This is a genomic window from Pseudomonas sp. AOB-7, from assembly GCF_003696305.1.
Lineage (GTDB): Bacteria > Pseudomonadota > Gammaproteobacteria > Pseudomonadales > Pseudomonadaceae > Aquipseudomonas.
The window spans coordinates 1-54493 of sequence record NZ_RFFK01000009.1; the positions used below are offsets into that span (position 1 = coordinate 1).

The 54493-nt window shown below is 67.8% G+C and carries 55 protein-coding genes and 1 other RNA gene; 23 read left to right on the top strand and 33 right to left on the bottom strand.

The genetic code is table 11. The features are described from left to right. Positions 1-118 precede the first annotated feature (118 nt). Together EA796_RS16515 and EA796_RS16520 are read right to left on the bottom strand one after the other, a co-directional pair. A complete protein-coding gene (locus EA796_RS16515) occupies positions 119-1477 on the bottom strand; it encodes a glutamine synthetase family protein (protein WP_021444035.1) in 1359 nt (452 codons plus the stop codon). A gap of 41 nt (positions 1478-1518) precedes the next feature. Continuing rightward, entirely contained in the window at positions 1519-2271 is a 753-nt protein-coding gene (locus tag EA796_RS16520) for a gamma-glutamyl-gamma-aminobutyrate hydrolase family protein (RefSeq protein ID WP_122109392.1), read from the bottom strand. Between the two features lie 276 nt (positions 2272-2547). Between EA796_RS16520 and EA796_RS16525 the strand changes: the two genes are divergently transcribed. The 5 genes from EA796_RS16525 to aguA all read left to right on the top strand — a co-directional run bounded on the left by EA796_RS16525 (position 2548) and on the right by aguA (position 8237). After that, the gene (locus EA796_RS16525; protein WP_031303124.1) at positions 2548-3927 is read left to right on the top strand and encodes a glutamine synthetase family protein; all 1380 of its coding nucleotides are present in this window, start codon (positions 2548-2550) and stop codon (positions 3925-3927) included. 111 nt (positions 3928-4038) lie between these two features. Beyond that, entirely contained in the window at positions 4039-5097 is a 1059-nt protein-coding gene (locus EA796_RS16530) for an extracellular solute-binding protein (RefSeq protein ID WP_122109393.1), read from the top strand. Positions 5098-5207: 110 nt separating this feature from the next. Further along, complete coding sequence (locus EA796_RS16535; protein WP_122109394.1) at positions 5208-5849, top strand: TetR/AcrR family transcriptional regulator; 642 nt, start codon at positions 5208-5210, stop codon at positions 5847-5849. A gap of 352 nt (positions 5850-6201) precedes the next feature. Further along, entirely contained in the window at positions 6202-7083 is an 882-nt protein-coding gene (aguB, locus tag EA796_RS16540; protein WP_122109395.1) for an N-carbamoylputrescine amidase, read from the top strand. Positions 7084-7130: 47 nt separating this feature from the next. After that, positions 7131-8237 (top strand): agmatine deiminase, encoded by a 1107-nt coding sequence (aguA, locus tag EA796_RS16545; RefSeq protein ID WP_122109396.1) that lies wholly within the window; start codon positions 7131-7133, stop codon positions 8235-8237. 19 nt (positions 8238-8256) lie between these two features. On the opposite strand, the gene EA796_RS16550 is transcribed toward aguA, so the two are convergent. The 14 genes from EA796_RS16550 to EA796_RS16615 form a co-directional block, all read right to left on the bottom strand. Then, positions 8257-10005 carry a SulP family inorganic anion transporter gene (locus tag EA796_RS16550; RefSeq protein ID WP_122109397.1) on the bottom strand — a complete coding sequence of 583 codons (1749 nt, stop codon included), beginning with the start codon at positions 10003-10005 and terminating at the stop codon, positions 8257-8259. Next, complete coding sequence (locus tag EA796_RS16555) at positions 10002-10865, bottom strand: MBL fold metallo-hydrolase (protein ID WP_122109398.1); 864 nt, start codon at positions 10863-10865, stop codon at positions 10002-10004. Before EA796_RS16555 ends, EA796_RS16550 begins: the two co-directional genes overlap by 4 nt. A 45-nt stretch (positions 10866-10910) precedes the next feature. Then, complete coding sequence (locus EA796_RS16560) at positions 10911-11102, bottom strand: DUF2892 domain-containing protein (RefSeq protein WP_021445179.1); 192 nt, start codon at positions 11100-11102, stop codon at positions 10911-10913. A gap of 14 nt (positions 11103-11116) precedes the next feature. Next, entirely contained in the window at positions 11117-11536 is a 420-nt protein-coding gene (locus EA796_RS16565) for a DUF6691 family protein (protein ID WP_122109399.1), read from the bottom strand. A 2-nt stretch (positions 11537-11538) separates the two neighbouring features. Continuing rightward, positions 11539-11973, bottom strand: coding sequence for a YeeE/YedE family protein (locus EA796_RS16570; protein WP_122109400.1), 435 nt, complete (start codon positions 11971-11973; stop codon positions 11539-11541). After that, entirely contained in the window at positions 11970-12287 is a 318-nt protein-coding gene (locus tag EA796_RS16575) for a helix-turn-helix transcriptional regulator (protein ID WP_021445356.1), read from the bottom strand. The genes EA796_RS16570 and EA796_RS16575 overlap by 4 nt, the downstream gene beginning before the upstream one ends. A 151-nt stretch (positions 12288-12438) precedes the next feature. After that, positions 12439-12828 (bottom strand): glycine cleavage system protein GcvH, encoded by a 390-nt coding sequence (gene gcvH / locus EA796_RS16580; RefSeq protein WP_122109401.1) that lies wholly within the window; start codon positions 12826-12828, stop codon positions 12439-12441. Between the two features lie 94 nt (positions 12829-12922). Further along, a complete protein-coding gene (gene gcvT / locus EA796_RS16585; RefSeq protein ID WP_122109402.1) occupies positions 12923-14020 on the bottom strand; it encodes a glycine cleavage system aminomethyltransferase GcvT in 1098 nt (365 codons plus the stop codon). A 311-nt stretch (positions 14021-14331) separates the two neighbouring features. Next, positions 14332-15948: an iron ABC transporter permease gene (locus EA796_RS16590; RefSeq protein ID WP_122109403.1), complete on the bottom strand. Its 1617-nt coding sequence runs from the start codon at positions 15946-15948 to the stop codon at positions 14332-14334. A gap of 165 nt (positions 15949-16113) precedes the next feature. Next, positions 16114-17115, bottom strand: a complete 1002-nt coding sequence (locus EA796_RS16595) for an extracellular solute-binding protein (RefSeq protein WP_122109404.1) — start codon at positions 17113-17115, stop codon at positions 16114-16116. Between the two features lie 94 nt (positions 17116-17209). Continuing rightward, a complete protein-coding gene (locus EA796_RS16600) occupies positions 17210-18430 on the bottom strand; it encodes a 2-octaprenyl-3-methyl-6-methoxy-1,4-benzoquinol hydroxylase (protein WP_178082570.1) in 1221 nt (406 codons plus the stop codon). Positions 18431-18473: 43 nt separating this feature from the next. Further along, complete coding sequence (ubiH, locus tag EA796_RS16605; protein ID WP_122109406.1) at positions 18474-19658, bottom strand: 2-octaprenyl-6-methoxyphenyl hydroxylase; 1185 nt, start codon at positions 19656-19658, stop codon at positions 18474-18476. A 93-nt stretch (positions 19659-19751) separates the two neighbouring features. Beyond that, entirely contained in the window at positions 19752-21086 is a 1335-nt protein-coding gene (gene pepP / locus EA796_RS16610) for a Xaa-Pro aminopeptidase (protein WP_122109407.1), read from the bottom strand. 18 nt (positions 21087-21104) lie between these two features. Further along, positions 21105-21659: a YecA family protein gene (locus tag EA796_RS16615; protein ID WP_021443352.1), complete on the bottom strand. Its 555-nt coding sequence runs from the start codon at positions 21657-21659 to the stop codon at positions 21105-21107. Between the two features lie 191 nt (positions 21660-21850). Here EA796_RS16615 and EA796_RS16620 point away from each other — a divergent pair, with 191 nt between their 5' ends. The 6 genes from EA796_RS16620 to EA796_RS16645 all read left to right on the top strand — a co-directional run bounded on the left by EA796_RS16620 (position 21851) and on the right by EA796_RS16645 (position 25988). Then, positions 21851-22060 (top strand): TIGR02449 family protein, encoded by a 210-nt coding sequence (locus EA796_RS16620; RefSeq protein WP_122109408.1) that lies wholly within the window; start codon positions 21851-21853, stop codon positions 22058-22060. After that, positions 22057-22362: a cell division protein ZapA gene (locus EA796_RS16625; RefSeq protein ID WP_004373294.1), complete on the top strand. Its 306-nt coding sequence runs from the start codon at positions 22057-22059 to the stop codon at positions 22360-22362. Before EA796_RS16620 ends, EA796_RS16625 begins: the two co-directional genes overlap by 4 nt. Before the next feature lie 65 nt (positions 22363-22427). After that, positions 22428-22606: non-coding RNA, 6S RNA (ssrS, locus tag EA796_RS16630), on the top strand. Between the two features lie 55 nt (positions 22607-22661). Beyond that, positions 22662-23258 carry a 5-formyltetrahydrofolate cyclo-ligase gene (locus EA796_RS16635; protein ID WP_122109409.1) on the top strand — a complete coding sequence of 199 codons (597 nt, stop codon included), beginning with the start codon at positions 22662-22664 and terminating at the stop codon, positions 23256-23258. A 384-nt stretch (positions 23259-23642) separates the two neighbouring features. Then, entirely contained in the window at positions 23643-24092 is a 450-nt protein-coding gene (locus EA796_RS16640) for an EVE domain-containing protein (protein WP_122109410.1), read from the top strand. A gap of 51 nt (positions 24093-24143) precedes the next feature. After that, positions 24144-25988: a diguanylate cyclase gene (locus EA796_RS16645; RefSeq protein WP_122109411.1), complete on the top strand. Its 1845-nt coding sequence runs from the start codon at positions 24144-24146 to the stop codon at positions 25986-25988. A gap of 3 nt (positions 25989-25991) precedes the next feature. On the opposite strand, the gene EA796_RS16650 is transcribed toward EA796_RS16645, so the two are convergent. Then, positions 25992-26396: a flagellar basal body-associated protein FliL gene (locus tag EA796_RS16650; RefSeq protein ID WP_031302947.1), complete on the bottom strand. Its 405-nt coding sequence runs from the start codon at positions 26394-26396 to the stop codon at positions 25992-25994. 292 nt (positions 26397-26688) lie between these two features. Here EA796_RS16650 and EA796_RS16660 point away from each other — a divergent pair, with 292 nt between their 5' ends. After that, on the top strand, positions 26689-27669 hold the full coding sequence (locus EA796_RS16660; RefSeq protein ID WP_122109413.1) for an NADPH:quinone oxidoreductase family protein: 981 nt from the start codon (positions 26689-26691) through the stop codon (positions 27667-27669). A 77-nt stretch (positions 27670-27746) separates the two neighbouring features. Here the strand turns inward: EA796_RS16660 and EA796_RS16665 are convergent, their stop codons facing one another. From EA796_RS16665 to EA796_RS16685, 5 genes are all read right to left on the bottom strand, one after another. Next, positions 27747-28715, bottom strand: coding sequence for a CDP-6-deoxy-delta-3,4-glucoseen reductase (locus EA796_RS16665; RefSeq protein WP_122109414.1), 969 nt, complete (start codon positions 28713-28715; stop codon positions 27747-27749). Continuing rightward, on the bottom strand, positions 28715-30181 hold the full coding sequence (ubiD, locus tag EA796_RS16670) for a 4-hydroxy-3-polyprenylbenzoate decarboxylase (RefSeq protein WP_122109415.1): 1467 nt from the start codon (positions 30179-30181) through the stop codon (positions 28715-28717). The genes EA796_RS16665 and ubiD overlap by 1 nt, the downstream gene beginning before the upstream one ends. A 132-nt stretch (positions 30182-30313) precedes the next feature. Then, positions 30314-31573: a transcription termination factor Rho gene (gene rho, locus EA796_RS16675; protein WP_021443361.1), complete on the bottom strand. Its 1260-nt coding sequence runs from the start codon at positions 31571-31573 to the stop codon at positions 30314-30316. 231 nt (positions 31574-31804) lie between these two features. Then, complete coding sequence (gene trxA / locus EA796_RS16680) at positions 31805-32131, bottom strand: thioredoxin TrxA (RefSeq protein WP_021443362.1); 327 nt, start codon at positions 32129-32131, stop codon at positions 31805-31807. A 94-nt stretch (positions 32132-32225) separates the two neighbouring features. Beyond that, positions 32226-32930 carry a FadR/GntR family transcriptional regulator gene (locus tag EA796_RS16685; RefSeq protein ID WP_021443363.1) on the bottom strand — a complete coding sequence of 235 codons (705 nt, stop codon included), beginning with the start codon at positions 32928-32930 and terminating at the stop codon, positions 32226-32228. A 287-nt stretch (positions 32931-33217) separates the two neighbouring features. Here EA796_RS16685 and EA796_RS16690 point away from each other — a divergent pair, with 287 nt between their 5' ends. The 6 genes from EA796_RS16690 to ppx all read left to right on the top strand — a co-directional run bounded on the left by EA796_RS16690 (position 33218) and on the right by ppx (position 38161). Further along, entirely contained in the window at positions 33218-34003 is a 786-nt protein-coding gene (locus EA796_RS16690) for a transporter substrate-binding domain-containing protein (RefSeq protein WP_122109416.1), read from the top strand. A 20-nt stretch (positions 34004-34023) separates the two neighbouring features. Further along, positions 34024-34689 (top strand): amino acid ABC transporter permease, encoded by a 666-nt coding sequence (locus tag EA796_RS16695; protein ID WP_122109417.1) that lies wholly within the window; start codon positions 34024-34026, stop codon positions 34687-34689. Further along, positions 34686-35336, top strand: a complete 651-nt coding sequence (locus tag EA796_RS16700) for an amino acid ABC transporter permease (RefSeq protein WP_177342887.1) — start codon at positions 34686-34688, stop codon at positions 35334-35336. Before EA796_RS16695 ends, EA796_RS16700 begins: the two co-directional genes overlap by 4 nt. Beyond that, on the top strand, positions 35323-36054 hold the full coding sequence (locus EA796_RS16705) for an amino acid ABC transporter ATP-binding protein (RefSeq protein ID WP_122109418.1): 732 nt from the start codon (positions 35323-35325) through the stop codon (positions 36052-36054). The genes EA796_RS16700 and EA796_RS16705 overlap by 14 nt, the downstream gene beginning before the upstream one ends. Further along, positions 36051-36572, top strand: a complete 522-nt coding sequence (locus EA796_RS16710; RefSeq protein WP_122109419.1) for an ureidoglycolate lyase — start codon at positions 36051-36053, stop codon at positions 36570-36572. Before EA796_RS16705 ends, EA796_RS16710 begins: the two co-directional genes overlap by 4 nt. An 86-nt stretch (positions 36573-36658) precedes the next feature. Then, positions 36659-38161, top strand: a complete 1503-nt coding sequence (gene ppx / locus EA796_RS16715) for an exopolyphosphatase (RefSeq protein WP_178082571.1) — start codon at positions 36659-36661, stop codon at positions 38159-38161. Between the two features lie 118 nt (positions 38162-38279). Here ppx and ppk1 read toward each other — a convergent pair whose 3' ends face one another. Both ppk1 and hemB read right to left on the bottom strand, forming a co-directional pair. Further along, positions 38280-40469, bottom strand: a complete 2190-nt coding sequence (gene ppk1 / locus EA796_RS16720; RefSeq protein ID WP_122109420.1) for a polyphosphate kinase 1 — start codon at positions 40467-40469, stop codon at positions 38280-38282. Positions 40470-40488: 19 nt separating this feature from the next. Further along, positions 40489-41502 carry a porphobilinogen synthase gene (hemB, locus tag EA796_RS16725; protein WP_122109421.1) on the bottom strand — a complete coding sequence of 338 codons (1014 nt, stop codon included), beginning with the start codon at positions 41500-41502 and terminating at the stop codon, positions 40489-40491. A 196-nt stretch (positions 41503-41698) separates the two neighbouring features. On the opposite strand from hemB, the gene EA796_RS16730 reads away from it, so the two are divergent. Continuing rightward, positions 41699-42253: a DedA family protein gene (locus EA796_RS16730; RefSeq protein WP_122109422.1), complete on the top strand. Its 555-nt coding sequence runs from the start codon at positions 41699-41701 to the stop codon at positions 42251-42253. Here the strand turns inward: EA796_RS16730 and EA796_RS16735 are convergent. Continuing rightward, positions 42221-43471 (bottom strand): sterol desaturase family protein, encoded by a 1251-nt coding sequence (locus EA796_RS16735; RefSeq protein ID WP_122109423.1) that lies wholly within the window; start codon positions 43469-43471, stop codon positions 42221-42223. The two genes, EA796_RS16730 and EA796_RS16735, sit on opposite strands and share 33 nt — an antisense overlap. 211 nt (positions 43472-43682) lie before the next feature. Here EA796_RS16735 and elbB point away from each other — a divergent pair, with 211 nt between their 5' ends. Continuing rightward, positions 43683-44342, top strand: coding sequence for an isoprenoid biosynthesis glyoxalase ElbB (gene elbB / locus EA796_RS16740; RefSeq protein ID WP_021443374.1), 660 nt, complete (start codon positions 43683-43685; stop codon positions 44340-44342). Between the two features lie 243 nt (positions 44343-44585). After that, the gene (locus EA796_RS16745; protein WP_122109424.1) at positions 44586-45053 is read left to right on the top strand and encodes a thioesterase family protein; all 468 of its coding nucleotides are present in this window, start codon (positions 44586-44588) and stop codon (positions 45051-45053) included. Positions 45054-45164: 111 nt separating this feature from the next. Here EA796_RS16745 and EA796_RS16750 read toward each other — a convergent pair whose 3' ends face one another. Then, the gene (locus EA796_RS16750; protein WP_122109425.1) at positions 45165-45614 is read right to left on the bottom strand and encodes a YaiI/YqxD family protein; all 450 of its coding nucleotides are present in this window, start codon (positions 45612-45614) and stop codon (positions 45165-45167) included. Positions 45615-45680: 66 nt separating this feature from the next. Here EA796_RS16750 and EA796_RS16755 point away from each other — a divergent pair, with 66 nt between their 5' ends. Then, positions 45681-46454: an SDR family NAD(P)-dependent oxidoreductase gene (locus EA796_RS16755; RefSeq protein ID WP_122109426.1), complete on the top strand. Its 774-nt coding sequence runs from the start codon at positions 45681-45683 to the stop codon at positions 46452-46454. Between the two features lies 1 nt (position 46455). On the opposite strand, the gene EA796_RS16760 is transcribed toward EA796_RS16755, so the two are convergent. The 6 genes from EA796_RS16760 to EA796_RS16785 form a co-directional block, all read right to left on the bottom strand. Further along, the gene (locus tag EA796_RS16760) at positions 46456-46791 is read right to left on the bottom strand and encodes an enhanced serine sensitivity protein SseB C-terminal domain-containing protein (protein WP_122109427.1); all 336 of its coding nucleotides are present in this window, start codon (positions 46789-46791) and stop codon (positions 46456-46458) included. 118 nt (positions 46792-46909) lie between these two features. Next, positions 46910-48802: a cytochrome c/FTR1 family iron permease gene (locus tag EA796_RS16765; RefSeq protein ID WP_122109428.1), complete on the bottom strand. Its 1893-nt coding sequence runs from the start codon at positions 48800-48802 to the stop codon at positions 46910-46912. A 168-nt stretch (positions 48803-48970) separates the two neighbouring features. Further along, a complete protein-coding gene (locus EA796_RS16770) occupies positions 48971-49603 on the bottom strand; it encodes a LysE family transporter (protein WP_122109429.1) in 633 nt (210 codons plus the stop codon). A gap of 58 nt (positions 49604-49661) precedes the next feature. Beyond that, positions 49662-50429, bottom strand: a complete 768-nt coding sequence (locus EA796_RS16775; RefSeq protein WP_122109430.1) for a TerC family protein — start codon at positions 50427-50429, stop codon at positions 49662-49664. 70 nt (positions 50430-50499) lie between these two features. Then, a complete protein-coding gene (locus EA796_RS16780; RefSeq protein ID WP_021444987.1) occupies positions 50500-51039 on the bottom strand; it encodes a mechanosensitive ion channel family protein in 540 nt (179 codons plus the stop codon). Next, entirely contained in the window at positions 51039-52949 is a 1911-nt protein-coding gene (locus EA796_RS16785) for an ATP-binding cassette domain-containing protein (RefSeq protein ID WP_122109431.1), read from the bottom strand. The genes EA796_RS16780 and EA796_RS16785 overlap by 1 nt, the downstream gene beginning before the upstream one ends. 38 nt (positions 52950-52987) lie before the next feature. Between EA796_RS16785 and EA796_RS16790 the strand changes: the two genes are divergently transcribed. Beyond that, positions 52988-53428, top strand: a complete 441-nt coding sequence (locus tag EA796_RS16790) for a TIGR02444 family protein (protein ID WP_122109432.1) — start codon at positions 52988-52990, stop codon at positions 53426-53428. On the opposite strand, the gene EA796_RS16795 is transcribed toward EA796_RS16790, so the two are convergent. Next, positions 53425-54390 (bottom strand): AlgP family protein, encoded by a 966-nt coding sequence (locus EA796_RS16795; RefSeq protein ID WP_122109433.1) that lies wholly within the window; start codon positions 54388-54390, stop codon positions 53425-53427. The two genes, EA796_RS16790 and EA796_RS16795, sit on opposite strands and share 4 nt — an antisense overlap. Positions 54391-54493 lie beyond the last annotated feature (103 nt).

The following is a 54493-nucleotide window of genomic DNA, read 5'->3' on the forward strand; positions in this document are numbered from 1 at the left end:
TGGCCTGCCACTGGGCGGTTTTCGGGTTGGTCATGACAACACCTTTTATTACGCGGGTCGCCGGCGGCGGCCCGATGAAATCGATGGCAACGGGCGCGGCCAGCCGCGCCCGCCCCGGTCACACCGACAGCAGCAGGAACTCGCGCTCCCAGGAGCTGATCACGCGCTTGAAGTTCTCGTGCTCGGCGCGTTTCACCGCGACATAGCCGCGCATGAACTTCTCGCCCAGGTACTTCTCGGCGGCCTTGCACGCCTCCATGCGCTCCAGCGCCGCCTCGATGGTCAACGGCAGACGCAGGTTGCGCCGCTCGTAGCCGCGGCCCTTGACCGGCGCGCTGGGCTTGATGCCCTCGACCATGCCGATGTAGCCGCACAGCAGGGAGGCGGCCAGCACCAGGTAGGGGTTGGCGTCGGCGCCGGCCAGGCGGTTCTCCACCCGGCGGTTCTGCGGCCCGGCTTCCGGCACGCGCAGGCCCACGGTGCGGTTCTCCTCGCCCCACTCAACGTTCACCGGCGCCGAGGTGTCGGGCAGGAAGCGGCGGAACGAGTTGACGTTCGGCGCGAACAGCGGCAGCACCTCGGGGATGTACTTCTGCAGGCCGCCGATGTGATGCATGAACAGCTCGCTCATGGTGCCGTCGTCGTTGGAGAAGATGTTCTTGCCGGTCTTGATGTCCACCACGCTCTGGTGGATGTGCATGGCGCTGCCCGGCTGGTCGGTGATCGGCTTGGCCATGAAGGTCGCCGCCACGTCGTGCTTGAGCGCGGCCTCGCGCATGGTGCGCTTGAACACGGTGATCTGGTCGGCCAGGTGCAGGGCCTCGCCGTGACGGAAGTTGATTTCCATCTGCGCCGGGCCGTCTTCGTGGATCAGCGTGTCGAGGTCCAGATCCTGCAGCTCGCACCAGTCGTAGACGTCCTCGAACAGCGGATCGAATTCGTTGGCGGCGTCGATGGAGAACGACTGCCGGCCCACTTCCGGGCGCCCGGAGCGGCCCATCGGCGCCACCAGCGGGAAGTCCGGGTCGCTGTTGCGCTTGGTCAGGTAGAACTCCATCTCCGGCGCGACGATCGGCCGCCAGCCCTTGTCGGCGTAGAGCTTGAGCACGTTCTTGAGGATGTTGCGCGGCGACAGCTCGATCGGGTTGCCCTGCTTGTCGAAGGTGTCGTGGATCACCATCGCGGTCGGCTCGATGGCCCAGGGCACGAGGAACACGGCGTTCTCGTCGGGGCGGCAGAACATATCGATGTCCGCCTCGTCGAGCAGCTCGTAATAGATGTCGTCCTCGACGTAGTCGCCGGTCACGGTCTGCAGCAGCACGCTCTCGGGGAGGCGCATGCCCTTCTCGTCGAGGAACTTGTTGGTCGGCGAGATCTTGCCGCGGGCAATGCCGGTCAGGTCGCTGACCAGGCATTCGACTTCGGTGATTTTGCGTTCTTTCAGCCAGCTCGTGAGCTGGTCTAGCTTGGTACTCATAGAGACCTCAGGGTTGGAGAATCCGACTAGGTATAGTCGGTTCAGCGTTGCCCCGCCCTCTCCCTGCAAGCCTCACCAAAGGCCTGGAAGATGGCGAGATAATTCGGATTGGATGCTACCTGCCACTCGGGGTGCCATTGCACCCCCAGCGCGAAGCTTTTTGCACCTTCGACGGAAAAAGCTTCGACCAACCCGTCGGGCGCCAGAGCTTCTACGCGAAGGCCCGGCGCCAGACGTGCAACGCCCTGGCCATGAATGGAATTGATCTGGAACTCGCGCGGCAAGCCGATGCCGTCGAGCAGCCCGCCGGGCTGCACCTGCAGTGCATGGCGCGGGCCGTACTGCACCTCGACCGGCTGCTCCTTCGGCTCGCGGTGATCCAGCAGCCCTGGGATCTCGTGCACGCGCTGGTGCAAGGTGCCGCCGAAGGCCACGTTGATTTCCTGGAAGCCGCGGCAGATGCCCAGCAGCGGCACGCCGGCGTCGAGCGCCGCGCGGATCAGCGGCAGCGTGGTGGCATCGCGTGCGCTATCGTGCAAGGTACCGGGTGCGCTGGCGGCGCCAGCGTAATGATGAGGTTCGACGTTGGACGGCGAGCCGGTGAACAGCAGGCCGTCGAGCTGTTCGAGCAGCTGCGGCAGCGCCAGCAGCTCGCCGAGTGCCGGCACGATCAGCGGCATGCCACCGGCGCCGACCACTACCGCGCGCAAATACTTGTCGCCAGCAGTGTGATAGAGGTTGTGACCGATCTGCTTGGTGCAGGCACTGACGCCGACTATCGGCAGGCGAGACATGAGACACCCGTTTTATTGCTGTTATGGGTTTGAGCCGAGCTTAGCCTTGTTCATTTTTTTACACAATAGCCCTGTAAAAAATTGAACACACCCGACTGAGCACCCCGGCCGGCCAGGCGTTTCAGCCAGGAGCAATGCCCTGAAACGCCCCAAAACTGGCCGTGCAGCCCTCTTTTAGGGCATCATAGGGCTCTCTTGACAGCCATGGGTGTTTCCGATTGACTCACACCCATGCAGTTGCATGATTGATATTTTTAACAATAAAGGTGTTGCATCATGTCGGTACCCCCGCGTGCCGTTCAGCTTAACGAAGCGAACGCGTTCCTTAAGGAACATCCTGAGGTCCTGTTCGTCGACCTTCTTATTGCAGATATGAACGGCGTGGTGCGCGGCAAGCGCATCGACCGTAACGCCCTGCACAAGGTGTACGAGAAAGGCATCAACCTGCCGGCGTCGCTGTTCGCCCTCGACATCAATGGCGCCACCGTGGAAAGCACCGGCCTGGGCCTGGACATCGGCGATGCCGACCGCATCTGCTTCCCCATCCCCAATACCCTGTGCAACGAACCCTGGCAGAAGCGCCCCACCGCGCAGCTGCTGATGACCATGCACGAACTGGATGGCACCCCCTTCTTCGCCGACCCGCGCGAAGTGCTGCGCCAGGTGGTGCAGAAGTTCGACGACATGGGCCTGAAGATCTGCGCCGCCTTCGAGCTGGAGTTCTACCTGATCGACCAGGAGAACGTGAACGGCCGGCCGCAGCCGCCGCGCTCGCCGATCTCCGGCAAGCGCCCGCATTCGACCCAGGTGTACCTGATCGACGACCTCGACGAATACGTCGACTGCCTGCAGGACATGCTCGAAGCCGCCAAGGAGCAGGGCATCCCGGCCGACGCCATCGTCAAGGAAAGCGCCCCGGCGCAGTTCGAGGTCAACCTGCACCACGTCGAGGACGCCATCAAGGCCTGCGACTACGCGCTGCTGCTCAAGCGCCTGATCAAGAACATCGCCTACGACCACGAGATGGACAGCACCTTTATGGCCAAGCCCTACCCGGGCCAGGCCGGCAACGGCCTGCACGTACACATCTCGCTGCTGGACAAGAAGACCGGCAAGAACATCTTCGCCGCCGACGACCCGCTGCAGAACCAGCCGCTGCGCCACGCCATCGGCGGCATTCTCGACACCATGGCCGCGAGCATGGCCTTCCTCTGCCCCAACGTGAACTCCTACCGCCGCTTCGGCGCGCAGTTCTACGTGCCCAACGCGCCGAGCTGGGCGCTGGACAACCGCACCGTGGCCGTGCGCGTGCCCACCGGCAGCGCCGACGCCGTGCGCATCGAACACCGGGTGGCCGGCGCCGACGCCAACCCCTACCTGATGCTGGCCTCGATCCTCGCCGGCATCCACCACGGCCTGACCAACCAGATCGACCCGGGCGAGCCGATCGAAGGCAACTCCTACGAGCAGCTCGAGCAGAGCCTGCCGAACAACCTGCGCGACGCGCTGCGCGAGCTGGACGACAGCGAGGTGCTGAACAAGTACATCAGCCCGGACTACATCGACATCTTCGTCGCCTGCAAGGAAGCCGAGCTGCAGGAGTTCGAGACCACCATCTCCGACCTCGAGTACAACTGGTACCTGCATACCGTCTGATGCAATGCCCGACGCCGGCCCTAGTGCCGGCGTTGTTTTGTCTGCCACCCACGCTCTGCCGAACCGCCCGCGCCATGCGCAGCGGCGAAGCCATGCCTCGAGGAGGTCGTCATGTTTCGCGTTCTCGCTCCGCTACTGCTGGCCCTGGCTCCCGGACTGACGGCCGCCGCCGACAGCATCCGCGTCTACAACTGGAACGACTACATCGCCCCGCAGGTGCTGGAGAGTTTCACCCGTGACACCGGCATCGCCGTGGAGTACCGCACCTTCAGCAGCGCCGAGGAACTGGCCAACGCCCTGGCCAGCGGCGAGTCCATCGACGTCGCGGTGCCCTCGCACAACGACCTGCCGGCGCTGATTGCCGCCGGCGGCATCCAGCCGCTGGACCTGCGCCTGCTGCCCAACCGCAGACACCTGGACAAGCAGCTGCTGAGCAAGCTGGCCGCGGTCGACCCGCAGAACCGCCACGCCGTGCCCTACCTGTGGGGCGCGGTGGGCCTGGCGATCAACGTGCCGCAGGCCGAGGCCGCCTACGGCGGGCCGCTGCCGGACAGCTGGAGCCTGCTGTTCGACCCCGCGCAGAGCGCGCGCCTGGCCAGCTGCGGCGTCAGCGTGCTGGACGCCCCGGACGAGACCCTGGCGCTGCTGCTCAACTACCAGGGCCGCAGCCTGGCGCGCAGCGCGCCGAGCCGCATCGAGCGCGCCGGCAACCTGCTCGACGGTCTGCGCCCGCACCTGCGCTACGTTGACAGCGAACGCTATATCGACGACCTCAGCCACGGCCGCCTGTGCCTGGCCATGGCCTGGGTCGGCGACGCCCTGGCCGCCGCCGACGCCGGCCAGCCGGTGCGCTTCCTGGTGCCAGAGGAAGGCTCGGTGCTGTTTATCGACAACCTGGTGATCCCTGCCAGCGCGCGGCGCGCCGACCTGGCCCATCGTTTCATCGACTACCTGATGCAGCCGCAGGTGGCCGCGCTGATCACCGCCGAGACCCTCTACCCCAACGGCAACGCCGATTCCGCGCAGTTCCTCGACGCCGCCCTGCTCAACCAGCCCGGGCTCTATCCGGACCAGGACACCAAGCGCCGCCTGCACGCCCTGGAGGTGCTGCCGGAGAAACACGCCGAAGTGCGCGACCGGGTCTGGCAGCGCTTTCGCGCCGGCGGCTGAAGGGCTGGCGCTGAAGCCAGGCGCGGCCAAGGCGCATTGCGGTGGCGAACGACTTGCCTCGGCAGCGCCGCCTGGCATCCAATAGCGCCTCCTTGCCCCAGGAGTTCGCCATGTCGCGCCCCGCCAGCCCCCGCAAACCGCGCGCCAGCAGCCAGGCGCGGATCGCCGTGATCCTCCAGGCCGCACGCGCGCTGCTGGCCGAACAGGGCGTGGCCAACCTGTCGATCTATGCCGTGGCCGAGCGTGCGGCGATTCCGCCGTCCTCGGTCTACCACTTCTTCGCCAGCGTGCCGGCGCTGCTCGAAGGCCTCACCGCCGACGTCCACGCCGCCTTCCGCGCCTGCCTGCAGCAGCCGGTGGAACACGCCGCGCTGCGCAGCTGGCACGACCTGTCGCGCCTCGTCGAGCAGCGCATGCTGGCGATCTACGCCGCCGACGCCGCTGCGCGTCAGCTGATCCTCGCCCAGCACGGCCTGGCCGAGGTGACCCAGGCCGACCGCCAGCACGACGTGGAACTGGGGCGACTGATGCAGGCGCTGTTCGAGCGCCACTTCCCCCTGCCGCAACTGCCGAGCGATATCGAGGTGTTCGCCCTGGCCATGGAGCTGGGCGACCGCGTCTACGCCCGCTCGGTGCAGCTGCACGGCGCCATCACCCCGCGCCTGGCCGAGGAAGGCATGCGCGTGTTCGACGCCTACCTCGGCCTCTACCTGCCCGCCGCCCTGCCGAAACGCCCCGCGCCGCTTACCTAGGGTGTCGCGGGGCCGCCTAGGCCGCGCCACCGCTGACAATTGACCTGCTGCGCACGGCGCGCCATAGCCCTGCAGGGGCGCATTTGTTCACGCACGACCTTGGCCCGGCGCGCGGCCCTGTTCGCGGATTACTCCGCGTCTCCCCAAGCGGGCTCGGCCAGGAACCAGATTGACGGATACTAATCCGATAAAAATCCGAAATATTTTGCCTTTCCTGCCTTATCAATCTTCTAAATTCGATTTTTATCGGATATAAATCGAGCATCTCGCCATGATCGATGTTCTGCCATGGCTTCCCGAGCAGGCCTCCGCTAGCCCGGAGCCGCCTGCCCACAAGTCCAAGAGGTGCTGTATGTCCCGTATCGTCACCGTCGCCGCGACCCAGATGGCCTGTTCCTGGGATGTCGCCGGCAATATCGCCAACGCCGAGAAGCTGGTGCGCCAGGCCGCCGCCCGGGGTGCGCAGATCATCCTGATCCAGGAGCTGTTCGAGACCCCCTACTTCTGCCAGAAGCCCAATGCCGACTACACCCAGCTGGCCACCCCGGCAGAGGAAAACCCGGCGATCCTGCACTTCCAGAAGGTCGCCGCCGAACTGCGAGTGGTGCTGCCGATCAGCTTCTTCGAGCGCGCCGGCCGCGCCCGCTTCAACAGCATCGCGATCATCGACGCCGACGGCAGCAACCTCGGGATTTATCGGAAAAGCCATATCCCGGACGGCCCCGGCTACCACGAGAAGTACTACTTCAACCCGGGCGATAGCGGCTTCAAGGTGTGGGACACCGCCTACGCCAGGATCGGCGTCGGCATCTGCTGGGACCAGTGGTTCCCCGAATGCGCGCGCAGCATGGCGCTGCTGGGCGCGGAGATCCTGTTCTACCCCACCGCCATCGGCAGCGAGCCGCACGATCCCGCCATCAACTCGCGCGAGCACTGGCAGCGCGTGCAGCAGGGCCACGCCGGCGCCAACCTGATGCCGCTGGTGGCCAGCAACCGCATCGGCCGCGAGGAGCAGGACGGCTATGCCATCAGCTTCTACGGCAGCTCCTTTATCGCCAACCAGTTCGGCGAGAAGGTCGAGGAGCTGGATCAGAGCGAGGAAGGCGTGCTGGTGCACAGCTTCGATCTGACCGAGCTGGAGAAGGTGCGCAGCGCCTGGGGCATATTCCGCGACCGCCGGCCGAACCTATACTGGCCGCTGGCGACCCTCGACGGCGAGAGCCTCTCCGAGTAACCCCCATACCTTCGCCGGTGCGCACGACGCACCCTACGGATCGAACCATGACCACCCTGAACAGCACTCCTCGCGCCGACGGTTTCCGCATGCCGGCGGAATGGGAACCCCACAGCCAGACCTGGATGGTCTGGCCCGAACGCCCGGACAACTGGCGCCTCGGCGGCAAGCCGGCGCAGGCCGCCTTCGCCGCGGTGGCCCGCGCCATCGCCGAGTTCGAACCGGTGACCGTCTGCGTGTCCGCCGCGCAGTACGAGAACGCCCGCGCGCGCCTGGATCACGCGCGCATCCGCCTGGTGGAAATCACCACCGACGACGCCTGGGTGCGCGACACCGGGCCGACCTTCGTCACCAACGCCAGCGGCGAAGTGCGCGGCGTGGACTGGACCTTCAACGCCTGGGGCGGCTTCGACGGCGGCCTGTACTGGCCCTGGCAGCGCGACGACCAGGTGGCGCGCAAGATCCTCGAGATCGAAGGCTGCAAGCGCTATCGCACCGAGGGTTTCGTGCTCGAGGGCGGCTCGATCCACGTCGACGGCGAAGGCACCCTGATCACCACAGAGGAATGCCTGCTCAACCAGAACCGCAACCCGCACCTCTCCCGCGAACAGATCGAGGCGCAGCTAGCGGAGCAGCTGGCCATCGATACGGTGATCTGGCTGCCGGACGGCCTGTACAACGACGAGACCGACGGCCACGTCGACAACTTCTGCTGCTACGTGCGCCCCGGCGAGGTGCTGCTGGCCTGGACCGAGGATCAGAACGATCCCAACTACCCGCGCTGCCAGGCCGCCATGCGCGTGCTGGAAAGCGCGCGCGACGCCAAGGGTCGCCAGCTGATCGTGCACAAGATGCCGATCCCCGGGCCGATCCACGCCACTGAGGAAGAGTGCGCCGGCGTCGACGCCGCCGAAGGCAGCCAGGCACGCGATCCGTCGATCCGCCTGGCCGGCTCCTACGTCAACTTCCTCATCGTCAACGGCGGCATCGTCGCGCCGAGCTTCGACGACGCCAAGGACGCCGAGGCCCGCGCCATCCTCGAGCAGGTCTTCCCCGCGCACCGCGTGGTGATGGTGCCCGGCCGCGAGATCCTCCTCGGCGGCGGCAATATCCACTGCATCACTCAGCAGCAGCCGGCGCCGCAAGGGCGCTGAAGCGTCGGGCGGGCCGCGCTCAGCGGCCCGCCTGCAACGCCCGCCTGGTACTCAGCGGATCCAGCTGGCGCAGCGCCTGGTAGTGGCTGACGAACACCTGGCCGCCGAAACGCTGGAGAAAGTCCGAGCGGCCGAGCTGGTCCATCACCGGCCCCTTGACCTCCGACAGGTGCAGCTGCACCCCGGCGGCGCGCAGGCGCTCGGCGATGGCCTCCAGCGACTCCAGGGCGCTGGCGTCGATCAGGTTGATCCCCGGGCACATCAGCACCAGGTGACGCACCTGCGGCCGCGCGGCGACCAGCGCGGCGACGCGGTCCTCGAGATAACGCGCATTGGGAAAATACAGGCTCTCGTCGACCCGCAGCGACAGCACGCTGGGGCTCTCGATCACCTGGAAGCGCTCGACGTTGCGAAAGTGCTCGCTGCCCGGCACCTGGCCGACCACCGCGATATGCGGGCGGCTGGTGCGCCAGAGAAACAGCAGCAGCGACAGGCCGACGCCGAGGACGATGCCGGTCTCGACGCCGAGCAGCAGCACCGCGGCCAGGGTCGCCGCCTGCGCCGCGCCGTCCTGCCGCGAATAGCGCCAGGTGCGCGCCAGCCCGCGCAGGTCGATCAGCCCCCACACCGCGACGACGATGATCGCCGCCAGCGCCGCCTGCGGCAGCCGCTGCAGCAGCGGCGCCAGCAGCAGCGCGCCGAGGGCGATGCCGACGGCGCTGAACACCCCGGCCATGGGCGTCCGCGCGCCGGCCTCGAAGTTGACCTGGGAACGGGCGATGCCGCCGGTCACCGGCAGGCCGCCGCTGAAGGCCGCCGCCAGGTTGGCCGCGCCGAGGCCGAGCAGCTCGCTGTCCGGCTCGATACGCTGGCGCCGCCTGGCCGCCAGGGTCTGCGCCACCGCCATCGACTCGACGAAGCCCACCAGGCTGATCAGCAGCGCCGCCGGCAGCAGCTGCCGCGCCAGCTCGAGATCCAGCGACGGCAGGCTCGGTGCCGGCAGGCCGGCGGCGATGCTGCCGACCACCCGCACGCCGCGCTCATCCAGTTGCCACAGCCAGACCGCGCCGGTGGCCAGGATCATCGCCAGCACCGGCGCCGCCCGGCTCAGGTTGCCGGCCCAGGCCTGGTCCAGGCCGCAGCGTTGCAACAGCGGCGGCAAGCCGCGCCGCGCCCAGAACAGCAGCACCAGGCAGCCGACGCCGAGCAGCAGGGTCGGCCCGTGACTGACCGGCAGGCCCCGCGCCAGCGCCGGCAGCAGTTGGCCCAGGGTCGCGCCGGCGGCGGCGATGCCGAGCAGCGGCGCCAGCTGGCCGAGGACGATCAGCAGGGCGGCGCCGCTGATAAAGCCGGAGATCACCGGATGGCTGAGAAAGTTGGCGATAAAGCCCAGGCGCAGCAGCGCCATGCCACAGAGCAGCCCGCCGGACAGCAGCGCCAGCAGCAGGGCGGCGCCGGCGTACTCGGCGCTGCCGGCGGGAAACAGCGGCTGCAGGGCCGCCGCGGTCATCAGCGAGACCACCGCCACCGGGCCCACGGCCAGGGTGCGGCTGCTGCCGAACAGGGCATAGGCCAGCAACGGCAGCATGCTGGCGTAGAGCCCGGCAGCCGGTGGCAGGCCGGCGAGCATGGCGTAGGCCAGGCTCTGCGGGATCAGCAGCAGGGTGACGATCAGCGCCGCCAGGGCATCGCCGGCCGCGGTCTGCCGATCGTAGTGCCGGCCCCACTCCAGCCAGGGCAGCCAACGGCGCAGCGACGAGGCTTTCATAGGCGGTCCAGGGGAATCTTCAGGTAGCGCACGCCGTTGTCCTCGGCCGGCGGCAGCTGCCCGGCGCGCATATTGACCTGCACCGCCGGCAGCATCAGGGTCGGCACCTCCAGCGTGGCATCGCGCGCCTGGCGCATGGCGACGAAGGCGTCCTCGCCGATGCCCTCGTGCACGTGCAGGTTGTGCGCGCGCTGCTCGGCCACCGTGGTCTCGCAGCAGAAATCGGCGCGCCCCGGCGCCTTGTAGTCGTGGCAGAGAAACAGGCGGGTGGCGTCCGGCAGTTCGAACAGGCGGCGGATCGAACGGTACAGGGTGCGTGCATCGCCGCCGGGAAAATCGCAGCGCGCCGTGCCGTAGTCCGGCATGAACAGGGTGTCGCCGACGAAGACGGCGTCGCCGATCACGTAGCTCATGCAGGCCGGCGTGTGCCCCGGGGTGTGCAGGGCGAAGGCCTCGATGGCGCCGATCTGGAAGCGCTCGCCGTCGCGCAGCAGGCGGTCGAACTGGGAACCGTCGGTGGCGAATTCGCGGCCGGCGTTGAACAGCTGGCCGAAGGTGCTCTGCACCTGGGTGATGCGCTCGCCGATGGCCAGCCGGCCGCCCAGCTCGCGCTGCAGGTAGGGCGCGGCCGACAGATGGTCGGCGTGCACATGGGTTTCCAGCAGCCAGTCCACCGTCAGGCCCTGCTCGCGCACATGGGCGACGATGCGGGCGGCGCCGGCATGCGAGGTACGCCCGGCGGCCGGGTCGTAGTCCAGCACCGAATCGACGATGGCGCAGCGGCGGCTGGACGGGTCGGCGACCACGTAGCTGTAGGTGAAGGTGGCGGGATCGAAGAAGGGGGTGATGACGGGCGACATGCCGGCTCCCGGGCGGACGACGGCGAGTCGCCCGCCCCCTGCGATTCAGGATTTGGATTTACAAGTATTGACGCCTAACAGCGGATAGGCCGGACAGAAGCGGAAGATTCCGCTGGCCAGCGGCAGCAGGCCGATCCAGCCCCACAGGCCGATCACGCCGGACAGGCTGAGGCCGATCAGGATCAGCCCGGCGGCGATGCGTAGGCTGCGGTCGAGGTTCCCTACGTTGCGTTGCATGATGACCTCCTCGGTCAGTGGCCGCGCCGGCCCTCCAGCGCGGCAAAGATCAGCATCCCGGCGAGCAGCGCGGCGACGAACAGCGGTGCCTGCCAGTGCCCGCTGAGCAGGATGGCCACGGCCGGCCCCGGGCAAATGCCGGCGATGCCCCAGCCGAGGCCGAACAGCAGGCTGCCGCCGACCAACCGGACATCCAGCTCGCGCCGCCTCGGCAATTGCATGGCGCCGCCCAGCAGCGCGCGGGAACGCCTGCCCGCCAGGTGCAGGGGCAGGGCCGCGACGGCGATGGCGCCGGCCATCACCAGCGCCAGCGAGGGGTCCCAGGCGCCGGCCAGGTCGAGGAAGGCCAGCACCTTGGCCGGGTTGGCCATGCCGGCCAGCAACAACCCCAGGCCGAACAGCAGGCCGCAGGCGAATGCACTGAGTCTGGCCATGTTCAGCCCCCCAACAGATGACGCAGGACAAACACCGTGGCGAAACCCGCGGCCATGAAGCACAGGGTCGCCACCAGCGAGCGCGGCGACAGGCGGGCAATCCCGCATACGCCATGGCCGCTGGTGCAACCGCTGGCGTAGCGGGTGCCAATCCCCACCAGCAGGCCGGCGCCGATCAGCCCGAGGGCGCCGCTGTCGAACTCGATCGCCGGCAGGGCGGCGAACAGGCCCCACAGCACGGGCGCGACCAGCAGCCCGAGGAGAAACAGCGCCGCCTCGCCACGGCCCTGCGCGCCCGGCTGCAGCAGGCTGCCGAGCAGGCCGCTGATGCCGGCGATGCGGCCGTTGGCCAGGGCGAAGATGGCCGCCGCCAGGCCGATCAGCGCGCCGCCGGCCAGCGCGCTCCAGGGTGTGAAGGCGTTCCAGTCGATGCTCATTGCTCCTGGCCCTCGCAGAACAGCCGGTACAGCGTCTCGATCACCGCCAGCGCCGCCGGGCTGCTGATGCGGTAATGGATCTGCTTGCCGTCGCGGCGGGTTGCCACTAGGCCTTCGCGGCGCAGCACGGCCAGCTGCTGCGACAGGGTCGGCTGCTGGATGCCGAGCAGCGCCTCCAGCTCGCTGACGTTGCGCTCGCCCTGGGCCAGCTGGCACAGCAGCAGCAGGCGGTCCGGGTTGGCCAGGGCCTTGAGCAGCTGGCCGGCGGCGTCGGCATTGGCGCGCAGCTGCTGGATATCGAGGGCGTCGGTCATGGCTACACCTTAGACAAATACAATATGTATTTTTATATATTGTATTTTTGAAGAGTGTTAGCCAAGGCGACCAACGGTCAAGACGCAGCCTGGATGTACCGCCATAAACGCAAAAACCCGCCGAAGCGGGTTCTCTGGGCGTTGCCGCCGATCAGGAATCGGCGTCGGCAGCGGCCTGGTAGGCGGCGGCGTCGAGCAGCTTGTTCAGCTCGCCGGCATCGCTCGGCTTGAGCTTGAAGAACCAGCTGCCGTAGGGGTCGCTGTTGACGCTCTCGGGGCTGTCGGCCAGCGCCTCGTTGATCGCGATCACCTCGCCGCCGATCGGCGCGTAGATGTCGGAGGCGGCCTTGACCGACTCCACCACCCCGGCTTCCTGGCCGGCGTCCAGCTGCTTGCCGAGCTCCGGCAGCTCGATGAACACCACATCACCGAGGGCTTCCTGGGCGTGGTCGGAAATGCCCACGGTCACGCTGCCGTCGGCCTCCAGGCGCGCCCACTCGTGGCTGGCGGCGTAACGCAGATCGGCGGGAATATTGCTCATGTGTCGTTCCTCGTAAGCGATGACGGCAAGCGGGCCGTCAGGACAATTTAGCAGGCCGCGGCGGGAGCGAAAGCCGGCGCCGTGGCCCGATGAATCAGATCAGGGTTTTGCCGTTACGTACAAAGCTCGGCTTGACCACCCGCACCGGGTACCACTTACCACGGATTTCCACTTCGGCGCGCTCGCCGGTGGCCGCCGGCACGCGGGCCAGGGCGATGGACTTGTTCAGCGTCGGCGAGAAGCTGCCGCTGGTGATCTCGCCGTCGCCGATGCCCTCGACGCGCACCACCTGATGCGCGCGCAGCACACCGCGCTCCTCCAGCACCAGGCCGACCAGCTTGCTCGGGCAACCGGCGGCGCGCTGCGCCTCCAGTGCGGCGCGGCCGATGAAGTCGCGCGCGGCCGGCTCCCAGGCGATGGTCCAGGCCAGGTTGGCGGCCAGCGGCGAGACGCTCTCGTCCATGTCCTGGCCGTAGAGGTTCATTCCCGCCTCCAGGCGCAGGGTGTCGCGCGCGCCGAGGCCGATGGGGGCGATGCCGGCGCCGACCAGTTCGTTGAGGAAGGCGACGACTTCGCTGGCCGGCAGGATGATCTCCAGGCCGTCCTCGCCGGTGTAGCCGGTGCGGGCGATAAACCAGTCGCCCTCGGGCAGGCCCTGGAACGGCTTGAGTTCGTGGATCAGCGCAGCGCGCGCCTGGGTCACCAGCTCGGCGACGCGGGCGCGGGCGCGCGGGCCCTGGATGGCGAGCATGGCCAGGTCGCGGCGCTCGCGCAGCTCGACGGCGAAATCGCCGGCCTGGGCGTGCATCCAGGCCAGGTCCTTGTCGCGGGTGCCGGCGTTGACCACCAGGCGATAGCCCTGCTCCTGGGAAGCAGAGCTGGTGAGGTAGACGATCAGGTCGTCGATCACCCCGCCCTGCTCGTTGAGCATGGCGCTGTACAGCGCCTTGCCGGCGCCCTCCAGGCGCGCCACGTCGTTGGCCAGCAGGCGCTGCAGATAGGCCTGCGCCTGGCTGCCGGCGACGTCCACCACGCACATGTGCGAGACGTCGAACACGCCGCACTCGCGGCGCACCTGATGATGCTCCTCCACCTGCGAGCCGTAGTGCAGCGGCATGTCCCAGCCGCCGAAATCGACCATCTTGGCGCCTAGCGCCAGATGCAGGTCATAGAGGGGGGTACGCTGTCCCATGGGTGTCTCCTTCCGGGCTTGGCGAAGCGATTCAGAGCACCTAGAAGCTACCTGCGTTGCCATTGCTGCGTTGAAAGCAGGTTCGAAATGCTCATGTACAAAAGTACATTCCGCTTTCTCTCCCGCTTTACTCACTGGTGCTCGCCCTTCGGGCCAGCCTTACGGCTGTTACTCCCGCTGGTCGTTGCGCCTTGCACTGGCGGCCTCGGCTACGCTTCTAGACGAATCTTGCCGGGTTACCCGGCTCGCGAATGGCGCGCATTGTAGCCGCAAGGTCGGCAGGGGTCATCCTGACCGAAGGTCGCCCTCGGTTAGCCGATCCGCCGCGCCGAACGGCGGATCAGCAGGATCACCGGCAGCAGGCCGACCAGTATCAGGGTCAGCGCCGGCAACGCTGCGCGCGCCCATTCGCCTTCGCTGGTCATCTCGAATACCCGCACCGACAGGGTGTCCCAGCCGAAGGGGCGCATCAGCAGGGTGGCCGGCATTTCCTTGAGCACGTCGACGAACACCAGCAGCGCAGCGGACAGGGTGCCCGGCAGCAGCAGCGGCAGATAGACCCGCAAGAACAGGCCGACGCCGCCGACGCCGAGGCTGCGCGAGGCCTCCGGCAGCGACGGGCGGATGCGCGCCAGGCTGGTTTCCAGCGGGCCGAAGGCCACCGCCATGAAGCGGATCAGGTAGGCCACCAGCAGCGCCGCCAGGCTGCCCAGCAACAGCGGCTTGCCGGCGCCGCCCAGGGCGCCGGACAGCGGAATCACCAGTTCGCGGTCGAGGAAGCTGAACGCCAGCATGATCGCCACCGCCAGCACCGAGCCCGGCAGGGCGTAGCCGATATTGCCCAGGGCCACGCCGACGCGCACCCCGCGGGTCGGCGCCTGGCGCCGGGCGAAGGCCAGCAGCATGGCCACCGCGACCGTGATCAGCGCCGCCATGCCGCCCAGGTAGAGGCTGTGCAGGATCAGCCCGGCGTAGCGCTCGTCGAGGTCGAAGCGGCCGCGCTGCCAGAACCACACCAGCAGCTGCAGCAGCGGAATGACGAAGGCGCAGGCGAACACCAGGCCGCACCAGGCGCTGGCGGCGAACGCCTGCCAGCCGTGCAGCTGGTACAGCGCCTGGCCGCGCGGGCGTTCGTTGGCCGGCCGCGCGGCACCGCGGGCGCGGCGCTCGCCATAGAGCACCAGGGCCACGGCCAGCAGCAGCAGGCTGGCCAGCTGGGTGGCGCTGGTCAGGCTGTAGAAGCTGTACCAGGTCTTGTAGATGGCGGTGGTGAAGGTGTCGAAGTTGAACACCGACACCGCGCCGAAATCGGCCAGGGTCTCCATGATCGCCAGGGCCAGGCCAGCGCCGATGGCCGGCCGCGCCATGGGCAGGGCGACGCGCCAGAAGGCCTGCCAGGGACTCTGCCCGAGCACCCGCGCGGCCTCCATCAGGCCCTTGCCCTGGGCCAGGAAGGCGCCGCGGGCGAGCAGGTAGACGTAGGGGTAGAACACCAGCACCAGGACGATGATCACCCCGCCGGTGGAGCGCACCCGCGGCAGGCGCAGGCCGCTGCCGAACCACTCGCGCAGCAGGCTCTGCAGCGGCCCGGCGAAATCCAGCAGGCCGACGAAGACGAAGGCCAGCACATAGGCGGGAATGGCGAAGGGCAGCATCAGCGCCCAGTCTAGCCAGCGCCGCCCGGGAAACTCGCAGAGGCTGGTGAGCCAGGCCAGGCTGACGCCGAGCAGGGTCACGCCGATGCCGACGCCGAGTACCAGGGTCAGGGTATTGCCGATCAGCCGCGCCATCTGCGTCTGCCACAGGTGCGCCCAGATCTGCGTGTCCACCTCGTGCCAGCTGAGCAGCAGCACCGACAGCGGCAACAGCACCAGCAGGGCAACGGCGAAGACGATGGGGTACCAGCGACGCTGGACGGGATGCGGCACGCGGATTCCTCGACGGCGGAAAAGACGACGCCCCGGCTGGGCGGGGCGTCGAAGTAAAACAGCTGCAAGCTTCAGGCTGCAAGCGCGGGCGCTACCCAGAGCTCGATGGGTATCGCTGCGCTCAACCCATCCTGGAGCCTCTTACTTGAAGCTTGCGGCTGCCTCTTACTGCCAGCCGGCGCGATCCATCAGCATGGTCGCTTCGGCCTGGCGCTTGCCGGCCACTTCGGTGGCGATGGAGTCGGCCTTGAAGCTGCCCCAGGCGGCCACTTCCTCGGACGGCGCAACTGCCGGGTTGGCCGGGAATTCCTGGTTGACGCCGGCGAAGATGCTCTGCGCTTCCGGGGTGGTCATCCACTCCAGCAGCTTGCGCGCCTGCTCCGGGTGCGGCGCGTGCTTGGTCACGCCGGCGCCGGCCAGGTTGACGTGCACGCCACGGTCGTTCTGGTTCGGCCAGAACGGCTTGACCTTCAGATCCGGCTGCTGCTTGTGCAGACGGCCGTAGTAGTAGGTGTTGGTGATGCCAACGTCGCACTGGCCGGCGTCGATGGCCTGCAGCAGCGCGGTGTCGTCGGCGAACACGTCGGTGGCCAGGTTGTTCACCCAGCCCTTGACGATCTGCTCGGTCTTCTCGGCGCCGTGGGTCTCGATCAGGGTGGCGGTCAGCGACTGGTTGTACACCTTCTTGCTGGTGCGCAGGCACAGGCGGCCTTCCCAGTTCTTGTCGGCCAGGGCTTCGTAGGTGGACAGCTCTTCCGGCTTGACCCGCTCGGTGGAGTAGAAGATGGTCCGCGCGCGCAGCGACAGGCCGGTCCAGCTGTCGCTGCTGGAACGGTACTGGGCGGGGATATTGGCGGCGATCAGGTCCGACTTGGTCGGCTGCAGCACGCCTTCCTGCTCGGCCTGCCAGAGGTTGCCGGCGTCGACGGTGATCAGCAGGTCGGCCGGGGTGTTGGCGCCTTCGGCCTTGAGGCGGGCGATCAGCGGGGCTTCCTTGTCGGTGATGAACTTCACCTTGACCCCGGTCTTTTCGGTGTAGAGATCGAATACCGGCTTGATCAGCTCGTCGATACGGGCGGAGTAGACCACCACCTCATCGGCGGCCTGGACGGCGGTTGCCAGGGTGCCGAGGGTGAATGCAGCGAGCAGCGCGTTGCGAGCCTTCATGGGACCAGCCTCTTGTGGATGAAAAAAGTGGCTGAATAGTAGTGAATGTTATTTGCCTTCTCAACGTAAATACGTCAACAAAAGTCAACGAGTGTTACAAGGCGCGCGCCAGCTCCGGTAGGTCGCCGCTCAGCCCCAGCGCCTGACGCACGAACAGCGCCTTGGCCTCGGCCTGGCCATCGACCAGATCGAGGCCGACGTTGCGCAGCAGCCGCACCGGCAAGGGGTCGGCCTGGAACAGGCGCTGGAAGCCCTCCATCGCCGCCATCATCGCCAGGTTGTGCGGCATGCGCCGGCGCTCGAAGCGGCTCAGCACGCGCTCCTCACTCAGGTTCTCGCCACGCCCGGCGGCATGCAGCAGCACCTCGGCCAGCACCGCGGCGTCGAGAAAGCCCAGGTTGACCCCCTGCCCCGCCAGCGGGTGGATGGTATGCGCGGCGTCGCCGATCAGCGCCAGCCCCGGCTCGACGTAACGCTTGGCATGACGCTGACGCAGCGGGATGCACAGGCGACGGTCGGCATGCAGCACCTGGCCGAGGCGGTGCTCGAAGGCCTTGCCCAGCTCGATGCAGAAGGCTTCATCGTCCAGTGCCATCAACCGCTCGGCCTCGCTCGGCACGGTCGACCAGACGATCGAGCACCAGTGCTCGCCCGCCGCGCCGGGCAGCGGCAGGAAGGCCAGCGGGCCGTCGTCGGTGAAGCGCTGCCAGGCGGTGGCCTGGTGCGGGCGCTCGACCCGCACGCTGGTGACGATGGCGTGGTGCAGGTAATCCCACTCGCGGCTGGCGCAGCCGGCCAGGCGGCGCACCGCGGAGTTGGCGCCATCGGCGGCCACCAACAGCGGCGCGCGCAGCTGGCGGCCGCCCTCCAGGGTCAGCAGCCAGTCGTCGCCGCTGCGGCGCAACTGCTCCAGGCGCGCGCCGGGCAGCAGGCCGAGCTGGCTGTCGTGCAAACGCTCGAGCAGGGCGTCCTGCACCACGCGGTTCTCGACTATGTGGCCGAGGGTTTCGGCATGCACGCTGGCCGCGGCGAAATGGATGCTGCCGGTACCGCTGCCGTCCCACACGCGCATCTCGCCATAGGCGCAGGCGCGCCGCGCGGCGATGCCGTCCCAGGCGCCGAGGCGTGCAAGGATGCGCTGGCTGGCCATGGACAGGGCGCTGACCCGAGGCTCGAAGGCGGCAGCCGGATCGAACGGCGCCAGGCGCAGCGGGCTGCCGTCCACCACCAGAATTTCCAGGCCGCTGTGCTCCAGGGCCAGCGCCAGGGCGCTGCCGACCATACCGGCACCGACGATGATCAGATCCGCGCGCATATCCATTCCTGCGTCAATCATGAGTAGGGTGTCGCGGGGCCAGTCACAGATTGCGCGTCCCCAGGCCCATGGCCTGGCGAGCGAACCAGCGCTTGGCCGGCGGCAGCAGGTCGAGGCCGAGCAACCCGAGGTTGCGTCCGGCGGTCAGCAGCGGCTGGGCATTGCTGAACAGCCGGGTGACCCGGTCGGAGAAGCCCAGGGTCAGTTGCTGGTCCAGTTGCTGACGCTGCAGGTAGCCCTGCAGGGTGGCGAAGTCGCCGAGCGGCGCGGTGGCGGCCTGCAGCACCTCGGCCAGCGCCAGGGTGTCGCGCAGCGACAGGTTGTAGCCCTGCCCGGCGATGGGGTGCAGGCTGTGCGCCGCGTTGCCCAGCACCACCAGGTGCGGCCGCACCTGCTCCTGCGCCTCGACCAGGCTCAGCGGATAGAGATGGCGTGCGCCGACCTGGCGCAAGGCGCCCAGGCGGTAACCGAAGGCCTGCTGCAGCTCGGCGAGAAAGGCCGCGTCGTTCAGCCTGAGCAGGCGCTCGGCATCGGCGGCGGCGCGGGTCCAGACCAGCGCGCAGCGGTTGTCGGTGAGCGGCAGCAGGGCCATCGGCCCGTCGTCGGTGAAGCGCTCGAAGGCCTGACCGCGGTGGGCCTCCAGCGGAGTGACATTGGCGATCAGCGCGCTCTGCCCGTAGGGCCGCTGACTGACGCCGATGCCCAGTTGCTCGCGCAGGCCGGAACGGCCGCCGTCGGCCAGCACGGCCAGGTCGCAGTCGAGCTGGCGCTCGTCGCTCAGACTCAGGCGGTAGCCGTCGTCCAGACGCTGCAACCCGGTGACCTCGGCCGGGCAGTACCACTGCACCACCTCGGCATCGAGCGCCTGCCACAGGCAATGGCCGATCCAGGCGTTCTCCACCACGTAGCCGAGCGCCGGCACCCCTTCCTCGATGGCTTGCAGGCGCGCGGCGCCGAAACGGCCACGGTCGGAGACGTGAATCTGCAGGATCGCCTCGGCGCGCTGGGCGATGGCCTGCCACAGGCCCAGGCGTTCGTAGATCAGCCGGCTGCCGTAGGACAGCGCGGTGGAACGCGCGTCGTAGCTGGGCTGATAGCTGCTGCCGGGGGCGAAGGGTTCGATCAGGGCGATGCGCCAGCCGCGCTGGCGCGCCGTGTCCTGCAGCGCCAGGGCCAGGCTCGCGCCGACCAGGCCGCCGCCGATAATGGCCAGCTGTACCCGCGCCATCAACGCAGTCCCGCCGTCAGGGCCAGGCTGGCACCGAGCCGTCTCCCAACAGCCCCGCCACCGATAATCGCCAACTGCACGCGATTCATCGGCTCAGGCGGCCTGACTGCGCGCGGCGGCCATCAGCGCCTCGATCTCGGCGACGGTCTTGGGCACGCCGTTGGTGAGAATCTCGCAGCCGCTCTTGGTCACCACCACGTCGTCCTCGAGGCGCACGCCGATGCCGCGCCACTTCTTGGCGACCTTTTCATTGTCCACGGCGATATAGATGCCCGGCTCCACGGTCATCGCCATGCCCGGCTCGAGCACGCGCCACTCGCCGCCGACCTTGTAGTCGCCGACGTCGTGCACGTCCATACCCAGCCAGTGACCGGCGCGGTGCATGTAGAAGGCCTTGTAGGCCTCGCTGGCGATCAGCGCCTCGACCTCGCCCTCGAGCAGGCCGAGTTCGACCAGGCCGGCGGTGATCACCCGCACGGTGGCCTCGTGCGCCTCGTTCCAGTGCTTGCCCGGGGCGATCTCCTTGAAGGCAGCCTCCTGCGCGGCCAGCACCAGCTCGTAGATGGCCTTCTGCTCGGCGGAGAACTTGCCGCCGACCGGGAAGGTACGGGTGATGTCGCTGGCGTAGCAGTCGATCTCGCAGCCGGCGTCGATCAGCACCAGATCGCCGTCCTTGAGCGCCGCGTCGTTCTCGCGGTAGTGCAGGATGCAGGCGTTCTTGCCGGCGGCGACGATGCTGCCGTAGGCCGGCATCTTCGCCCCGCCCTTGCGGAACTCGTAATCCAGTTCGGCTTCCAGGTGGTACTCGAACAGCCCGGCGCGGCTGGCCTGCATGGCACGCACGTGGGCGCGCGCGCTGATCTCGGCGGCCTCCTTCATCACCTTCACTTCGGCGGCCGACTTGTACAGGCGCATGTCGTGCAGCAGGTGGTCGAGGGCGACGAACTCGTTGGGCGGCGTGGCGCCCTGGCGGGCCTTGGCGCGGATATGGTTGATCCACTCCATCAGCCGGTGATCGAACTCCTGGTTGCAGCCGATGGCGTAGTAGACGCGCTCGCGCCCCTCAATCAGGCCGGGCAGGATGTCGTCGATGTCGCCGATGGGGAAGGCGTCGTCGGCACCGTAGTTGGCGATCGCCCCGTCCTGGCCGGCGCGCAGGCCGTCCCACAACTCGCGCTCGGGGTCGCGCTCGCGGCAGAACAGCACGTACTCGCCATGCTCGCGCCCGGGGATCAGCGCCATCACCGCTTCCGGCTCGGGGAAGCCGGTGAGGTACTGGAAGTCACTGTCCTGGCGGTAGACGTGCTCGACGTCGCGGTTGCGGATATACACCGGCGCCGCCGGCAGGATGGCGATGCTGTTGGGCTCCATCTGCGCCATCAGCGCCTTGCGCCGGCGGGCATACTCGGACTTGGGGATGCTGATCAAGACGGGCTCCGGAAGAACTCAGTGCAGGGAGGGTTTGGCCGCAGGCGCCGCGGGCTTGGCGCATTCGGCGAACAGCAGCAGCGGCGCCACGCGCAGGTATTCCATGACTTCCATGTAATCGCTCTCGCCGTCCTCGGATTCCTCCAGGGCGCTCTGCACCTGGGCGATGGCGGACAGGTCCTGCAACACTTCCATGGCCTCGCCACTCAGCGCGCCGTCGCGGGCGGTCAGGCCGAAGCCGCCGAGAAAGCCCTGGCACCACTGGCCGAGGGCGACGGCGCGCTGCGCCAGCGGCGCCTCGTCGTCCGGCAGCAGCAGGACCACGGTGACGTCTTCGCTGCACAGCTCGCCCTTGACCATCTCCTGCAGGCCGATCAGCGCCTGGCGCACGTTGTCCTGCGGCTCGCTGCCGAGCAGCTCGGCGGCGTCGAGCAGCCAGGCCTCGGCCTCGAAGCCGGCGCCGGCGCAACTGCGGCCGAGCAGCAGGCCGTGCAGTTCGGCAGGGGAAACGGAATGCCCGGCGCTGCTCAGCAGGGCGGCGAAGGCGGCGTAGGGGGAGCTGGGAGTCGACATAGATAGCTAGGCGCCAGGCGGCGCAATCTCTAGAATGGAGGCCTCGTATCCTAGCACCGGCAGGCGCGCCAAGACCATCCGAGGCCGCCGGGGCGCCCGCGACGTGTTCGTCACGCCGCGGCCGCCAGGGTTTGACCCGCCGCCGTGACACGCCTATATAGTCCAGCCATTCCCTCCCGAAGCGAGAGCCCATGGAAGACGCCGATCTGCACGTATTGACCGCCAAGCTGGAACTGCTGATCCAGCGCGTCGAGCAGCTCAAGGCTCACAACCGACTCCTGCTGGCGAATGAACAGGCCTGGCGCGAGGAACGCGCACATCTGATCGAAAAGAACGAATTGGCCCGGCACAAGGTCGAATCGATGATTTCGCGCCTCAAAGCCCTGGAGCGGGACACATGACCCAGTCGAACACCGTGACCGTCCATATCCTGGACAAAGAATATTGCATCGCCTGCCCGCAGGACGAACGCGCCAACCTGGAAAGCGCCGCCCGTTATCTCGACGGCAAGATGCGCGAGATCCGCACCAGCGGCAAGGTGATCGGCGCCGACCGCGTGGCGGTGATGGCCGCGCTGAACATCACCCACGACCTGCTGCACAAGCAGCAACGCCTGGATCAGGACGCCAGTTCGACGCGCCAGCAGGTGCGCGACCTGCTCGATCGCGTCGACCAGGCACTGGCCGACGACCAGGCCTCCTGAGCCGCCATGCCTGCCACTTCGTCGCAGGCCGCCCCTCGGCTGCGGGGTTCGGGTATACTGGCCGCCACTTCCTGGGGTGTGCGCCAGTTGGGGATGTCCCTGAGCCGATACGCACAACCACGGGGGTTGCATGTTGGGGCCGGTGTGCATGTCCGCCTGACGGAAAGCCTTAACGCCTCCTGCATCCTCCACCTTGAACTTTCGGGTTCAAGGGCTAAACCGACAGCGGCACGCCGGGAAGTCATCCTTTCAGCCAGCGCCCACCCGGGCCGTTGTGCATCGTTCTGCAGCCTCCATTCATGACCGCCAGCGCCGCCCCCAGTCGCCCGCAATTACGCCGTCTGCTGCGTCAGCGCCGCCGCAGCCTCAACCGCAGCCAGCAACGTCGCGCCGCCTGTGGCCTGTATCGCCAGCTGGCGCAACACCCGCGCTTTCGCCGCGCCCGCGATATCGCCCTGTACCTGCCCACCGACGGCGAGATCGATCCACGGCCGCTGCTGGCCGCGGCGCAGAAGCGCGGCAAGCGCACCTACCTGCCGGTGCTCAGCGCCTGGCCGCGCACCAAGATGGTGTTCCAGCGCGTCACCCGGCACGAGAAACTGGCCGGCAATCGCTTCCGCATCCTCGAGCCGCGCCCGCAGCCGGCGCGCCAGCGCAAGGTCTGGGCGCTGGACCTGGTACTGCTGCCGCTGGTGGGCTTCGACGCGCGCGGCGGTCGCCTGGGCATGGGCGGCGGTTTCTACGACCGCAGCCTGGCCTACCTGCACAGGCGCAAAAATTGGCACAAGCCGACGCTATTGGGCCTGGCGCACGAATGTCAGCGGGTGGACGAACTGGCGCTGGCCAGCTGGGACGTGCCCTTGCAGGCGACGGTAACGGACAGGGCTTGGTACTGAAGACGGGGAGGTGGCACCGCGTTCCCTGCGGCGCTGGAAGCTGGCGACCCGAAACTCAGGGCTGCTGCGTTACATTGACCGGGACGTCCTGCTGACGCTCCCAAAGGCTCTGGGTGTAACCCGTGGTAACCACGCCCAGGCTGAACAGTACTACGAGAACCCACAAAAGATCTGGCTTGCGTTTCATCTATTGCCTCCCCCTTCAAGGCAACTGCGCACGTTGATCGCGGCGTTATTGTTTTATGCAATCCGACGTCGCCAAGCGTTAAGCCGGGCATTTTCCGCCAGTGCCGAGCACTGTGCAATTTCCGGCGCCAACCGGCCGTCGGAGATCTCCACTCAAACGAGCGTCCGCGTACGGACCGGTCTGCAGGAGCAAAGTTCATGCCTTATTGGCTGATGAAATCCGAACCCGACGAATTATCCATCCACGACCTGCAGCGCCTGGGCCGTGCGCGCTGGGACGGCGTGCGCAACTACCAGGCGCGCAACTTCCTGCGCGCCATGGCGCCGGGCGAGCTGTTCTTCTTCTACCACTCCAGCTGCCCGCAGCCGGGTATCGCCGGCATCGGCCGCATCGCCGGGCCGGCCTACCCCGACCCCACCGCGCTGGAGCCGCACAGCCACTACTTCGACGCCAAGGCCAGCGCCGAGAGGAATCCCTGGAGCGCACTGGACGTGGAGTTCGTCGAGGCCTTCGCCGAGGTGCTGCCGCTGCCGCAGCTGAAGAACAATCCACTGCTGGCCGAACTGGCGCTGGTGCAGCGCGGCAGCCGGCTGTCGGTGATGCCGGTGGGCGCGGCCGAATGGGCGGCGATTCTCGCCATGCGTTGAGTCGCAGCCGGCACTGTGCTATCACCACGGGGAAGCCTTCGGAGTCCGCCCATGCCGGCACTTTCCGCCTGGCCGGCGCGCCTGGCGCTGGCCCTCCTCCTCGTGGTGCTGAGCAGTGCCAGCGTGCTGCTCTGGCGTCAGCTCGAAGGCGAGCGGCAGCAGCGCCTGGAGGAGCGCCTCGGCTACCAGGCGCGCAGCCTGGCCCGCCAGCTGGAAAGCACCCTGCACCTGGAGGTCGCCAGCCTCGAACGCATCGCCCGTCTGTGGAACAGCCTGGGCCGGCTGCCGCGGGCCAGCTGGGAGGAGGAGGTGGCCCACGCGCTGCGCGGTTTCCCTGCCTATCAATCGATCCAGTGGGTCGGCGAGGACCTGCGCATGCGCTGGCTGCTGCCGCTGGCCGGCAACGAGGCGGCGCTGAACTTTCGCCTCACCGCCGATCACCCCAACTACCCGCTGGCCATGCAGGCGCGCGACAGCGGCGAGCAGCGTTTCTCCAACAGCTTCGAGCTGGTCCAGGGCGGTCGCGGCTTCGTCCTCTACACCCCGCTGTACCGCGACGAGGGCGGCGCGCGGGTGTTCGACGGCTTCATCCAGGGGGTGTTTCGCGTCGAGCCGCTGATGCAGCAGCTGCTCGGCCAGATCGACCGCGACGCCTTCAACCTGGAGCTGCTGGAGAACGGCCACAGCCTGTTTCGCCACGGCCAGGTCGACGGCGCACCGGAGTTAAGCCAGCGAGTCGACCTGCAACTGCTCAACAACCGCGGCTTCAGCTTGCGCCTGAGCCCCACCGCGCAACTGCTGGCGCAGCTGAACACGCCGCTGCCCGGCGTGGTGCTGGGCGCCGGCCTGGCGATCAGCCTGCTGCTGGTCGCCGCCCTGGCCCTGGCCCTGGAGAACAGCCGGCGCGCCCACGCCCTGCAGGTGGCCAACCGGCGCTTCAAGGTGGAGGCAACGCGCCGCGAGGAAACCGAGCAGCGCCTGTCGGAGAACCGCGAACGCCTGCAGCTGGTGCTCGACCTGACCGACTCCAGCCATGACGGCCTGTTCATCTTCGACAGCGCCAGCCGCGAGCTGCTGCACATGAATCAGGCCACCTACGCCAGCCTCGGCTATCGCCCCGAGCAGTTCGCCCAGCTGCTGCGCGACGACCCGGAAAAACTCCTGCCCGGCTTTCACCGCTGGCTGGAGCAGGCGCGCCAGGCGCAGCGCGACAACCTCTCGCGAATCTTCCAGCGCGAGCTGATCCGCCGCGACGGCAGCCGCCAGCCGGCCGAGATCAACACCCAGCTGGTGCAGCTGCACGGCCGCGAGTACCTGATCGCGGTGTCGCGCGACAACAGCGAGCGCCTGCAACTGGAGGCCCAGCTGCAGCGCCTGTCGCAGCTCGACGGCCTGACCGGGCTGTACAACCGGCGCTACTTCGACCAGCAGCTGCAGGCCGAGTGGCGTCGCCTGCGACGGATCGGCGCGCCGCTGGCGCTGCTGATGCTGGATATCGATCACTTCAAGGCCTACAACGACGCGCTCGGCCACCTGGCCGGCGACGACGCCCTGCGCAAGGTCAGCACGGTGTTGCAGGAGAGCCTGCAGCGCGAAGGCGACGTGGCCTGCCGCTACGGCGGCGAGGAGTTCGCCATCATCCTCGCCAACACCGGCCTGGAGGGTGGCGAGCACGTCGCCGCGCGCATCCACGCGGCCATCGCCCACCTCGACATCGCCCATCCGGCCAGCCCGCTGGGGCGCCTGAGCCTGAGCATCGGTCTGACCGTGGTCGACCCGGTCAGCGACGAGGCGCCCGGCGAACTGCTCGCCCAGGGCGACCAGGCGCTGTACCGAGCCAAGCACGAGGGACGCAACCGCACCTGCCTGTGGCAGCCCGCGGCGACGCCGGAATGAGCGCTACTGGATGATCAGATTGTTGAACAGCAAGTCTTCCACCACCGGCTTGCCCTCCTCCGCCTCGAGCGCCTGCTGCACCTGCTTGAGCGCTTCCTGACGCAGCTTCTCGCGGCCGTCGGGGGCGTTGATGGTTTCGCTGGTCTGGGCGGAGAACAACAGCACCAGTTGATGGCGGATCAGCGGGTCGTGGTGCTTTATCCGCGCCTCGGCCTCGGCGCCGCTGACGCGCAGGGCCACGTCGGCCTTGAAGAACTTCAGCCGATTGCCGCCGTCGCCGAGGTTGCCGATCAGTGCCGGCACCAGGTTGTAATAGAGCGTCTGCGGCGCTTCTTCCTTCTGCTCCTCCTCGGCCAGGGCGGGCAGGCACAACGACAGGCTCAGCAACAGGGCGCTCATCACTTTCACGGGCAATCACTCCATCGGGGTTGCGCCTAGCAGGCCGTTGAAAAACGTAGGCGAGGCAGGCAAGACAAGGCAAAAACAGCCGAGAAAGCGGAGTTTACCTGTTGTAAATGAGCATTTTGAGGCTGTTTTTAACGCAGGATTGCCAACGCAGGTAGTTTTTCAACAGCCTGCGGGCATAGCCATCCGCGCGCAACCCCAAGGCTTATGCCGAGCTATCAGGGCCGGGCATGCTCGTTGACCGCCCCGGGCGCCCTCCTACACTGCAAGCCACCTTTGTGGAGGAAGCCATCCGATGAAAGCCCTGCTGTGCAAAGCCTTCGGCCCCGCCGAAACCCTGGTGCTGGAAGACATCGCCAGCCCCGAGCCGAAAAAGAACGAAGTGCTGATCGAGGTTCACGCCGCCGGGGTCAACTTTCCCGACACCCTGATCATCGAGGGCAAGTACCAGTTCAAGCCGCCCTTCCCCTTCGCCCCGGGCGGCGAGGCGGCCGGCGTGGTCAAGGCGGTGGGCGAGAAGGTCAGCCACCTGCGCGCCGGTGATCGGGTGATGGCGCTGACCGGCTGGGGCGGCTTCGCCGAGGAAGTGGCGGTGCCGGCCTACAACGTGCTGCCGGTGCCCAAGAGCATGGACCTGACCACCGCGGCCGCCTTCGGCATGACCTACGGTACCTCGATGCACGCGCTCAAGCAGCGCGCCAATCTGCAGCCGGGCGAGACCCTGCTGGTGCTCGGCGCCTCCGGCGGCGTCGGCCTGGCGGCGGTGGAAATCGGCAAGGCCATGGGCGCCAAGGTGATCGCCGCGGCCAGCACGGCGGAGAAACTGGAGGTGGCGCGCCAGGCCGGCGCCGACGAGCTGATCAACTACAGCGAGCAGAGCCTGAAGGACGAGGTGAAGAAGCTCACCAATGGCCAGGGCGTCGACGTGATCTACGACCCGGTGGGCGGCGCGCTGTTCGAGGAAGCCTTTCGCAGCATCGCCTGGAACGGCCGCTTCCTGGTGGTCGGCTTCGCCGCCGGCGGCGGCATCCCGGCGCTGCCGGCCAACCTGCCGCTGCTCAAGGGTGCGTCGCTGGTGGGCGTGTTCTGGGGCTCCTTCGCCCAGCGCCAGCCGCAGGACAACGCCGCCAACTTCCAGCAGCTGTTCGCCTGGCATGCCGAAGGCAAACTCAAACCGCTGGTGTCGCAGAGCTTCCCGTTGGCGCGGGGTGGCGAAGCGATCGACGCCCTCGGCCAGCGCAAGGCGGTGGGCAAGGTGGTGGTGCAGGTTCGATAGGGTGCGCTATGCGCACCGAGCCCGAATCGGTGCGCACGCCGGCATGAGCAAAGCCGCCCTGGGGCGGCTTTTTCAATTCAGCCTCTTGGCGCGTAGGCGAATACGTCGGCGCGCATCTGGTGGGCGTCCATGCCGGCTTCGACCAGCGCATCCAGCGTGGCGTAGACCATCGCCGGCGAGCCGCTGGCGTAGACGTGCAGCGCCTTGAGGTCGGGAAAATCCTCGCGTACCGCCTCGTGCAACAGGCCGCAACGGCCCGGCCAGACGCCCGAATCGCTGACCACCTGGTGCAGGTGCAGGTTGTCCAGGCGCTGCCAGTCGCTCCAGTGCGGCAGGGCGTAGAAGTCCTCGGGGCGTCGCGCGCCCCAGTACAGGTGCACCGGATGGGCGAAGCCGGCGGCGCGGCAGTGTTCGATCAGGCTGTGCATCTGCGCCATGCCGGTGCCGGCGGCGATCAGCACCAGCGGCCCGTCCGGCAACTCGGCCAGGTGGGTGTCGCCGAACGGCAGCTGCACGCGGGCCAGCCCCTGCTCACGCAGATAGACGAGCAATGCCCGGGTATTGTCGTCGCGCGCCAGGATATGCAGCTCCAGCTCGCGCCCGCAGTGCGGTGCCGAGGCCAGGGAGAAGGCCGCCATCTCGCCGTCGTGCCGCTGCAGCAGCAGGTATTGCCCGGCGTGGTAGCGCGGCGCCTTGCCGGCCGGCGCGCGCAGGCGCACGCGGAACACGTCGCCACCGACGTCCTGGCATTCGATCAGCTGGCAGCTCAGTTCGCGCACCGGCAGCTCGCCGGGCGCCAGCACGCCATCCCAGTGCAGCACGCAGTCTTCCAATGGCTCGGCCAGGCAGGTGAACAGCTCGCCGTGATCCAGCTCGGCGCCGTTCTGCCGCACCCGCCCTTCCACCAGCAAGGCGGCGCAGATGTGGCAGTTGCCGTTGCGGCAGCTCTGCGGGCAGTCGTAGCCGAGGCGGCGGGCGCCATCGAGGATGCGTTCGCCCGGCTGCAGGGCGAGGGTGACGCCGGAGGGTTGCAGGGTGACGTTCATCAATCGATTCCCAGCTCGCCCCAGAGTGCATCGATACGTGCCACCACGGCCGCATCCTTCTCGATGGCGCGCCCCCATTCGCGACTGGTCTCGCCCGGCCACTTGTGGGTGGCGTCCAGGCCCATCTTCGAGCCGAGGCCGGAGATCGGCGAGGCGAAGTCGAGGTAGTCGATCGGCGTGTTGTCGATCATCACCGTGTCGCGCTTGGGGTCCATGCGCGTGGTAATCGCCCAGATCACGTCGTTCCAGTCCCGTGCGTCGATGTCGTCGTCGGTGACGATAACGAACTTGGTGTACATGAACTGCCTGAGGAACGACCACACACCGAGCATGACGCGCTTGGCGTGGCCCGGGTACTGCTTCTTCATGGTCACCACCGCCATGCGGTAGGAACAGCCTTCGGGCGGCAGGTAGAAGTCGGTGATCTCGGGGAACTGCTTCTGCAGGATCGGCACGAACACCTCGTTCAGCGCCACGCCGAGGATCGCCGGCTCGTCCGGCGGACGGCCGGTGTAGGTGCTGTGGTAGATCGGCTGCTTTCTGCGGGTGATGCGCTCGACGGTGAACACCGGGAAGCTGTCGACCTCGTTGTAGTAGCCGGTGTGATCGCCGTAGGGGCCTTCCGGTGCGGTCTCGCCCGGATGGATCACGCCCTCGAGCACGATCTCGGCACTGGCCGGCACCTGCAGGTCGCTGCCACGCGCCTTGATCAGTTCGGTGCGATGCCCGCGCAACAGGCCGGCGAAGGCGTATTCGGACAGGGTATCCGGCACCGGGGTGACGGCGCCGAGAATGGTCGCCGGGTCGGCGCCGAGGGCCACGCACACCGGGTAGGGCTGGTCCGGGTGCTTCTGGCACCACTCGCGGTAATCCAGCGCGCCGCCACGGTGGCTGAGCCAGCGCATGATCACCTTATTGCGGCCGATCACCTGCTGGCGGTAGATGCCGAGGTTCTGCCGCTCCTTGTTCGGCCCCTTGGTGATGGTCAGGCCCCAGGTGATCAGCGGCGCCACGTCGCCCGGCCAGCAGTGCTGGATCGGCAGCTGGCTCAGGTCGACCTCGTCGCCCTCCTCGATCACTTCGTGGCAGGGCGCGTCCTTGACCACCTTGGGTGCCATGGAAATGACCTTCTTGAAGATCGGCAGCTTGCTCCAGGCGTCCTTGAGACCCTTGGGCGGCTCCGGCTCCTTGAGAAAGGCCAGCAGCTTGCCGATCTCGCGCAGCTCGCTCACATCCTCGGCGCCCATGCCCAGGGCCACGCGCTTGGGCGTGCCGAACAGGTTGCCGAGCACCGGCACGTCGAAGCCGGTGGGCTGCTCGAACAGCAGCGCCGGACCACCCTTGCGCAAGGTGCGGTCGCAGATTTCGGTCATTTCCAGAATGGGCGAAACCGGGGTCTGGATGCGCTTGAGTTCGCCGCGCTGTTCAAGTTCGCGGATGAAGTCGCGTAGGTCGCGATACTGCATACAGGAGCCTCGTGTCGGGCTGGCTGGAGTCGGGCGCAAAGTTTAGCGCCGAAGTCGGGCTTTCAGAAGGCGCGGCGGGAGCGCAGATAGCAAAAGGCCGGGTTTCCCCGGCCTGGTGACAAGACGCGACGCTTACTTGCGCTTCATCGACAGGAAGAACTCGTCGTTGGTCTTGGTCGCCTTGAGCTTGTCGATGAGGAACTCGATGGCGGCGATTTCGTCCATCGGGTGCAGCAGCTTGCGCAGGATCCACATGCGCGACAGCTCTTCCTCGCCGGTCAGCAGCTCTTCGCGACGGGTGCCGGACTTGTTGATGTTGATCGCCGGGAACACGCGCTTCTCGGAGACGCGGCGGTCGAGGATCAGCTCCATGTTGCCGGTGCCCTTGAATTCCTCGTAGATCACCTCGTCCATCTTCGAGCCGGTTTCCACCAGCGCGGTGGCGATGATGGTCAGCGAGCCGCCTTCTTCGATGTTGCGCGCGGCGCCGAAGAAGCGCTTGGGCTTCTCCAGGGCATGGGCATCGACACCACCGGTGAGTACCTTGCCGGAGCTGGGGATCACGGTGTTGTAGGCGCGCGCCAGGCGGGTGATGGAGTCGAGCAGGATGACCACGTCCTTCTTGTGCTCGACCAGGCGCTTGGCCTTCTCGATCACCATCTCGGCGACCTGCACGTGGCGGGTCGGCGGTTCGTCGAAGGTGGAGGCGACCACTTCGCCACGCACGGTGCGCTGCATTTCGGTCACTTCTTCCGGGCGCTCGTCGATCAGCAGAACGATCAGGTGGCACTCGGGGTTGTTGCGGGTGATGTTCGAGGCGATGTTCTGCAGCATGATGGTCTTGCCCGCCTTCGGCGGGGCGACGATCAGGCCGCGCTGGCCCTTGCCGATCGGCGCGCAGAGGTCGATCACCCGGCCGGTGATGTCCTCGGTGGAGCCGTTGCCGGCCTCCATGGTCAGGCGCTTGGTCGGAAACAGCGGCGTCAGGTTCTCGAACAGGATCTTGTTCTTGGCGTTTTCCGGACGGTCGAAGTTGATGCTGTCGACCTTGAGCAGGGCGAAATAACGCTCGCCTTCCTTCGGCGGACGGATCTTGCCGACTATGGTGTCACCGGTACGCAGGTTGAAACGGCGGATCTGGCTGGGCGAGACGTAGATATCGTCGGGGCCGGCCAGGTAGGAGGAGTCGGCGCTACGGAGGAAGCCGAAACCGTCCTGGAGAATCTCCAGCACGCCGTCACCGGAAATTTCCTCGCCGCTTTTGGCATGCTTTTTCAGCAGGGCGAAGATGATGTCCTGCTTGCGCGAACGGGCCATGTTTTCCAGGCCCATCTGTTCGGCCATGTCCAGCAGTTCGGCAATCGGCTTTTGCTTGAGTTCGGTCAGATTCATAGGAATGACGTGATCATCGAGAGGAGAAGAAAGCTGTTAGCTTGAGAGGCCGCGCCGCAGGGAAGGCGACAGGATCGCGAACGAGTTCGTATAGGAATGAGTCGGCGACGGCATGCAGAGGGCTGCATAGGAAATGCAGCGAGGCCGAATTTAACACCGTGAAAAATCAGCGTCTAGCCCGAAAACGAAAAAACCCCGCACCAGGCGGGGCTTCTTCACGAGCGACGAAACTCAGATATTGCTGTCGAGGAAGGCCGCCAGTTGCGACTTGGACAGCGCGCCGACCTTGGTCGCCTCGACGTTGCCGTTCTTGAACAGCATCAGGGTCGGGATGCCGCGTACGCCGAACTTCGGCGGGGTTTCCTGATTCTCGTCGATGTTCAGCTTGCACACCTTGAGCTTACCTTGGTAGTCCTTGGCGATCTCGTCGAGCACCGGCGCGATCATCTTGCACGGGCCGCACCACTCAGCCCAGTAGTCGACCAGAACCGGACCCTCGGCCTGGAGGACGTCCTGGTCGAAGCTGGCATCGCTGACGTTGGTGATGAATTCGCTCATGGGGGGTCTCCGTGATCGGAAGCAAAAAGTGGCGCCATCATAGCCCGGCTTGCCTGACACCGAAAGGCACTGGCGATTGAGCCACTCAATAGTTTCAATCACCAAGCGTGATGAAGGCTATTCCAGTGCGCAGCGCGGCGGCGCGAATGTGCTGCTGCATGGCCTTCTGCGCCGGGCCCGCGGCATGCCGGGCCAGGGCCTTGAGGATCTTGCGGTGCTCCTGCCAGGTTTCCATGGCCCGCTCCGGGCGGATGAACGGCAGCTTCTGGCTCTCCAGGAAAATCTCGGCGCTGGAGGCCACCAGGGCGAACATCGCCTGGTTGCCGCTGGCGGCGAGGATGCGCTGGTGGAACTCGAAATCCAGCCGCGCCGCCCGTTCGAAGTCGCCGGCGCGCAGCTCGCGGCGCATCTGCTCGACGTTGTCTTCGAGCAGGTCCAGCTCCTGCGCGGTCAGCACCCCGGCCGCCAGGCCGCAGGCGAAGCCCTCCAGAGCGAAGCGCAGCTGGAAGGTATCGGCCGCCGACACCTGCGCGGCGAAGGGCCAGACGAAAGCGCCGGCCGCCTCGCCCTTGGCTGGCTCCTGGACGAACACGCCCTTGCCGGCCTGCACGCTGACCAGGCCCAGCGCGCTGAGCGACGACAACGCCTCGCGCAATGACGCACGGCTGACGCCCAGGCGCTCGGCCAGGTCGCGCTGCGACGGCAGCGCATCGCCCGGGCGATAGCCCTCGCTCTCGATCAGCTGACGGATCGCCTGCAGGGCGTATTCGGGTACGGCGCGGGGAGCGGTGGCGTGCATGACTGTTCGGGCCGGTCAGTCCAGTGAAGCCGCCTTTGTACGGCCAGACGCCCACTCCAGGCAAGCGACGCCCCCTTGTGGAACAGCACTCCGCGCGAACGCACCGAGATGGTACAGGCCCCTCCCTGACCAACTGGTCAGCTACGCCAACTGTTCAGACCAGTAAGACCTTGTTTCCACTCGCCTGCAGCGATGCAAGCCCTGATTTCATTGAATTTGGCACAGGCAATGCACTGCACGAGCCAGGCAAAACGCTGCAGTTTTCGTTTATTCATCGGGAGTTCGACATGCGCACATTTCACCGCACCCTGCTGGGTACCCTGTTCGCCGCCCTGGCCTTCGGCGCCAGCACCGTTCACGCCGATGCGCTCGACGACATCAGCAAGGCCGGCGTGCTGAAAGTCGCCGTGCCGCAGGATTTCCCGCCGTTCGGCTCGGTCGGCCCGGACCTGCAGCCGCGCGGCCTGGATATCGACACCGCGCAGCTCTTGGCCGACAAGCTGGCGGTGAAGCTGGAGCTGACCCCGGTCAACAGCACCAACCGCATTCCCTTCCTCACCACCGGCAAGGTCGACCTGGTGATCTCCAGCCTCGGCAAGAACCCCGAGCGTGAAGCGGTGATCGACTTCTCCGCCGCCTATGCGCCCTTCTACCTCGGCGTGTTCGGCCCGGAGGACGCCGCCATCGCCAGCCTCGACGACCTGGCCGGCAAGACCATCAGCGTCACCCGCGGCTCCATCGAGGACATCGAACTGAGCAAGGTCGCGCCGCAAGACGCCACCATCAAGCGCTTCGAGGACAACAACTCGACCATCGCCGCCTACCTGTCCGGCCAGGTCGAGCTGATCGCCAGCGGCAACGTGGTGATGGTGGCCATCGCCGAACGCAATCCCAAGCGCATTCCGAGCATGAAACTCAAGCTCAAGGACTCGCCGGTCTACGTCGGTGTGAACAAGAACCAGACCGCGTTGCTGGACAAGGTCAATGCCGTCATCGCCGCCGCCAAAGCTGACGGCAGCCTCGAGGCGATCAGCCAGAAGTGGCTGAAGCAGCCGCTGCCGGCCGACCTCTGAGCCGCGCGGAGCGCTGAGCCATGGCCTACCAGTTCGACTTCGCCGCCGTCCTGCAGCAGGCCGACCTGCTGCTGCAGGGCGCGGCCTTCACCCTCGGCCTGACCGCCGTCGGCACAGTGCTCGGCGTCGGCCTGGGCATAGTCGGGGCGATACTGCGCGCCTGGCGCATCCGTCCGTTCGACCGCCTGTTCGGCGTCTACGTGGAGCTGATCCGCAACACGCCCTTCATCGTCCAGCTGTTCTTCATCTTCTTCGGCCTGCCCTCGCTCGGCGTACGCCTGAGCGAATGGGAAGCCGCGGTGCTGGCTATGGTGATCAACCTCGGCGCCTACTCCACCGAGATCATCCGCGCCGGCATCCAGGCCATTCCGCATGGCCAGATCGAGGCGGCCGCGGCGCTGGCCATGAGCCGCTTCGAGAGCTTCCGCCACGTGGTGCTGCGCCCGGCGCTGGGCAAGGTGTGGCCGGCGCTGTCGAGCCAGATCATCATCGTCATGCTGGGTTCGGCGGTGTGCTCGCAGATCTCCACCGAGGAGCTGTCGTTCGCCGCCAACTTCATCCAGTCGCGCAACTTCCGCGCCTTCGAGACCTACCTGCTGACCACCGCGCTGTACCTGCTCATGGCCATCCTGATTCGCCAGCTACTGGCCTGGGTCGGCCGGCGCTTCGTCATGGGAGAGCGCTGATGGACTTCACCCTCTGGGACATCCTGCGCAACCTGCTCACCGGTCTGCAATGGACGCTGTTGCTGTCGCTGGTGGCCTTCGTCTGCGGCGGCATCGCCGGCCTGCTGGTGCTGCTGGCGCGTATCGCCCCGCTACGGGTGCCGCGCCTGTTGGCCAAGGGCTATATCGAACTGTTCCAGGGCACGCCGCTGCTGATGCAGCTGTTCCTGGTGTTCTTCGGCATCGCCCTGCTCGGCATCGACGTGTCGCCCTGGCTGGCCGCCGCCTGTGCCCTGACCCTGTTCACCAGCGCCTTTCTCGCCGAGATCTGGCGCGGCTGCGTCGAGGCCATCGGCCGCGGCCAGTGGGAGGCCGCCGAGAGCCTGGCCATGAGCCGCCTGGAAACCTTGCGCCATGTGGTGCTGCCGCAGGCGCTGCGCATCGCCGTGGCGCCCACCGTGGGTTTCTCGGTGCAGGTGGTCAAGGGCACCGCGGTGACCTCGATCATCGGCTTCACCGAGCTGACCAAGACCGGCAGCATGCTGGCCAACGCCACCTTCGAGCCCTTCATGGTCTACGGCTTCGTCGCCCTCGGCTACTTCCTGCTCTGCTACCCGCTCTCGCTCGCCGCATACCGCCTGGAAAGGAGGCTGAATGTCACTGCTTAACGTCACCGCCCTGCACAAGTATTACGGCGACAACCACGTGCTCAAGGGCATCGACCTGGCGGTCGAGGAAGGCGAAGTGGTCGCCATCATCGGTCGCAGCGGCTCGGGCAAGAGCACCTTCCTGCGCACCCTGAACGGCCTGGAATCGATCAACGACGGCGTGATCGAAGTGGACGGCGACTACATCGACGCCGCCCGCGCCGACCTGCGTAGCCTGCGGCAGAAGGTCGGCATGGTGTTCCAGCAGTTCAACCTGTTTCCCCACCTGACGGTCGGCGAGAACGTCATGCTGGCGCCGCAGGTGGTGAAGAAGATCCCGCGCGCCGAAGCCGAGCGAGTCGCGCGGCAGATGCTCGAACGGGTCGGCCTGGCGGAGAAGTTCGACGCCTACCCCGAGCGCCTGTCCGGCGGCCAGCAGCAGCGCGTGGCCATCGCCCGCGCCCTGGCGATGTCGCCGAAGGTGCTGCTGTGCGACGAGATCACCTCGGCGCTCGACCCGGAGCTGGTCAACGAGGTGCTGGCGGTGGTCAAGCAGCTGGCCAGCGAGGGCATGACCCTGATCATGGTCACCCACGAGATGCGTTTTGCCCGCGAGGTCGGCGACAAGCTGGTGTTCATGCACCAGGGCAAGGTGCACGAGATCGGCGACCCCAGGGCGCTGTTCGCCGCGCCGCAGACCGAGGAGCTGCGCAACTTTATCGGCTCGGTGAACCTGTGAACGCGCCGGCGCCCCTGGCGCTGCGCATCGAGCCGCTGAGCCGCGAAGCCTTCGCCGCCTTCGGCGAGGTGATCGAAGCGGCCGGCGCCACATCCTTTGCGATCAACGCCGGCACCACCACCCGCTACCACGACCTGGCCCGCATCGAGACGGCCGGGAGCGCATCACGGGTGCTGCTGAGCCTGTTCGAGGGCCAGGCCTGGCACGCGCCCATCGAGATCCGCATGCTCGAACGCCACCCGCTGGGCAGCCAGGCCTTCTACCCGGTGGACGGCGCGCGCATGCTGATAGTCGTCGCCCCGCCCGGCGCGCTGGACGAGTCGAAGATCCGCGCCTTCGTCAGCGCACCGGATCAGGGCGTCAACTATGCCCGCGGCACCTGGCACCACCCGCTGCTGTGCCTGGAGCGCCCCGGGCGCTTCCTGGTGGTGGATCGCGGTGGCGCCGGGTCCAACTGCGACGAGCAGCGCCTGCGGCAGCCCTTGCTGGCGCTGGCGCTCGGGGCGCCAGCGGTCTAGACCAGTTTCATGCGACATCCGTATGCGTTGGCTCATCCGCTCAGTCGTGGCACGATGGCGCGGATATCGACCGAGATGCCGCCACCATGCCCCAAGCCCCCGCCGAGAGTTATCCCCTGATCGCCGCCATCGACCTGGGCTCGAACAGCTTCCATATGGTGCTGGCCAAGGCCGACCATGGCGAGATCCGCATCCTCGAGCGCCTCGGCGACAAGGTGCAGCTGGCCGCCGGCATCGACGACGAGCGCCAGCTCAGCGAAGAAGCCATGCAACGCGGGCTCGACTGCCTGCGCCGCTTCGCCCAGCTCACCGCCAGCCTGCCGGAAGGCGCGGTGCGCATCGTCGGCACCAACGCCCTGCGCGAGGCGCGCAACCGCGCGGTGTTTATCCGTCGCGCCGAGGAGATTCTCGGCCACCAGGTGGAGGTGATCTCCGGCCGCGAGGAAGCGCGGCTGATCTACCTCGGCGTGTCGCACAGCATCGCCGACACCCCCGGCAGGCGCCTGGTCGCCGATATCGGCGGCGGCAGCACCGAGTTCATCATCGGCCAGCGCTTCGAGCCGCTGCTGCGCGAGAGCCTGCAGATGGGCTGCGTCAGCTACACCCAACGCTATTTCAAGGACGGCAAGATCACCCCGGCGCGCTACGCCCAGGCCTATACCGCGGCGCGCCTGGAACTGATGGGCATCGAGCAGGGCCTGCGCCGGCTCGGCTGGGAGGACGCCGTCGGCGCCTCCGGCACCATCAAGGCCATCGGCCTGACCATCAAGGGCGCCGGCCTGGGCAACGGCGAGGTCAACGCCGAGGGCCTGGCCTGGCTCAAGCGCAAGGTGTTCAAGCTGGGCGAGGTGGACAAGCTCGAACTCGACGGCATCAAGCCGGACCGGCGCAGCATCTTCCCCGCCGGCCTGGCGATCCTCGAGGCGATCTTCGACGCCTGCGAGATCCAGCGCATGAGCCACTCCGAAGGCGCGCTGCGCGAGGGCGTGCTCTACGACCTGCTCGGTCGTCACCAGCACGAGGACGTGCGCGAACGCACCCTGTCGGCCTTTATGGAGCGCTACCACGTCGATGTGGATCAGGCCGCACGGGTCGAGGCCAAGGCGCTCTCGGCGCTGGACAAGGTGGCCGACGACTGGGGGCTGAACGACGACTGGCACCGCGAACTGCTGAGCTGGGGCGCCAAGGTGCACGAGGTGGGCCTGGACATCGCCCACTACCAGTACCACAAGCACGGCGCCTACCTGATCGAGCACTCCGACCTGTCCGGCTTCTCCCGCCAGGATCAGCAGATGCTCGCCCTGCTGGTGCGCGGCCACCGGCGCAACATCCCCAAGGACAAGTTCGCCGAGTTCGGCGAGGAAGGCGTCAAGCTGATGCGCCTGTGCGTGCTGCTGCGCTTCGCCATCCTCTTCCACCATATCCGCGGCAGCCAGGACATGCCGCAGGTGCAGCTCAAGGCCGGCGACAACAGCCTGGAGATTCACTTCCCGGATGGCTGGCTGGCGGCCAACCCGCTGACCCAGGCCGACTTCGAGGCCGAAGCGGCCTGGCTCAAGCGCATCGACCTGGATCTGAGCGTCAGCTGATCACTTGAGCCAGCAGGATTCGTCACCCCTCTCCCGTTTACGGGAGAGGGGCTGGGGGAGAGGGCCACAAACACCGTGAAACAGGGCCACGAAGCCCTCTCCCGGCCTGCGGCCTTTTTTATCGAGCGCTGATCAGCGGTGCGGTGAGCTTCTCCAGCAAGCCGGACTGCGCACTGCGCGGGTTCTGGTTGCCGGTGGGCTGCAGGCGCAGGTAGCGGCCGTCGGGCTGCAGCACCCAGGCCTGGGTGTTGTCGGTCAGGTAGGCCTCCAGCTCCTTCTTCACCCGCAGGATCAGCTTCTTGCCCTCCACCGGGAAGCAGGTCTCGACGCGCTTGTCGAGGTTGCGCTCCATCCAGTCGGCGCTGGACAGGTAGATCTTCTCGTCGCCACCGTTGAGGAAGTAGAACACCCGGGTGTGCTCGAGGAAGCGGCCGATGATCGAGCGCACCTGGATGTTGTGCGACACCCCGGCGATGCCCGGGCGCAGGCAGCACATGCCGCGCACCACCAGGTCGATCTTCACCCCGGTCTGGCTGGCCTTGTACAGCGCGCGGATCACCTTGGGGTCGGTCAGCGAGTTGAACTTGGCGATGATCTGCGCCGGCTTGCCCTCGGCGGCCGCCGCGGTTTCCTTGGCGATCAGCTCGAGCAGGGTCTTCTTCAGGGTGAAGGGTGCGTGCAGCAGCTTCTTCATGCGCAGGGTCTTGCCCATGCCGATCAGCTGGCTGAACAGCTTGGCCACGTCCTCACCCAGCGCCACGTCGGCGGTCAGCAGGCTGTAGTCGGTGTACAGGCGGGCGTTGCCGGCGTGGTAGTTGCCGGTGCCGAGGTGGGCGTAGCGGACGATCTCGCCGTTCTCGCGGCGCAGGATCAGCATCATCTTGGCGTGGGTCTTGAAGCCGACCACGCCGTAGATCACCACCGCGCCGGCCTGCTGCAGGCGGCTGGCCAGCTGCAGGTTGGACTCCTCGTCGAAGCGCGCGCGCAGCTCGATCACCGCGGTGACCTCCTTGCCGTTACGCGCCGCTTCCACCAGGGCATCGACTATCTCCGAGTTGGCCCCGGAGCGGTACAGGGTCTGCTTGATCGCCAGCACGTGCGGGTCCTTGGCGGCCTGGCGCAGCAGATCGACCACCGGGGTGAAGGACTCGAAGGGGTGCAGCAGGAGGATGTCCTGCTTGCTGACCACGCTGAAGATGTTCTCGGCGTTCTGCAGCAGTTTGGGGATCACCGGGGTGAACGGCGTGTACTGCAGCTCCGGGTGGCTGTCCAGGCCGGTGATGCTGAACAGCCGGGTCAGGTTGACCGGGCCGTTGACCTGGTACAGCTCGTGCTCGGTCAGGCCGAACTGCTTGAGCAGGTGGTCGCGCAGGTGCTTCGGGCAGGTGTCGACCACCTCCAGGCGCACCGCATCGCCGTAGCGGCGGGAAAACAGCTCGCCGCGCAGGGCACGGGCCAGGTCCTCGACGTCCTCGGTGTCCACCGACAGGTCGGCGTTGCGGGTCAGGCGGAACTGGTAGCAACCCTTGACCTTCATGCCCTGGAACAGGTCGTCGGCGTGGGCATGGATCATCGAGGAGAGGAACACGTAGTTGTCGCCGGCACCACCGACCTCCTCCGGCACGCGGATGATCCGCGGCAGCAGGCGCGGCGCCGGGATGATCGCCAGACCGGAATCGCGACCGAAAGCATCGACGCCTTCCAGCTCGACGATGAAGTTCAGGCTCTTGTTCACCAGCAGCGGGAAGGGGTGGGTCGGGTCGAGGCCGATGGGGGTGATGATCGGCGCGATCTCGTCACGGAAATACCGGCGCACCCAGGCCTTGAGCTTGGTGGTCCAGAAGCGCCGGCGGATGAAGTTGATATTGTGCTTGGCCAGGGCCGGGAACAGGGTGTCGTTGAGGATGGCGTACTGCCGCTCGACCTGTTCGTGCACCAGCTCGCTGATGCGCGCCAGCGCCTGGTGCGGCTGCAGGCCGTCGGCGCCGGCCTGCTCGCGGGCGAAGTTGATCTGCTTCTTCAGGCCGGCGACGCGAATCTCGAAGAACTCGTCAAGGTTGCTGGAGAAGATCAAGAGGAACTTCAGCCGCTCCAGCAGCGGGTAGGACTCGTCCAGCGCCTGCTCCAGCACGCGGATATTGAATTGCAGCTGCGACAGCTCGCGGTGGATGTACAGGCTGCTGTCGTCCAGGCTGGGCACCGCCACCGGTGCCGGCGGCGGGCTTTCCACCACGGGCGGATCGACCGCCACCTCCGCCGGCACCAGGGGTGCATCGAGCAATTCGCTACTGAGTCCTTCGGTGTTCATTGCTGGGTTCCTGGGGGCGTCAGCGCCCCTGTTGCAAGAGTTCTGCCGCACGTACGGCGAAGTAGGTGAGGATGCCATCGGCGCCGGCGCGTTTGAAGGCGGTCAGCGATTCCAGTATGACCGCCTCGGACAGCCAGCCGTTCTGGATCGCCGCCATGTGCATGGCGTACTCGCCGCTGACCTGGTAGACGAAGGTCGGCACCTTGTAGGCATCCTTCACCCGCCAGAGGATGTCCAGGTAGGGCATGCCGGGCTTGACCATGACCATGTCGGCGCCTTCGGCCAGGTCGGCGGCCACTTCGTGCAGGGCCTCGTCGCCGTTGGCCGGGTCCATCTGGTAGCCGAGCTTGTTGCCCTTGCCGAGGTTGGCGGCCGAGCCCACCGCGTCGCGGAACGGGCCGTAGTAGGCGCTGGCGTACTTGGCCGAGTAGGCCATGATGCGCACGTTGGGGTGATCGGCCAGCTCCAGCGCCTCGCGGATCGCCTGCACGCGGCCGTCCATCATGTCCGAGGGGGCGACCACCTGGGCGCCGGCCTCGGCGTGCGACAGCGCCTGCTTGACCAGGGCATCGACGGTGATGTCGTTCTGCACGTAGCCGGACTCGTCGAGGATGCCGTCCTGACCGTGGGTGGTGAAGGGGTCCAGGGCCACGTCGCTGATCACCCCCAGCTCGGGGAATTTCGCCCGCAGGGCGCGAATCGCACGCTGGGCGATGCCGTCCGGATTCCAGGCCTCGGCGCCGTCGAGGGACTTCTTCTCCAGCGGCGTGACCGGGAACAGCGCCAGCGCCGGAATGCCCAGCGCCACCCAGTGCTCGGCCTCTTGCAGCAGCAGGTCGATGGACAGCCGCTCGACGCCCGGCATCGACGGCACGACCTCGCGGCGGTTGTCGCCATCGAGGACGAACACCGGCAGGATCAGGTCGTCGACGCTCAGACGATGCTCGCGCACCAGGCGGCGGGAGAATTCGTCGCGGCGGTTGCGGCGCAGGCGGGTGGCGGGGAACAGGCGATTGGCGGGGGTAACGCTCACGGCAGACTCCAGAGCCCGCACGGGCGGGCCAGTGTGACGGTTATAAGCGGCCATTATGACCAAATGATGACAGCTGAATGACCGGATGCGACGGCGGGTCGCACGCTTTGCCGGGCATTGTGGCATGCGCCGGCGCTTTTCGGGCGCACCGCGGCAGGAGTAGGCTGAGCGCCTTTCCCATAGGCGCAGACCGTCCATGCTGCACGACCTGATCCGCCAGTTCGGCTACCCGGCGCTGATCCTCGGCACCTTCCTCGAAGGCGAGGTATCGCTGCTGCTGGCCGCCTACCTGGCGGTGCGCGACCTGCTGCAGATCGAATGGGTGGCGCTGTGTGCCTTCCTCGGCACCTTCGCCAGCGACCAGCTGTGGTTCCACCTCGGCCGCCATCACGGCCGCGCGCTGCTCGCCCGGCGCCCGCGCTGGCAACCGCTGGGCGAGCGCGCCAGCGCCCTGCTCAGGCGCCACCCGGACCTGTGGGTGCTGGGCTTTCGCTTCCTCTACGGGCTGCGCACGGTGATGCCGCTGGCCATCGGCCTGTCCGGTTATTCCTGGCGCCGCTACCTGCTGCTCGACGCCATCGGCGCCGGGCTCTGGGCCGGCGGTTTGAGCCTGCTGGCCTACAGCCTGGGCCACGCCATGGAAGGTCTACTCGACGAGCTGCGCCGCTACCAGCTGTACCTGCTCGGCGGCCTGGCCCTGCTGCTGACGCTGACCTGGCTATACCGGCGGCGCCAGGGCCGCAGTGGCTGAGCCGCGCGAGCGCGCCAGCCACATTGCCAGCAGGCTGGCCAGGCTGTAGGCGGCCAGCGCGCACCAGGCGGCCAGGTCCATGCTCAGCAGACCGAGCACCTCGGCAAGCCAGAACGCCGGCAGATTCAAGCCCAACCGCAGACACTCCAGGCGCACGGCGCCAGCGCGATTCTCCAGCCACAGGCCGATGCTGGACAGACCCAGGCCCAGCCACAGGCACGCCAGCAGCACGCCGCCCACTGCCAACGAATCGCCCCGCGCCAGCAGCCACACCCCGGCCAGCAGGTAGCAGACGAACTGCAGCAAGGCATAGAGCCGCGCACCGCGCCCCAGCGCCACCTCGAACTGGCGAAAGCGGCTCAGGTCCGGCTTCTCCTGCGGGTAGCGCGCCGCCACGTCGGCCGGGCGCCAGCCGGTGGGCATAAACCAGATGCGCAAGCGGTCCCACCAGGACGCCGCGCGCCGCGCATCGCGCCACAGCCCGGCATACACCTGCAGGTTGGCCCATAGCGGGTTCCAGCTGGCCAGCGGCGTGGTCACGCCGAAGATCACCGGTTCGTCGTCCAGCTCCTCCTGGAAGGTGGCGAACATTCGATCCCAGACAATGAACACGCCGCCGTAATTGCGATCCATGTACACAGGGTTCTGCGCATGATGCACGCGGTGGTTGGAGGGCGTGATGAACAGCCACTCGAACCAGCCCAGCTTGGGGATATGCCGGGTATGCACCCAGAACTGATAGAGCAGGTTGAGCGCCGCCACCGTGAGGAACACCAGCGGCGGCACACCGGCCACCGCCATCGGCAGGTAGAACAGCCAGCCGAAGACGAAGCCGGTGCTGGTCTGGCGCAGCGCGGTGGAGAGGTTGTAGTCCTCGCTCTGGTGGTGCACCGCATGGGCCGCCCAGAGCACGTTGCGTTCGTGGCCCAGGCGATGGTTCCAGTAGTAGCAGAAGTCGTAGAAGACGAAGGCCAGCAGCCACACCCACAGGCTATCGGCGGAAAGCTCGAACAACGCCAGCTGTTGCCAGGCGAAGGTGTAGGTGAGCAGGCCGACCGCCTTGGTCAGCAGCCCGGTGGCCTGCGACAGCACCCCGGTGCTGAGGCTGCTGACGGCATCGGCCAGGCGATAGCTGCGCATGCCGCGCCAGTGATCGGCGAGCAGTTCGAGGCCGATCAGGAGAAAGAAGAAGGGCACCGCATAGAGGACGTAATTCATGGCCGAGCCGTATCGTTGTGCTTGTCTTGGGGCTAGTCTGTTATTCATCCTAGTCCTCGGACCGCCGCGGCTCGCGGCGGCAAATGACAGTCTGAGCGGCATTTGACGACAGCATGCGCACGCCTCGCCGCCACCCCGCATCGGCAACAGCCGCCGCCCGCCGCACCCAGGTGCCGGCGCGGGCGACCTTTACCCTCACCAGGAGTCGAGCATGAACAAAAAAGTCGCAGTGATTCTGTCCGGCTGCGGCGTCTACGACGGCGCCGAAATCCATGAAAGCGTGATCACCCTGCTGCGCCTCGACCAGCGCGGCGCCACGGTGCAGTGCTTCGCCCCCAACGTGACGCAGCTGCACGTGGTCGATCACTACAGCGGCGACGAGATGGACGAGACGCGCAACGTGCTGGTGGAGTCCGCGCGCATCGCCCGCGGCAAGATCAAGGACGTCAAGGAGCTGCACGTGGCCGACTTCGACGCACTGATCCTGCCCGGCGGCTTCGGCGTGGCGAAGAACCTCTCCGACTTCGCCATCAGCGGCGCCGCCTGCAGCGTGCAGCCCGACGTGCTGGCCGCGTGCAAGGCCTTCGCCAGCGCCGGCAAGCCGCTCGGCCTGATCTGCATCGCCCCGGCCCTGGCGGCGAAGATCTTCGGCGCCGGGGTGATCTGCACCATCGGCACCGACCACGACACCGCCGCCGCGCTGACCCAGATGGGCGCCGAGCACCATGAATGCGAAGTCAGCGAAATCGTCGAGGACCACGCGCACAAGCTGGTCACCACCCCCGCGTACATGCTCGCCCAGTCCATCGCCGAGGCGGCGTCGGGCATCAACAAGCTGGTCGACCGGGTGCTGGAGCTGGCGCACCACTGACGGGTTGGAGCGCGCAGGTGGCGTTACGCTTTACTTGGCGACAACGCCAAGCCGGGCCCTGTAGGGTGGGCTTTAGCCCACATTGAGTACCATTGGGGGGCTAAAGCGGAACGCCGCCCGACCCACCCTACAGGCTGCCAGCCGAGGCCGATCCGGCCAATGCTCAGGGTACTCCTGCATGGCCTCTGGCCAAGTCTGGCGCGCTGCGGCAGCGTGGCGACAGGATTTCCCGGAGCCCCTGCCATGTCCCAGCCCTTCGTCCTCAGCCCCGACCTGCAACAGGCGGTGGCCAGTTTCTTCCAGCGCATTCCCTTCAACCAGGTGCTCGGCATCGAGCTGGACGAGCTCAGCCTGGAGCGGGTGACCATGCACCTGCCGATGAAGCCCGAGCTGATCGGCAACTTCGTCCACGGCATCCTCCACGGCGGGGTGATCTCCTCGCTGCTCGACGTCTGTGGTGGCGCCATGGCGTTGATCGGCGCCTTCGCCAACCACCAGCACCTGCCGGCCGCCGAGCGCATGGCCAAGCTGTCCAAGCTGGGCACCATCGACCTGCGCATCGACTACCTGCGCCCCGGCCGCGGCCAGCGCTTCACCGCCACCGCGGTAGCGCTGCGCGCCGGCAACAAGGTGGCGGTGGTGCGCATGGAGCTGCACAGCGACGACGGCACCCTGGTGGCGGTGGGCACCGGTACCTATCTGTGTGGGTAGCGATGTCCAAGCATCGTGGGAGGGGCTTTAGCCGCGACTGGCTCCACCTCGATCGCCGCTAAAGAGCCTCCCGCCGGAGCAGTCCGTAGCCCGGATGCAATCCAGGACGAGTTACCGGCTCAAGCGGGTCAGGATCCGGTCCAGCGCATTGGCGAAGGCCTGCCGATCCTTTTCCGCGTAAGGCGCCTGGCCGCCGCCGACCTGGCCCTGCTCGCGCAGGTCGGTGAACAGGTTGCGCACCGCCAGGCGCTCGCCCATGTTGCGCTCGTCGAACTCGCGGCCGCGCGGATCGAGCGCCGCCACGCCCTTCTTCACCAGGCGGTCGGCCAGCGGCACGTCGCTGCATATCACCAACTCGCCGGGCTGGGCGTGTTCGACCAGATGATCGTCGGCGGCGTCCGGGCCGCTGGGCACCACGACCAGTTTGACGCAGGCGAAATTCGGCCGCACCACCGCCTGGCCGGCCACCAGCACCACCTCGAACCCCCGCTTGAGGGCGAACTTCACCACCTGGTCCCGCGCCGCCCGAGGGCAGGCGTCGGCATCGATCCACACGCGCATGCTGCACTATCCTGAACAAGCCAGCGGCCAGTATGCCAGCTGCGCCCCCACCAGCAGGAGCACCCCATGACGTTCTGGCAGCGCCTGTCCGCCCCCGCCGAAGTGCTGATCTGCGGCGCCAGCCGCGGCATCGGCCTGGCCCTGACCGAGCGCTTGCTGGCGCGCGACGACGTCGCCCGGGTGTGGGCGCTGGCGCGCCATGCCAGCCAGTCGGCGCCGCTCGACGACCTCGCCGGGCGCCACGGCGAACGCCTGCAATGCCTGGACGTGGACGCCTGCGACGAACGCGAACTGCACAGCCTGAGCCGCCACCTGCAGAACGCCGAGGTGCGCCTGAACCTGCTGCTGTGCAGCGTCGGCACCCTGCAGGAAGGCGCCAGCCGCGCCGAGAAGTCCCTCGCCCAGCTCGACCTGGCCGGCCTGCAGGCGACCTTCGAGCGCAACACCTTCGCCCCCATCCTGCTGCTCAAGCACCTGCTGCCGCTGCTGCGCGGCCAGCACCCCTGCACCGTGGCGGCGCTGTCGGCGCGGGTCGGCTCGATCGGCGACAACCGCCTCGGCGGCTGGTACAGCTACCGTGCCAGCAAGGCGGCGCTGAACCAGCTGCTGCGCAGCGCCAGCATCGAACTGCGCCGGCTCAACCCGCAGAGCTGCGTGCTGGCACTGCACCCGGGCACCACCGACACCGAGCTGTCGCGGCCGTTCCAGGCCAACGTGCCGGCGGACCAGCTGTTCACCCCGGCCTTTGCCGCCGAATGCCTGCTCGCCGTGCTGGAAGGCCAGGGCCCGGAACAGAGCGGCAGCTTCTGGGCCTGGGACGGCCAGCCGATTCCCTGGTGACTCAGGCCGGGTAGAAAGCCTGGCAACGCTCGCGCACCGCACGCGACAGGTTGTCGTCGGCCAGCTCGATCAGGTCCAGCTCGACCTCGTCCGGCAGCAGCTCGGCCACCAGCGCCGCCAGGCGCCGCTGCACCCGCACGTCGGCTCCGGCCACCGCCAGCAGCAGGCGCGGCTGCGGGCCGATGGCCGGGTCGCGCAGCGCCGCCAGATAAGCCTGCCGCACCGCCAGCTCGGCACAGGCGGCAGACAGCGCCTGCTCCAGCGGCGGATGACGCAACGCCGCCAGGGCCAGGTCGGGACTGTCGGCGTAATGGGTGGAGTTAATGGTGGAAGACATGCGCGCACTCGCCAGAGGGAAATCGGATCAGCCTAGGCGCACTGAGACCGGCTGTCGTGGCGGCGGTTCACGCTCTCGGCATGCGCAGGCGACGCACGGCCGCCTGCACTGGCCCGCCTCAATCCAGCGCCGCTACCCGATGCCGCTCGGCCAGCCGGCTACGCCCATACAGCAGGGCGATGGCTGCCAGCGCCAGGCCCTGGGCCGACAGGCTCCAGGCGTCGGCGTGGATGCCCAGCCAGTCGAACTCGAAGAAGGCCACCGGCCGCGTGCCGAGCACCCCGGCCTCCTGCAGCGCCGCCACGCCATGGCCGGCGAACACCACCGAGAGCAGACACAGCAGCACCGCGTTGACGCCGAAGAAGGTCGCCAGCGGCAGTTGGCGTGAGCCGCGCAGGATCGCCCAGGCCAGGCCGAGCAGCAGCACCAGCGCCGCCGCCGCACCGGCCAGCACCGCGCCGTGGCCCTGCGGCCCGGCCTGCAGCCAGAGGGTCTCGTAGAACAGGATGACCTCGAACAGCTCGCGATAGACCGAGAAGAACGCCAGCACGGCGAAGCCGAAACGGCCGCCGCCGCCGACCAGGCTGCTGTTGATGTAATCCTGCCAGGCCGCGGCATGCCGGCGGTCGTGCATCCACACCCCGACCCACAGCAGCACCGCACTGGCAAACAGCGCCGTGGCGCCTTCCAGCAGTTCGCGCTGGGCGCCGCTGATGCCGATCAGGTAGGCCGCCACTGCCCAGGTGGCGAGGCCGGCCAGCAGTGCCAGGCCCCAGCCGACATGCACGCTGCGCAGCGCCTGCGGCTGGCCGGTGTTGCGCAGGAAGGCGAGGATCGCCGCCAGCACCAGGATCGCCTCCAGGCCTTCGCGCAGTAGGATCAGCAGGCTGGCGAAGAAGCTCAGGCTGCCGTCCATGGTGCCATCGGCCAGCAGCGCGGCGGACTTGTCCAGCTCTACCCTCGCCTGCTCCAGCGCCTGCGCCGCCTGCGCCACGCTGGCGCCGTCCTGCAGCGCCTGGCGGTAGGCCATCAAGGCACGCTCGGTGGTCTTGCGCTGGACCGCATCGAGGTTGTCGAGGGCGCTTTCCACCAGCTCGAAGCCCTCCAGATAGGCGCCGACGGAGAGGTCGTAGGCTTGCTCCCGGTCGCCCGCGCGATAGGCCGCCAGGCTGCTCTGCAGGGTGCTGCGGCTGTAGTCGATCAGCGCCTGCGGGCCGCGCTGCTGCAGCGGCGGATGGCTGCGCTGGGCGCGGAAGGCGGCCGCATCACCGCCGTCGGCCGCCACCTCGGCGGGCGTGCGCGCGGCCAGTTGCGCCAGGCTGAAGCCGGCCGGCCCGGCCGCCTGCGGCGGCGCGCTGAAGCCGGCGATATAGCTGACCAGGTCCCAGCGCTGGCGTTCATCCAGCTGATCGGCGAAGGCCGGCATATCGGTGCCGTCGATGCCCAGGCCGAGGGTGTTGAACAGGTCGTACAGACTCAGTCGATCCAGCCGCGCGGCATCGCCCAGGTTGGCCGGCGGCGGCTCGAGGCCGAGCCCGGCCGGGCCGTCGCCGGCGCCGTGGTCGCCGTGGCAGACCGCGCAGTGCTGGGCGTAGAGCGGCGCGCCGCGCGCGGGGTAGGGGGTCAGCGCCGGCGTCTGCGCGACCCGGTACAGCTCGGCCAGACGCGCGGCGAGCCGCCGCGCCGCGCCGGCCACCTGCTCGCCGGGTTGGCGCCGGGCGACGGCCTGGCGCAGGGCGGCGGCCCCCTGCTCCAGCTCGGCGCGCTCGGCCTGGGCCGGCAGGGCGAGGATCAGCCCCTGCAGCACATCGAGAAACTCCAGCTGTTCCTGGTATTCCGCGGGGTCGACCACCTGGCCGGCGGCCACGCTGGCTGGGTAGTCGGCGCCGATATAGCCGAGCAGGTGCAGGGCCTGGGCGGCGCCGTCGAGGGGTTCGCCGAGGGCGAGAAAACTGAGACTGGCCAGCAGCGGCAGCAGCAGCCAGGCCAACAGGGATCGAGAACGACTCATCAATGCTTCACAAACGAGAATGGGTGGCATTAAATTGTTGCCGTCCTAAGGATCCCGCACAAGGACAATCTGACACATCTGGTAACAATCAGGCGAACGGACTGTTCGAAGATGCGCCGGCATCCCGCACCTCGGCCGCCATTGCGGCGGCCGAAGGGGGGGCAGGCGTCACACCGCGGCGCGCTTGACCGTGGCCAGCAGCCCGGCGGCGGCGACGAACAGCGCGGCGAAGCTGCGGTTCATCAGGCGCTGCTGACGCGGCGTGCGCAGCACCCGCAGCACCCGCGAGGCGAGGCCGGTGTAGCCGGCCATGACGATCAGGTCGACCACTATCATGGTCGCGCCCATCAGCAGGTACTGCGGCAGCAGCGGCTGCTGCGGAGCGATGAACTGCGGCAGCACGGCGAGCATGAAGACGATCGCCTTGGGGTTGCTGGCGTTGACCAAAAAGCCACGCAGCACCAGGGTCAGCGGCCGCCCGCTAGGGCGCTCGGCGGCGCCGGTGGCGAGGTCGCTGGGCAGCGCGATCCACTGCCGGTAGGCCAGGTACACCAGGTAGGCGACGCCGAACCACTTGATCAGGCTGAAGGCCAGCGCCGAGGCGGCGAGGATGGCGCCGACACCGGCGGCGACTATGGCGATCTGCAGGGCCAGGCCCAGTTGCAGGCCGAGCGCGTTCCAGTAGCCGCGCCAGAAACCGTATTGCAGGCCGGCGGACATGGAGGCCACGGCACCGGCGCCGGGCGACAGGCTGATCACCCAGCAGGCGACGAAGAAAGCGAGCCAGGTTTCCAGGGCCATGGCGGATTACCTCGGGAGGGAAGAACGGGAGCAGGCCCTACAGCCTACTCCCGGCCGCTCAATCCGGCGAGCCCTTGCGCAGCTGCACCGGCTCCAGCTCCTCCTTGCGCGCCCGCGCCTGGGCGCTGCGCAGGCGGATGTTGATCGCCTCCACGGCCAGCGAGAAGGCCATGGCGAAGTAGACGTAGCCCTTGGGCACGTGCACGCCGAAGCTTTCGGCGATCAGCACGGTGCCGACCACGATGAGGAACGACAGCGCCAGCATCTTCAGGCTCGGGTGCTTGTCGATAAAGGCGCTGATGGTGCCGGCCGACAGCATCATGACGATCACCGAGATGACGATGGCTGCCACCATCACCGGCACGTGCTGCACCAGGCCGACGGCGGTGATCACCGAGTCGAGGCTGAAGACGATGTCGATGATGGCGATCTGGATGATGATGCCCATGAAGCCGTAGCTCTTCTTCGACCCGCCCTGCGCGGCCTCCTCGGCGCCTTCCAGGCTGTGGTAGATCTCCGCGGTGCTCTTGAACAGCAGGAACAGGCCGCCGAAGAACAGGATCAGGTCGCGCCCGGAAATCCCCTGCTCGAAGACGTGGAACAGGTCGTCGGTCAGGCGCATCACCCAGGTGATCGACAGCAGCAGCAGGATGCGCGTGCCCATGGCCAGGGCCAGGCCGAAGAAGCGCGCCTTCGGCTGCTGCTCAACCGGCAGGCGGCTGACCAGGATCGAGATGAAGATGATGTTGTCGATGCCGAGGACGATTTCCAGGGCGGTCAGGGTCAGAAACGCGACCCAGATTTCCGGGTTGCTCAGCCATTCCATTCAGGGATGCTCCAATGAGTTCAGGTTGTGTAGGAAAGGTGCCGCATATGGGGCAGCTTTCGTGCAAAACCTAGCGCCAGCGGCGCACGGATTTCTGGAAGAACAGGCTGTTGGGCACCTGCAGCAGCGCGCCGGCGGCCTCTTCGCTGACATCCTGCAGCGTGGTGTAGAACAGGTTGATGGCCAGCACCCGCCCCTTCACGCCGGGTTTGTCGGCGCTCTCGATCACCTCCACGGTATCGCCCAGGCGGAACGGCCCCATGGCGAAGATCAGCAGCGCGCAGAACATGTTCGACAGCACGCTCCAGATGGCGAAGAAGGCCACCGCCGCCACGGCGGTGAAGCCGGTGATGGCGGTCCACAGCACCGTGGCCGACACGCCCAGGCGCTCGAGCACCAGCATGAAGGCGCTGCCCAGGATCAACCAGCGCAGCAGGCCGCGCAGCGGCAGCAGCACCTCCTGCGGCAGCAGGCTGTAGCGCGCGCCGAGGCGGCTGATGGCGCGGGTCAGGATGCGCTGGGCGAGCCACGCCAGCAGCAGGATCAGCAGCACCTGGCCGGCGCGGATCAGCGGTTCGCGCCAGGCCGTGAGCAGTTCCAGCGATTCCATCACTCGGTCTCCTCCAGTTGCTGCTGCAGCGCTTCGAGCGTCTCCAGAGCCAGCAGCCAGCTTTCCTCCAGCTCGGCCTCGCGCGCCTTGAGCGTCGCCTGCTCGGCCAGGCGTTCGCGCAGCTCGTCCTTGCGCGCCGCCTCGTACAGGCCGCTATCGGCCAGCTGCGCTTCCACCTTGGCCAGGGCCTGGTGCAGCTTGTTCAGCTCCTGCTCGAGCTTGTCGGCCTGCTTCTTGTGCGGCGCCAGCTGCTGGCGCAGGGCGGCGGCGGCCTGGCGCTGGGCGCGCTTGTCGGTCTTGTCCGCCGCCGGGGTCGCCGCGCTCGGCGGCTGCTGGCGGGCGCGGAAGTCGATCAGCCAGCGCGCGTAGTCGTCGAGATCGCCCTCGAACGGCTGGATGCGGCCGTCGGCCACCAGGAGGAATTCGTCGGTGGTGCTTTTCAGCAGGTGGCGGTCGTGCGACACCACCAGCACGGCGCCGGCGAACTCCTGCAACGCCATGGTCAGGGCCAGGCGCATTTCCAGGTCGAGGTGGTTGGTCGGTTCGTCGAGCAGCAGCAGGTTGGGCTTCTGCCAGGCGATCAGGGCCAGGGCCAGGCGCGCCTTCTCGCCACCGGAGAAATTCAGCACCGGCTCGTCGCAGCGCTCGCCGCGGAAATCGAAGCCGCCGAGGAAGTCGCGCAGGGTCTGCTCGCGCTCGCTCGGCGCCAGGCGCTGCACGTGCAGCAGCGGGCTGGCCTTGGGGTCCAGCGCATCGAGCTGGTGCTGGGCGAAGTAGCCGATGGCCAGGTTCTCGCCGCGGGCCAGTTCGCCGCCGAGCGCGGCGAGGTCGCCGGCCAGGGTCTTGATCAGGGTCGACTTGCCGGCGCCGTTGGGCCCCAGCAGGCCGATACGCGCGCCGGGCGCCAGGCTCAGCTTGACCTTGTCCAGCACCACCTTGTCGCCGTAGCCGAGGCGCGCCTCGGACAGGTTGAGCAGCGGACTGGAGACCTTGTCCGCTTCACGGAAGACGAAGTCGAAGGGCGAGTCGACATGCGCCGGGGCCAGCTCCTCCAGGCGTTCCAGGGCCTTGATCCGGCTCTGCGCCTGGCGCGCCTTGGTCGCCTGGGCCTTGAAGCGGGCGATGTACTTTTCCATGTGCGCGCGCTGCGCCTGCTGCTTCTCGTAGGCCTGCTGCTGCTGCGCCAGGCGCTCGGCGCGGGTGCGCTCGAAGGCCGAGTAGCCGCCGCGGTAGAGGGTCAGCTTCTGCTGCTCCAGATGCGCCACATGGTCGACCACGGCGTCGAGGAAGTCGCGGTCGTGGGAGATCAGCAGCAGGGTGCCGGGATAGCCCTTGAGCCACTCTTCCAGCCAGAGGATGGCATCGAGATCCAGGTGGTTGGTCGGCTCGTCGAGCAGCAGCAGCTCGGACGGGCACATCAGCGCCTGGGCCAGGTTCAGGCGCATGCGCCAGCCGCCGGAGAAGTCGCCGACGCGCCTGTCCATCTGCTCGCCGGTGAAGCCGAGGCCGGCCAGCAGCTTGCGCGCGCGGGCGTCGGCCGTGTAGCCCTGGGCGTTGTCCAGTTCGCTGTGCAGGCGGGCGATGGCGGCGCCGTCGTGGGCCGCCTCGGCTCGGGCCAGCTCGGCCTGGATCGCGCGCAGGTGCAGGTCGCCGTCGAGCACGTAGTCCACCGCCAGGCGCTCGAGGTTGTCCACCTCCTGGCGCATATGGGCGATGCGCCAGTCCGGAGGCAGCCGGCAGTCGCCGGCGTCGGGGCCGAGTTCGCCGCGCAGCAGGGCGAACAGGCTGGACTTGCCGGCGCCGTTGGCACCGATCAGGCCGACCTTCTGGCCGGCGTGCAGGGTCAGCTCGGCGCCTTCGAGCAGGCGCTGCGGACCACGCTGTAGAGTGAGGTTCTGGAGTCGGATCATAATGGCGGCGGAGTCTACCAAATCGCCCTGGAGGCCGCGTGCAGGATCTGTGGAATTTCGCCGTACGGCTCTATGCCCGACCGGGCGTGGAAGACGCCTGCCTGCAGCTGCAGGAGGCCGGCGGCGACGTCTGCCTGTTGCTCGCCGGCGCCTGGCTACAACGCCGCGGCGTGCCCTGTCGCGCGCCCTACCTCGAGGCGCTGCAGGCGCTGGCCGAACCCTGGCAGCGCGAGGTGGTCGCGCCGCTGCGCCAACTGCGGCGCGACTGGCGCACGGCCGCCGCCGCGGACGCCGAGCTGGCGACGCTGCGTGAACGGATCAAGCAACTGGAACTGGAAGCCGAACGGATGCTGTTGCAGCGGATCGAGACGCTGGTGGAGAACTGGCCGCGCGAGGGCGGCGAAGACGACTGGCTGAGTCGCCTGGCGGGAGACGACAGCGCCGCGCTGCAGGTGCTGCGCGGCGCCGCCGATTCTTAAGAGGCGCTCGGCGCCGTCGCACCATTGCTGGCGACGGGCGCCACGGCGGCTGCCGGGACCTCGGGCTTGGCCGGCGCAGCAGCGGGGGCGGGGGCCGGTTTCGCCGCGGGCTTGGCCGGGGCCTTCTTCACAGCGGCCTTGGGCGCCGCCGGCTTCTTCACCGCAACCGGCTTGCTGGCGGCCTTGGCTGCCGGTTTGGCAGGTGCGGTCTTGGTCGCCGGTTTGGCGGCAGCCGGCTTGGCGGCAGCAGGTTTAGCGACAGGCTTGGCCGCCGCTGGCTTGGCCGGTGCTTTGGCGGCGGGCTTACCGGCAGTAGGCTTGGCAGCGGCTTTGGCGGCCACAGGCTTCGCCGCGGCCTTAGTTGCCACGGCTTTGCTCGCAACCGCTTTGCTGGCGGCCGCCTTGCTGGCCACCGGCTTGGCGGCGGACTTGCTTGCTGCGGCGGGCTTGGCCGCGGCAGGCTTGGCGGTGGCCTTCTTCGCCGGCGCCTTCGCGGCAGCGGGTTTCTTCGCCGCCACGGCTTTGCCGGCCGGTTTCGCGGCCGGGGCGGCCGCCTTGGCCTCGCGACCATCGAGCGCCTTGCCGGCGGCTTCCTTGACCTTGCCCACGCCCTGGGCCAGCTTCAGGCTCTCCTGGGCGTCGCGCTTGAGCTGCAGGATATAGGCGCGGGTCTCGCTCTGACGGGCCTTGAGAGCGTCGAGCAGCTCTTCCAGCTCGGCCACCGCGTCCTTGGCCTTGGCCTGCGCCTTGGCCTTGCCGGCGACGGCGGCGTCCTGCAGCTTGCTGCGTGCCTTGTGCAGTTTTTCCTGGGCCTTGCCGCGCTGCTTCTCCAGCTTGGCGAGCAGTTTCTCGGCATCGACCAGCGCTTGCGAGCAGGCGTTTTCCAGGTGCTCGAGCAGGCTGGTGGAGAGTTGGTGCAGCAGGTGCAAAGGGGTACTGATGGTCTTCTTCTTGGCCGACATGGCGCGCCTCCTGGCGGATGTGGATGCGCCCATACTAGACGCCCGCGCCCGACCCTGCCATAGGCCTTTTGGCGACCCGGGCAGGCAGCCGCGCGGGCTGGCA

What these genes read in the sequence shown, in the direction of transcription:
- EA796_RS16770 (WP_122109429.1), bottom strand. Translation starts at nt 49,603, where the DNA reads ATGGCCCTGGAAACCTGGCTCGCTTTCTTCGTCGCCTGCTGGGTGATC.
- EA796_RS16660 (WP_122109413.1), top strand. Translation starts at nt 26,689, where the DNA reads ATGAAAGCCCTGCTGTGCAAAGCCTTCGGCCCCGCCGAAACCCTGGTG.
- EA796_RS16565 (WP_122109399.1), bottom strand. Translation starts at nt 11,536, where the DNA reads ATGGCCAGACTCAGTGCATTCGCCTGCGGCCTGCTGTTCGGCCTGGGG.
- EA796_RS16755 (WP_122109426.1), top strand. Translation starts at nt 45,681, where the DNA reads ATGACGTTCTGGCAGCGCCTGTCCGCCCCCGCCGAAGTGCTGATCTGC.
- EA796_RS16735 (WP_122109423.1), bottom strand. Translation starts at nt 43,471, where the DNA reads ATGAATTACGTCCTCTATGCGGTGCCCTTCTTCTTTCTCCTGATCGGC.
- EA796_RS16520 (WP_122109392.1), bottom strand. Translation starts at nt 2,271, where the DNA reads ATGTCTCGCCTGCCGATAGTCGGCGTCAGTGCCTGCACCAAGCAGATC.
- EA796_RS16525 (WP_031303124.1), top strand. Translation starts at nt 2,548, where the DNA reads ATGTCGGTACCCCCGCGTGCCGTTCAGCTTAACGAAGCGAACGCGTTC.
- aguB (WP_122109395.1), top strand. Translation starts at nt 6,202, where the DNA reads ATGTCCCGTATCGTCACCGTCGCCGCGACCCAGATGGCCTGTTCCTGG.
- EA796_RS16625 (WP_004373294.1), top strand. Translation starts at nt 22,057, where the DNA reads ATGACCCAGTCGAACACCGTGACCGTCCATATCCTGGACAAAGAATAT.
- EA796_RS16560 (WP_021445179.1), bottom strand. Translation starts at nt 11,102, where the DNA reads ATGCAACGCAACGTAGGGAACCTCGACCGCAGCCTACGCATCGCCGCC.
- EA796_RS16760 (WP_122109427.1), bottom strand. Translation starts at nt 46,791, where the DNA reads ATGTCTTCCACCATTAACTCCACCCATTACGCCGACAGTCCCGACCTG.
- EA796_RS16595 (WP_122109404.1), bottom strand. Translation starts at nt 17,115, where the DNA reads ATGAAGGCTCGCAACGCGCTGCTCGCTGCATTCACCCTCGGCACCCTG.
- EA796_RS16635 (WP_122109409.1), top strand. Translation starts at nt 22,662, where the DNA reads ATGACCGCCAGCGCCGCCCCCAGTCGCCCGCAATTACGCCGTCTGCTG.
- rho (WP_021443361.1), bottom strand. Translation starts at nt 31,573, where the DNA reads ATGAATCTGACCGAACTCAAGCAAAAGCCGATTGCCGAACTGCTGGAC.
- EA796_RS16765 (WP_122109428.1), bottom strand. Translation starts at nt 48,802, where the DNA reads ATGAGTCGTTCTCGATCCCTGTTGGCCTGGCTGCTGCTGCCGCTGCTG.
- EA796_RS16600 (WP_178082570.1), bottom strand. Translation starts at nt 18,430, where the DNA reads ATGCGCGCGGATCTGATCATCGTCGGTGCCGGTATGGTCGGCAGCGCC.
- aguA (WP_122109396.1), top strand. Translation starts at nt 7,131, where the DNA reads ATGACCACCCTGAACAGCACTCCTCGCGCCGACGGTTTCCGCATGCCG.
- EA796_RS16620 (WP_122109408.1), top strand. Translation starts at nt 21,851, where the DNA reads ATGGAAGACGCCGATCTGCACGTATTGACCGCCAAGCTGGAACTGCTG.
- EA796_RS16515 (WP_021444035.1), bottom strand. Translation starts at nt 1,477, where the DNA reads ATGAGTACCAAGCTAGACCAGCTCACGAGCTGGCTGAAAGAACGCAAA.
- EA796_RS16705 (WP_122109418.1), top strand. Translation starts at nt 35,323, where the DNA reads ATGTCACTGCTTAACGTCACCGCCCTGCACAAGTATTACGGCGACAAC.
- EA796_RS16745 (WP_122109424.1), top strand. Translation starts at nt 44,586, where the DNA reads ATGTCCCAGCCCTTCGTCCTCAGCCCCGACCTGCAACAGGCGGTGGCC.
- gcvT (WP_122109402.1), bottom strand. Translation starts at nt 14,020, where the DNA reads ATGGGACAGCGTACCCCCCTCTATGACCTGCATCTGGCGCTAGGCGCC.
- ppx (WP_178082571.1), top strand. Translation starts at nt 36,659, where the DNA reads ATGCCCCAAGCCCCCGCCGAGAGTTATCCCCTGATCGCCGCCATCGAC.
- gcvH (WP_122109401.1), bottom strand. Translation starts at nt 12,828, where the DNA reads ATGAGCAATATTCCCGCCGATCTGCGTTACGCCGCCAGCCACGAGTGG.
- EA796_RS16775 (WP_122109430.1), bottom strand. Translation starts at nt 50,429, where the DNA reads ATGGAATGGCTGAGCAACCCGGAAATCTGGGTCGCGTTTCTGACCCTG.
- EA796_RS16780 (WP_021444987.1), bottom strand. Translation starts at nt 51,039, where the DNA reads ATGGAATCGCTGGAACTGCTCACGGCCTGGCGCGAACCGCTGATCCGC.
- EA796_RS16645 (WP_122109411.1), top strand. Translation starts at nt 24,144, where the DNA reads ATGCCGGCACTTTCCGCCTGGCCGGCGCGCCTGGCGCTGGCCCTCCTC.
- EA796_RS16690 (WP_122109416.1), top strand. Translation starts at nt 33,218, where the DNA reads ATGCGCACATTTCACCGCACCCTGCTGGGTACCCTGTTCGCCGCCCTG.
- EA796_RS16640 (WP_122109410.1), top strand. Translation starts at nt 23,643, where the DNA reads ATGCCTTATTGGCTGATGAAATCCGAACCCGACGAATTATCCATCCAC.
- EA796_RS16695 (WP_122109417.1), top strand. Translation starts at nt 34,024, where the DNA reads ATGGCCTACCAGTTCGACTTCGCCGCCGTCCTGCAGCAGGCCGACCTG.
- EA796_RS16730 (WP_122109422.1), top strand. Translation starts at nt 41,699, where the DNA reads ATGCTGCACGACCTGATCCGCCAGTTCGGCTACCCGGCGCTGATCCTC.
- EA796_RS16570 (WP_122109400.1), bottom strand. Translation starts at nt 11,973, where the DNA reads ATGAGCATCGACTGGAACGCCTTCACACCCTGGAGCGCGCTGGCCGGC.
- EA796_RS16795 (WP_122109433.1), bottom strand. Translation starts at nt 54,390, where the DNA reads ATGTCGGCCAAGAAGAAGACCATCAGTACCCCTTTGCACCTGCTGCAC.
- elbB (WP_021443374.1), top strand. Translation starts at nt 43,683, where the DNA reads ATGAACAAAAAAGTCGCAGTGATTCTGTCCGGCTGCGGCGTCTACGAC.
- EA796_RS16575 (WP_021445356.1), bottom strand. Translation starts at nt 12,287, where the DNA reads ATGACCGACGCCCTCGATATCCAGCAGCTGCGCGCCAATGCCGACGCC.
- trxA (WP_021443362.1), bottom strand. Translation starts at nt 32,131, where the DNA reads ATGAGCGAATTCATCACCAACGTCAGCGATGCCAGCTTCGACCAGGAC.
- EA796_RS16615 (WP_021443352.1), bottom strand. Translation starts at nt 21,659, where the DNA reads ATGTCGACTCCCAGCTCCCCCTACGCCGCCTTCGCCGCCCTGCTGAGC.
- ubiH (WP_122109406.1), bottom strand. Translation starts at nt 19,658, where the DNA reads ATGGCGCGGGTACAGCTGGCCATTATCGGCGGCGGCCTGGTCGGCGCG.
- EA796_RS16535 (WP_122109394.1), top strand. Translation starts at nt 5,208, where the DNA reads ATGTCGCGCCCCGCCAGCCCCCGCAAACCGCGCGCCAGCAGCCAGGCG.
- ubiD (WP_122109415.1), bottom strand. Translation starts at nt 30,181, where the DNA reads ATGCAGTATCGCGACCTACGCGACTTCATCCGCGAACTTGAACAGCGC.
- EA796_RS16530 (WP_122109393.1), top strand. Translation starts at nt 4,039, where the DNA reads ATGTTTCGCGTTCTCGCTCCGCTACTGCTGGCCCTGGCTCCCGGACTG.
- EA796_RS16750 (WP_122109425.1), bottom strand. Translation starts at nt 45,614, where the DNA reads ATGCGCGTGTGGATCGATGCCGACGCCTGCCCTCGGGCGGCGCGGGAC.
- ppk1 (WP_122109420.1), bottom strand. Translation starts at nt 40,469, where the DNA reads ATGAACACCGAAGGACTCAGTAGCGAATTGCTCGATGCACCCCTGGTG.
- EA796_RS16785 (WP_122109431.1), bottom strand. Translation starts at nt 52,949, where the DNA reads ATGATCCGACTCCAGAACCTCACTCTACAGCGTGGTCCGCAGCGCCTG.
- EA796_RS16550 (WP_122109397.1), bottom strand. Translation starts at nt 10,005, where the DNA reads ATGAAAGCCTCGTCGCTGCGCCGTTGGCTGCCCTGGCTGGAGTGGGGC.
- EA796_RS16685 (WP_021443363.1), bottom strand. Translation starts at nt 32,930, where the DNA reads ATGCACGCCACCGCTCCCCGCGCCGTACCCGAATACGCCCTGCAGGCG.
- EA796_RS16555 (WP_122109398.1), bottom strand. Translation starts at nt 10,865, where the DNA reads ATGTCGCCCGTCATCACCCCCTTCTTCGATCCCGCCACCTTCACCTAC.
- EA796_RS16665 (WP_122109414.1), bottom strand. Translation starts at nt 28,715, where the DNA reads ATGAACGTCACCCTGCAACCCTCCGGCGTCACCCTCGCCCTGCAGCCG.